The following is a 46,421-nucleotide window of genomic DNA, read 5'->3' as shown; positions in this document are numbered from 1 at the left end:
CCAATGGCACCGGCCTACAGTTCAACAATGCCGACGGCACCTACAATTTCAACGGCACGACGACGCTGAACGGCGGCAATGCCAGCGTCGACATCCTCACCAGCTCGGGCGGCACGTTCAGCTTCGGCGCAAACACCTCGATCACCAGCCCGAGCGGCACCGCGTTCAATGTCAGCACCGGCAGCGCCAACGTCACCTATGCCGGCACGATCACGCAAGGCACGACCGGCCAGCGCATGATCGTCGTCGCCGACACCACCGGCGGCGCGGTGAATTTCACCACCGCCCTGGCGAACGGGCTCAACGACACCGCCGGCACGGGCATCGTGATCGATGGCGCCGCCGGCAACGTCAGCGTCAACAATGTCAGCCTGACCGGAACGGCCGGCATCACCATCCTCGGCGATGCGGCGAACAACGCGACCGGCACCTACGCCTTCAACAATGTCGCGATCCAGACCGCCGCGGGCGCCACCAATACGGCCTTCCTCATCGATGGCGACCAAGGCACGCCTGGCAATGACGATGTGAGCGCCACTGTCAACCTCAACAATGTCGACATCACCAACCCTGGCGGCAATATCGTCAACATCCGCGGCATGGCCGGCGGCTCGGTCAATTTCGACGCCGCCAGCTCCATCACCCGCAACGATGGCGGCCTGGGCATCGTCGCCCTCAGCAATGCCGGCGGCTCGATCAATTTCGGTGGCGCGTCGAAGACGCTCTCGACCGGCGCCAACGCCGCGGTCATTCTGACCGCCAATTCTGGCGCGACCATCAACTTCACCGGCGGCGGGCTGGCGATCACCACGTCGAGTGGCCAGGGCTTCAATGCCACCGGCGGCGGCACGGTCAGCGTCACCGGGTCCAGCAATACGATTTCGGCCGGCAGCGGCGCCGCGGTCAATCTGGACACCGTCGCCATCGGCGCGGGGGGCATGAGCTTCGCCTCCACGAACGCGAGCGGCGGCGGCGGCAGCGCCGTGATACTGGACACCGTCACCGGCCCGGGAGCCATCAATCTCGGCACCGGCGCCCTGGTCGGCGGCAACCTCGCGGCGATCCGCATCGGCGACGGCGCCGGCGGTGCCAACAGCGGCGGCACGGTGGCCTTCAGCTATGCCGGCACCATCACCAGCGGAACCGGCCAGGCGGTCAACATCCAGGATCGCGCCGCCGGCGCCGGCAACATCACGCTGTCGGGCAACATCACACACAATGTGGCCGGCCAGACCGGCATCCTGCTGGACGACAACGCCGCCGGCACCATCACCTTCTCGGGCACCTCCAAGTCGATCACGTCAGGCAGCGCGGCTGGCGTCAGCCTGACCGACAATGCCGGCGCGACGATCGATTTCACCAACGGGGGGCTGGTCATCAGCACCACCAGCGGCACCGGCTTCAACGCCACCGGCGCGGGCCCAGCAGCAACCACCGGCGGCACGGTGACGGTGACGGGTTCTGGCAACACGATTACATCCACGACCGGCACGGCGCTCAACATCGTCAACACGACGATCGGTGCGGGCAATGTCACGTTCCAGAGCATCTCGGCAAATGGCGCTACCAATGGCATCGTGCTCAACAACACAGGCCTCGCTGTTGGGAACGGCGGCCTGACAGTGACGGGTATCGGCACGACGGCAGGATCCGGCGGCACCATCCAGAACACTGCCCAAGGCGCGCTGTTCACGTCGACGAAGAACCTGTCGCTCTCGAACATGAATTTCACCAATGCCAACACCGGCAATGGCACGCTGAACAATATCGACGGCCCGACATTCAACAGTGCGGCGCAGGCGGCGATCAACATGAGCGGGGTGGCGACCGCGACGTTCACCAACCTCAATCTGAATGGTGGCGTCCAGGTCGGCATCAACGGCCAGAACGTATCGAATCTGACGATCGCCAACACCACCGTGACCGGCTTCGGCGACAACGTCTTCGAAGGTGACATGCGGTTCTACAATCTCACCGGCACGTCATCGATCACGAATTCCACCTTCAGCTTCGCGGCAGGCGATGCCACGGCCGGCGACAATCTGGTCGACATCCGCAACGATTCGGGCACCAGCCTGACGTTGAACATCAGTGGCAGCACGTTCAGCAACACCAAGGATTCGTCGAATGGCGCGCAGGGGCTCAACTTCGAAGCTTTTGGCACCGCGAACGCGACGCTCAACATCTCGAACAGCAGCTTCCTGAAACTCAAGACCTCGGGTGTCGAAGCCTTTGCACGCGACACCTCGACCTTGAACGTCAACATCACGGATGGCGGCACGGCCGGCAACGGCAACACTTTCGATCCGCAAGGCGGAACGGGTCGCGCCATCGGCCTCAATGCCGAAGATACCGCGCACTTGAACTTCAAGATCCTCAACAACAAGAAGATCTATGGCAATGGCGGTCCTGTCATCAACGTCTTCGGGATCAACAACGCCGTCATCATGGGCCGCATCAACAACAATGCAGACATTCAGGGCGGCGGCGTCGGCTCGAGTGGCTCGGCGATCTTCATCCATCCCGAAGACGCCTCGACCGGCGTTGTCGAAATCGTCGGCAACGTAATCAGCAAGACCGGCAATGACGCGGCGATCTTTGCCACACCGCATGGCGATGGCGCTGGTCCGAGCGCCGACAACGGCTCCCTGGACCTGACGATCAAGAACAACACGATCACCACTTCCGGTACCGGTACGGCGGGCAATGGCGTTGCCGCCATCGAAGTGCATTCAGGTTCCAGCAATGGCGACCTCACAACCACCTATCTGAACATTAGCGGCAACACCGTGACCCTTGGCCAGCCAGCCGACGACTTTGCCCTCTTTGTGCGCGAAGGCGGGACGGCATCGCACCTCTATTTCCAGAACTTTGTCGGCGGCGCCAATAATACGGCGAGCGCCGTCGCCACCTGGAACGCCGGCGGCAACACGCCAACGAACTCGGCGATCGCGATCGACGCTGGCGGCGCTGCGGTCTATGCCGCCGTTCCGGGCGGACACAATGGCGGGTTGGTGCTTGCGCCGACTAACTAAAGCGGCGAGCGGATATTAGAAAAGCATTAATTATAACCTTGAAGTAAAAAGCCGAAATTCCCTGAGATTTTTGTCGACTTCCTAATATAATCGCCTAGTATCTGTACAAGTTCAGGAGGGGCACATGGCTGAACCTTTTTTATCCGAAATCAGGATCATGTCGTTTGTCTTCGCGCCCAAAGGATGGGCATTGTGTAATGGACAGCTCCTCCCAATCGCCCAGAACCAACCGCTTTTCTCGCTGCTGGGCACGACTTTCGGCGGCGATGGCCGTGTGAACTTCGCGTTGCCGGACTATCGTGGGCGCATGCCGATCCATGTCGGCAGCGGCCACACGCTTGGCGAACGCGGCGGCGAACAGGCGCATACGTTGTCGATTTCGGAATTGCCGACGCATTTTCACACCGCCAACGCCTCGTCCACGACAGGCGGCACCAATCTTCCCGCGAACGATCTCCTCGCCAACAGTTCGCCTAACAATCTCTATGGCCCCACACAAAACCTTGGGGCGATGGTTGGCGGAACCGTCGCGAATGTCGGCGGCAGTCAAGCGCATCTAAACATGCAGCCCTTCCTGACGTTGAGTTTCTGCATCGCCCTGCAGGGCATTTTCCCGTCGCCGACTTGAGGAAACGCGATCATGGCACAGCCTTATGTTGGTGAAGTCAGGATGTTTGCCGGCAATTTCGCCCCAGCCGGCTGGATGTTCTGCGAGGGGCAACTTTTGCCGATTTCCGAGAACGAAACGCTGTTCCAACTGATTGGAACGACCTATGGCGGCGATGGAGAGAGCACTTTCGCGCTGCCTGACCTGCGAGGCCGGCTTCCGCTCCATCAAGGCAATGGCTTCATCCTGGCCGAGACAGGGGGGGCGGAAGAAATCCTGCTCTCCATCCAGCAAATACCCGCGCACAGCCATCCCCTGCTCGCATCCGGAGATATCGCCAATCTGCCCAATCCAAGCGGCAGCGTCATCGGCAGATCGCCTCAGGTCAACGCCTTCATCAACGCAGGTCCATCGGTTCCGATGGCGCAGCAATTCGTCAGCAGTGTGGGCGGGAGCCAGCCGCACAGCAATTTCCAACCTTATCTCTGCGTCAATTTCATCATCTCGCTGTTCGGTATCTTCCCGTCGCCGACTTAAGAGGACCGTCATGGCCGACCCGTTCGTCGCTGAAATCCGCATCTTCCCGTTCAACTTCGCGCCGAAGGGTTGGGCATGGTGCGATGGGCAACTTCTGCCGCTGTCGCAGAATACCGCGCTGTTCTCGCTGCTGGGCACCACCTATGGTGGCAACGGTAAGTCCAACTTCGCGCTGCCCGATCTGCAGGGCAGGTCTCCGGTGCACCCTGGCCAGGGACCGGGTCTCTCGCTGCATGATCTCGGTGAAACAGGGGGTTCGGAGACAGTGCAGTTGCTGCAATCCGAGATGCCCATGCACAACCATACCGTCATGGCGGCGCCATCGCTCGTGGCTGGTGACAGCAACATCGCGGCAGGAAACGCGTTTGCCAAATCGAGCCAGGGAAATGTGTACATCGCTCCAGCCGCACTGGTGCCGCTGTCGGACCAGGCACTCGCCCCCGCCGGCGGCGACCAGCCGCATAACAATATGCAGCCTTATCTCACCTGCTATTTCTGCATTGCGCTGCAAGGTGTTTTCCCGCCGAGAGGCTGAACTGCAAGCCAACAGGGCACGACCACAATGGCCAACGAAAATGCTCACTTACCGCTCCAGGCGGCGCCCGTTGGGCATATGCCTGCTGGCGCATCCTTCTTCGAGTTGTCACGGCTGATGGTCGTCGGCATCGACTCGGCCAAGGGCCAATTGATCCAGAAGGCGCAGACCTCGCCCAACGGGCCATGGCCCTCCGCCTGGTCGCCGGTCGCGCCTGGCGCCTGGGTGATTATGACTGCCGGTATCACCAAGGATGGCCGCGTCGCGGTGGTCGCACAGCCGGCGGGCACGACCAATCTGTCCTTCATCACCGAGGATGCCAACCAGGTCGGCCCGATCGAGAAATGGAATCCGCCGGTCGGCATCGGCGCGCCGCCCGGCGCGACGCTCTATCAGAAGCTCTCGATGGCGCGCGACGTCGACGGCCGCATCGAAATCTTCCTGACCGACAATCAGGGCCGCATCTGGTGGATATACCAGAACCCGGATGTCATCGTTCAGGTGCAGAAAACCATCACGCCGCCCGGCACGACGACGCCGATCGTCGTTACCGTCGACGAGCTCAGGCCCCCCGCCCAACCGTGGAGCGCCTGGGTGCAACTGACCGGGCAGCTTGTGGCGGTCACGGCGCTGCGCCAGGCGGACGGCCGCATCGCGCTGTTCGGCATCAACTCAGCGCTTCATCTCTATCGCTGCCACCAGGCCAAGGCCCAGGCGCTGACGGTGGCCGACTGGACACCATGGGTGCAGATCGACGCCGGCTACCCCATCGCCGAAATGGCACCGATCATCGGCCCGCTGGGCGCCACCAACCTGTTCGCCATGACGCAGGCCGGCCAGGTCCTGCACACCAAGCAATTGCCGGCCGGCTCCGACACATGGACGGCCTGGGCGTCGCCCGGCTACAGCAGGGTTCCCAAATACGCGCTCTGCGCCGGCGTCCAGGGTGACGGCGACATCATGCTGGTGGCCTCCGACCAGCAGCATGTCCACTCGTTCAACGCCCAATACGACGCGGCCATCCAAATCTGGTCGGGATGGCGTGATTTCAGCGCCTCCGGCGCCAACACACGGCTGTCGCTCGACTACAATGCCGACGGCCGCCTTGCCCTGTTCAGCATGATGATCACTAACGATGGCACCAATGGCCTGTGGACGATCAACCAGATGGCCATGGACAGTTCCGAATGGGAATGGAGCTGGGCGGCGCTCGCCACCAGCAACCTCAAGCAGATCGCCGTGGTGCGCGACCTGACGCCACCGGTGTGACGGCAGTCCTGACGGCACAGCCGGGTAGCGTGACAGACAGCACGCCCGCGCATTCTTCTTCGGCCTGGCCCCGCTCCGATGCGGCCGGGCTGAAGTTTCGCGCGGCTGGCGAGGCCGACAAACCCTTCCTGTCGCGGCTTTACGCCTCGACCCGCGTTGAAGAGCTCGCGGTGACCGACTGGAGCGAGGCGCAGAAGGCCGCCTTCCTCGCCATGCAATTCCAGGCCCAACACGCGCATTACCACACGCACTATCCCGAGGCCGACTGGCTGGTGGTGGAGCAGGCGGGCCAAGACATAGGCCGCCTCTATATCGAGCGCTGGCCGAGCCAGCACCGCGTCATCGACATCGCGTTTTTGCCTATCCATCGCCGCAAGGGCTATGGCACGGCGCTGCTGCGCGATCTGATCGACGAGGCACGGTTAACCGGCAAATATGTATCGATCCATGTCGAGAAGAACAATCCGGCGCGGGGGCTCTATGTCAGGCTTGGCTTCGCCGTCGTCGAGGACAAGGGCGTCTATGATCTGATGGCGTGTTCGCCGGCGGATCCATGATGGTTGTTGGCGCTGCCCTACCCGTCTGCCGGCATCCCTTCCCGTGAACGGGGCGAGGAACCTCCCGCCACTGATTTCGCCAATCTCTTGCGCCGCAAGCAAGGCGCTGCGTTGCCGCCAGCCACTCTCGCCCCGTTTACGGGGAGAGATGTCCGGCAGGACAGTGAGGGGCAGCGCCGCCGGTAAAGATTGTCGCATTCGACCCAGTCGGCAATGCGGGAAGCATCAATAAAATGCAGCTCAAGATGGACGTTAGTTGAACACCGCCTCGTAGGTCCGGCCAGTCGCATCGGCGGCTACCGGTACGATGAAGATGTCGTGGACACCGCCGGCGCCGGCAAGGCTGTAGGTCGCCTGCGGCAGCGCGATCTCACGCGGCCCCCTGAACAGCAGTGAAAAACCACCGCCCGGGCGGGGGCTGGCCGCGATGCGGTTGACGGCGCTCAGTTCGAGCGAGATCCGTCCCGCTCCGGTCTCGATGATGAACGCCTGTCCGATCGCCTGTTCGAAATCCGCCGCCGCCGCCATTTTGTCGCCTCAAAGCCGTTTGCGCGGCACTGTCGCCGCTTCGCCGCGGGCTGTCCAGAGCTCTTTGTCCGACCAAAATTCCCAGGAAAACCGTCGACCACTTTTCCTCGGAATTGGCGCATCGGCACGGAGCGCTGGCGCGCAAGACATTTCCTCGCCGCAAACCCCAAAATACAGCAACGCATCCTTTTATGCGCGCCGGTGACACTGTAGTACCTTATTTCGGCATGGGATTGTTTCGATACGGGCCGGCGCCGGACGCGGGTTGGCCGGCCTGATCGGCTTGCCGGAGAAAAAGGACCGACGATGGCTGAAGGTGCGAAAACAGGGACGGCGGCGACAGCAGGGGCCGATGCGATGCCGCTTTTCTACTCCAGGCCGGAGGCGCTCAATCCGGCGCGGCACGGCTCGCTGGGGTTGACCGCGCGCAGCGACTTTTCCTTCGCGCGCTCGGCGCACGCCATCCCGGTGGTGGCGTCGGAGATGCCGGCGGCGATGCGCTCCTATCCGATCGTCTTCATCGGCGCCGCCAAGGCGCCCGTCATCATCACCGGCGTTCGCCAGGACGAGAACCTGTTCGTCGATGCCGACGGCAAGTGGAACGCGCCGCACTACATCCCGGCCTATGTCCGCCGCTACCCTTTCATCCTGGCCGAGGATCCGACCTCGGCCGGCCGGCTGACGCTGTGCGTCGACCGGGCGAGCGACCGTGTCGTCGACCAGCTGATGGCGCCCTTCCGCGACGACAAGGTGCTGCCGTTCTTCGGCGGCAACGAACCGACCGAGGCGACCAGGCAGGCGCTCGCTTTCTGCAACCAGTTCCAGATCGATTTCAGGGCCACCCGCGAGATGGTCGACAAGATCGACGCGCACGGTCTGTTTTCGCCGCGCCAGAGCAAGGTGACGCTGGAAGGCGGCGAAGTGCTCAACCTCACCGACTTCCAGGTGATCGACGAAGCGGCCTTCAACAAACTGAGCGACGAGGCCTTCCTCGACCTCAGAAAATCCGGCGCGCTCGGCCTGCTCTATTGCCACCTCGCCTCGACCAACAGCTGGACCTCGCTGGTGCACCAGGCGTCGCTTCGCAAGGCGGAGACCGCGAAGAGTGCCTGACGGCATTGCCCGACCTGCCGAGGGCGACGACATCCAAATTGGAACATTTCATGCGCTGTCCGGTTGCTTCCTCAGGGAAGGAAGACGGCCATGGTGATCAGCCAGGAAGAACGTGTCGCGCATATCAGCAAGCGGGCCCGCGAACTCTGGGAACGGGAAGGCTTGATGCCCGACCGTGAGAAGGCCTGCTGGGACAAGGCGGTCGAGGAGTTCGAGTCCGGCCGGCTGACCGCCGGACGAAAGCAACCAGGCGCGGATGCCGCTGGCGACAGCGCGGGTACCAAACACTGACGCTGATGGCACAATCGGAGCGAACCCAGAGACGTATCGGACCGACGCCAAAGTGGATGCCGTCATGGCCCGCGTCACATACAAGTTCGGGATGGGTCAGTAGCCCAGTCGAGCGGCGCAGGAATTTCCCGTGCACCCAACGGAGGGCGCCTGTGCGACAGGCCACGCCGGCAGCGCCCGACATCACAGATTCGTGATGCTCGGGATGAACGGCGTCCCGAAAAGCGTTTCAGTCTTTGTTCGCCGGGTGCTCCTGAGACCGCGAGCGCCTTGAAGTCAAACCGATTTTGGGAGAACAACGATGAAACATCACCTTATCTCCATGGTGCTGGGCTTGCTGATGACCTCCGCGGGCCTGGCCTCGGCAGCCAACGTCCACTCGGTAACGGGGACGAAAGGTCAACCCGATCAAACGATCGGCACCGCTCAGACAGGAAGTGTTACTCCTGGCAATGCCAGCACCGCGCCGGGTTCGGCCTTCAACCCGGACGGAAATGCGGGAACACATTACGCAGGCACCCAGCCGCAGAACTCCAAGAACCCGAAGAGCGTGTCTCAGTACGACGTTGCCGGCTTCCAGCAGTCCCATAAGTGATGTCCGGCTCTTGGGCGGTCGAGGTTCAATCCGCCAGAAACGAAAAAGCCGCGGCGAACCGCGGCTTTTCGATGCTTGATTCCCTGGAGGAAACTGGAGCGGGTGAAGCGATTCGAACGCTCGACCCCAACCTTGGCAAGGTTGTGCTCTACCCCTGAGCTACACCCGCTCACACGGCGTCTTGGCCGCAAGCCGGGCCTATATGGCTGAAGAGCGCGGCGATTGCAACAGGGAAATAGCAGGCTTTTTGCAACCTTCCGAGCGATGCCGGCAAACTGCCCGCGACGCCCCGATTTCATCGCCGCTGGCGCGACGGTCTTGTGTCGGCCGCCTCATTGGCCGTAAACGGCAAGGCCGAGAAACCGACGAAGAAGAGACCCATGCCGAAGACCGAAGCTGACCTGATGGCCTTTCTTGCCGAACTCGGCATCGCGGTTTCGACGATACGCCACCCGCCGCTCTATACGGTTGCCGATTCGCAGGCGCTGCGCGGCGAAATCGCCGGCGGGCACACCAAGAACCTGTTCCTGAAGGACAAGAAGGACAATTTCTTCCTGGTCACCGTCGGCGAGGACGCGGTCGTCGATCTCAAGCAGATACACCAGCTGATCGGCGCCGCCAGCCGGGTTTCGTTCGGCAAGCCGGAAATGCTGATGGAGCTTCTGGGGGTCACGCCGGGGGCGGTCACGGTGTTCGGCATCGTCAACGACAGGGAAAACCGGGTCAAACTGGTGCTCGACAAGGATCTGATGGACCATTCCGTCATCAATGCGCATCCCCTGACCAACGAGGCGACGACATCGATCGCGGCCGCCGATCTCATCAGATTCGTCGAGGCAACCGGGCATGATGCTGCTATCTTGAAAGTCTCGGCATGATCGCCACATGGGTGGCAAAGCCGATTTCCAATTGAGACAGGGCGCCGGGCCACGGGCCGGCCGCGCGACCGAAAGGGTGACGAGATGAGCGACAGCAATCCGTTTGGCGGATCATTCGGAAACAAGGGCGGCCAGTATGCCACCACGGTGCAGTATGGCGGAACCGAGCCCAAAGCCGGATTCGGCGAGGCGTCCGCGCCCCCAGCCGCCGGCCCCACCACCACAGGCGACGTCATCAAGGACACGACGACCGCGGCCTTTGCCGCCGACGTCATCCAGGAATCGCGCCGCCAGCCGGTGCTGGTCGACTTCTGGGCGCCGTGGTGCGGACCTTGCAAGCAGCTCACCCCGCAGCTGGAAAAGGCGGTCAAGGCCGCCGGCGGCAGGGTCAAGCTGGTCAAGATGAACATCGACGACCATCCCTCGATCGCCGGCCAGCTCGGCATCCAGTCGATTCCGGCGGTCATCGCCTTCAAGGACGGCCAGCCGGTCGACGGCTTCATGGGCGCCATCCCCGAGAGCCAGATCAACGAATTCATCACCAAGGTCGGCGGCAAGGGCAATGGCGCGCCGCCGGTGGCCGAGGCCCTGGCTGCGGCGGCGGAGGCGCGCGACGCCGGCGACATGCAGACCGCGGCCGACATCTACGATGCCATCCTGGCGCAGGCGCCGGAAACGGTCGAGGCGATTGGCGGGCTGGGCGACCTGCTGTTCGAGGCCGGCGACACCGAGGGTGCTGAGGCGCTCCTGGCAACGGCGCCGGAGGCCAAGAAAGACGCACCGCCGCTGGCTGCCCTGCGCGCCAAGATCGCGCTGGCCGCGCAGGCGGCGGCGCTGGGCAATCCGGCCGAGTTCGAGCGGCGGCTCGCGGAAAATCCCAAGGACCATCAGGCCCGTTTCGACCTGGCGATGATCCAGAACGCCATGGGCGATCGCACGGCGGCCGCCGACAATCTGCTGGCCATCATCAAGGCCGACCGGAGCTGGAACGAGGATGGCGCCAGGACGCAGTTGCTGCAGCTGTTCGAGGCCTGGGGCATGACCGACGAGGCGACGCTTGCCGCGCGCCGCAAATTGTCGGCATTGCTGTTTTCCTGAGCCGGTTACGGTTGTTTTGTCGCAAGGGCTTGTGGCGCCAGGCCTGTGCGCCAGATAGGACAAGGCAGGATTGACGCTTCGCAAGGGAAGCGATCGGAGGAACGAGGTGCAAGCGGGAAACGCGCATTACCGGCTCGCCAAGGATCTGCCATCGACGATCCCGCTCTTTCCGCTCGAAGGCGCGCTGCTGCTGCCGGGCGGCCGCATGCCGCTCAACATCTTCGAGCCGCGCTACCTGCAGATGGTGGACGAGGCCGTCGCCGGCTCGCGGCTCGTCGGCGTCATCCAGCCCGGCCTCAATGGCGCATTGCGCGAGGATGGCGAACCGGAGCTTTGCAACGTCGGCTGCATCGGTCGCATCATCGCCTTTTCCGAGACCGGCGACGGCCGCTACCTGATCTCGCTGCAAGGCGTGTGCCGGTTCCGCGTCGCCCACGAGCTGACGGTCAAGACGCCGTTCCGCCAGGCGAAGCCGGCGCCCTTCCTCGCCGATCTGGACGAGGAGCAGGCGGCTGATGAAATCGACCGGCCGGCGCTGCTCAGAGCCTTTCGCGCCTATCTGCAGGCCAATGATCTGGAAGCCGACTGGGAAAGCGTCAGCCGCGCCGAAAACGCCATGCTGGTCAACGCGCTGTCGATGATGGCGCCCTATGGACCGGCCGAGAAGCAGGCATTGCTCGAGGCCGCGGACCTGAAAACCAGGGCCGAAACGCTGATCGCCATCACCGAGATGACGCTGGCGCGGGAGAATGAGGATTTTGGCTCGAGCCTGCAGTAGGAATGCGTCGATATCCAGCCGGCCCGCAAATGACGGCCCGACCGATCTCGACAGATCCTGCATCCTGGCTGACAGGCTGGGCGTGAAACCGGAAGAGGACCCAATGGCGGATGGGCGCGATGGAAAGAAGACGAATGTTGACCCGAAGCTGCTGGAACTCCTGGCCTGCCCGCTGACCAAGGGGCCGCTGGCCTGGGACCCCGAGCGCGGCGAGCTGGTCTCGCGGGTCGCCAAGCTCGCTTATCCGGTGCGCGACGGCATCCCCATCATGCTGCCCTCGGAAGCGCGGGTGCTCTCGGCCGAGGATGTGCTGTCGCCGCCACGGCCAGGTGGGCCGAATTGAGGTGGCGCGAGAGCCATCCGCTCCGCTTCAACCATATACGTGTACAAACCAAGAGAGATCAGGTCTTCGACGTGGCTTCAGTTCGGCCTGGCCAGCGCCTTGTCGATCTGCGGCAGCAGAAGCTCCCTGGCGGACTCTGGCGTCAGCGGGCCGACATGCTTGTAGGCTATCTTGCCATCCTTGCCGACGACGAAGGTTTCCGGCACGCCATAGACACCCCAGTCGATCGCCGTGCGGCCGGCTTCGTCGACGCCGATTGCCTGGAACGGATTGCCAAGGTCGCCGAGGAAGCGGCGGGCGTTTTCCGGCCGGTCCTTGTAATTCAGCGCCGCCATCGCGAACCTTTTGTCCTGCGCCAGCGCCAGCAGCACCGGGTGCTCTTCCCGGCATGGCGCGCACCAGGACGCAAACACGTTGACCAGCGTGACCTTGCCGGCGAAGGCTTTCGAATCGAGCCCGGGCAGATTGCTGCCCTCCAGGGGCGGCAAGTTGGTCCGCGGCGCCGGCAGGCCGATGAGCGCCGACGGCACTTCCGAGACATCGCGTCCCGACAAGAGCTGCGACAGGAACAGTCCGGCCAGTCCGAGGAAGACCAGCAGCGGCAAAAATACGAACAGGCGGCGACGGGCCGGCGTTTCCGTCTCTGTGCTCATGGCTTGGCTGCCTTGTCGGAACGGCGGCGTACGCCGGCCGCCTCGAGTTCGGCGAGTTCGCGCTTGCGCGCCCGCTGATCGATGAGGATCCAGCCGATCAGCCCGGCCAGCGCCACGGCGGTGATCGCGTAGGCCGCCGCGACGTAGAGCGCATGCGCGCTCATGCGCGCCGCTCCATCGCCGCGTCTCGTTCCAGCCGGGTCTTTCCGCCTCGTTCGATCATGTCTTCCCTTAGCCGCGCGCCGGCGGCTCCGCAATCGGCCGCCACGCCGCAGCCTTCAGATCTCCGGCGCCTCAATCGGTGCCGTGGCGCAGCGCCAGCGCCGCCGCCACCGGCCCCAGCACGCCAAGAAACAGCGTCAGCGCGGCAAGAATGAGGAAGGGCTGCAGGAACGGATCGGGATTGGCCGTCGCGCCATAGCTCGCTGAAACGCCGAAGATCAGCACCGGTATGGTCAGCGGCAGCACCAGCACCGAGATCAAGAGGCCGCCACGCGGCAGCGCCACCGCCACTGCGGCGCCCACGGCGCCGATGAAGGTGATGGCCGGCGTGCCGACCAGCAGCGTCAGCGCCGTGGCGCCTATGGCCAACGGTTCCATGTTCATGAACAGGCCGAGCAGAGGGGCCGCGACCACCAGCGGCAGGACGCTGCCCGCCCAATGCGCGACGCACTTCACCAGCACCGTCAGCGCCAGCATATGCCGGTCGTTGCCGAGCACCAGAAGATCGAGCGAACCGTCCTCGCGATCGGCCTGGAACAGCCGGTCGAGGCCGAGCAGGCAGGCAAGCAGCGCGCCGATCCACAGGATCGCCGGACCGATGCGGGCCAACAGCTTGAGATCCGGCCCAACGCCGAAAGGGATGGTGGCGATGACGGCGAGGAAGAAGATGACGCCCGTCAGCGCGCCGCCGCCGGCGCGGATCGAGAGGCGGATGTCGCGCAGGAAGAGGGACCACATTACGATGTGGTCCCCTGTTGAAGAAGGGGGGCGCCGTAGGGTGCAGTCATCAAAAGGCCTCCCCCATCGCCAACTCTTTCGCCCCTTCCAATCCCAGCGGCAGATGCGTGGCCGCCACGATCATCCCGCCTTCCTCGCAATGCCCGCGCATCAGCCCTGCAAACCGCGCTTCCGAAGCCTTGTCCAGCCCTGCCGTCGGCTCATCGAGCAGCCACAGCGGCCGATGGCTGACCAAGAGTTTCGCGATCGCCGCGCGGCGTCTTTGCCCGGTCGAGAGATAGCCGAACGGCAAATGGCCGATGCCGCCGAGCCCGACCGTTTCCAGCGCCTCCTCCACATCGAGCCGGCCTTCGCCATGGAACTCCCGCCAGAAGCGCAAATTCTCGGTCACGCTCAGCGCCGTCTTCATCGCGTTCTGGTGGCCGAGATAGTGGCAGGCCGAGCCGATCGAGGGGAACTCGTCGCCGCCGCCCTCGAGCAGCAGACGGCCTTCGGTTTTCGGCAGCAGCCCGGCCACGACCCTGAGCAAGGTCGATTTGCCCGAGCCGTTCGGCCCGGTGACGACCAGGGCCTGGCCCTGATCGAGGACAAAGCCGATGCCGGAGAAAACCGGCTCGCCGCCGCGTTCGCCGCCCAGATTTTCGGCGATAAGCCGCATCCCTCGCCTGCCCTGAAATCAATGTTTCGCGAGCGCTGCCGCATCGCACAAATTTGCTCAGCAACTGTCTAGAACTATTCCAGAAAATTCTCTATATGCGGGGCATCCGTGCCAGCGGTCGGCGCGGGAACAGAATTAGCGCCGAACCAGCGCACGCGCCGCCTTGAACGGCTCGGGTTGCTTGGGAACGGACAGCGGAAATGGCCGTACCCGCACCTTTGCGCGTGATTGCATGCCATCGGCGTCCGTTCCCTTTCAGGCTGAACAGACAAGGACGGATCGCACGTGTCAAAATCCCTCGACAGTTTCAATTGCCGCCGCACGCTGAAAGCGGGCGACGCCGAGTATGTCTATTTCGACCTCGTCGAGGCCGAGAAGAACGGCCTCACCGGCATTGCCCAGCTGCCCTATTCGATGAAGGTGCTGCTGGAAAACTTGCTGCGCAACGAGGATGGCCGCTCCGTCACCAAGGAGAGCATCCAGGCGGTGGCCGGCTGGCTGACCGACAAGGGCACCGCCGGCGTCGAAATCGCCTATCGCCCGGCCCGCGTGCTGATGCAGGATTTCACCGGCGTCCCGGCCGTGGTCGACCTCGCCGCCATGCGCGACGCCATGGCTTCGCTCGGCGGCGATCCGCAGAAGATCAACCCGCTGGTGCCGGTCGACCTTGTCATCGACCATTCCGTCATCGTCGACGAGTTCGGCACGCCGATGGCGTTCGCCCGCAATGTCGAGCTCGAATATGAGCGCAACGAAGAGCGCTACAAGTTCCTGAAATGGGGCCAGCAGGCGTTCCGCAACTTCCGCGTCGTGCCGCCCGGCACCGGCATCTGCCACCAGGTCAATCTCGAATATCTCGGCCAGGTGGTGTGGACCAACACCGAGGACGGCGAAACCACCGCCTATCCCGACACCTGCGTCGGCACCGATTCGCACACCACCATGATCAACGGCCTTGGCGTGCTCGGCTGGGGCGTCGGCGGCATCGAGGCCGAGGCGGCCATGCTCGGCCAGCCGGTCTCCATGCTGCTGCCGGAAGTCATCGGCTTCCGCCTCACCGGCAAGCTCAAGGAGGGCGTCACCGCCACCGACCTCGTGCTGACCGTCACCCAGATGCTGCGCAAGAAGGGCGTCGTCGGCAAGTTCGTCGAGTTCTTCGGCCCCGGCCTGTCCAACATGACGCTGGCCGACCGCGCCACCATCGGCAACATGGCGCCCGAATATGGCGCCACCTGCGGTTTCTTCCCGGTCGATTCCGAAACCATCCGCTATCTCACAATGTCGGGCCGCAGCGAGGACCGCATCGCACTGGTCGAGGCCTATTCCAAGGCGCAAGGCATGTGGCGCGAGGCCGGCTCCGCCGACCCGGTCTTCACCGACCTGCTCGAACTGGAGCTGGACAGCGTCGTGCCGTCGATGGCCGGCCCCAAGCGCCCCGAGGGCCGTGTCGCGCTGGAAGGCATTCCCGCCGGCTTCGCCAAGGCGATGGACACCGAATACAAGAAGGCGGCGGAAATCTCCAAACGCTATGCCGTCGAAGGCACCGACCATGACCTTGGCCATGGCGACGTCGTCATCGCCGCCATCACCTCGTGCACCAACACCTCGAACCCATCAGTGCTGATCGGCGCGGGCTTGCTTGCCCGCAACGCCAACCGCCTTGGCCTGAAGCAGAAGCCGTGGGTAAAGACCTCGCTGGCCCCCGGCAGCCAGGTGGTGGCGGAATATCTGGAAAAGTCGGGCCTGCAGAAGGAGCTCGACCAGATCGGCTTCAACTTGGTCGGCTTCGGCTGCACCACCTGCATCGGCAATTCCGGCCCGCTGCCCGCTCCGATCTCAAAAACCATCAACGACAAGGGCCTGATTGCCGCCGCGGTGCTCTCCGGCAACCGCAACTTCGAAGGCCGCGTCTCGCCCGACGTGCAGGCGAACTACCTGGCGTCGCCGCCGCTGGTCGTGGCGCATGCGCTGGCCGGCACCGTGACCAAGGACCTGACCACGGAGCCGCTCGGCGACGACAGGAACGGCAATCCGGTCTATCTCAAGGATATCTGGCCGAGCTCGGCCGAGATCCAGGAGTTCATCGAGAAGAACGTCACCCGCGAGCTGTTCGCCCGCAAATATGCCGACGTCTTCAAGGGCGACGAGTACTGGCAGAACGTCAAGGCGCCGGAAGGCCAGACCTATGCCTGGGACAACAATTCGACCTATGTGCAGAACCCGCCCTACTTCGCCGGCATGACCACGGGTTTCGGCAAGATCGGCGACATCAAGGGCGCCCGCGTGCTCGGCCTGTTCGGCGACAAGATCACCACCGACCACATCTCGCCGGCGGGTTCGATCAAGGCCGCCTCGCCGGCCGGCAAATACCTGACCGACCATGGCGTCGGCGTCGCCGACTTCAACCAGTACGGCACGCGGCGCGGCAACCATGAGGTGATGATGCGCGGCACCTTCGCCAACATCCGCATCCGCAACCACATGCTGGGCGAGAACGGCCGCGAGGGCGGCTACACCATCCATTATCCCAGCAAGGAAGAGGAATCGATCTACGACGCGGCGATGCAGTACAAGAAGGAAGGCGTGCCGCTGGTCATCTTCGCCGGCGTCGAATACGGCAACGGCTCGTCGCGCGACTGGGCGGCAAAGGGCACCAACCTGCTCGGTGTCCGCGCCGTCATCGCCCAGTCCTTCGAGCGCATCCATCGTTCGAACCTGGTCGGCATGGGCGTCATCCCCTTCGTCTTCGAGGAAGGCACCTCATGGGCTTCCCTCAACCTCAAGGGCGACGAGTTGGTCGAGATCGACGGATTGAGCGCGATCAAGCCGCGCCAGACGATGACCGCCAAGATCACCTATGGCGACGGCACGGTGAAGAACGTGCCGATCATCTGCCGCATCGATACGCTGGATGAGCTCGACTACTTCAAGAACGGCGGCATCTTGCAGTACGTGCTGCGCGATCTGGCGGCTTAGAAAACAGTGAGTAGTGAGTGGGATGCAGAGGACGCCCCGACTCACTACTCCCCTGCCGCGGCACAGCAGACCAGCATACCGCACAGTCCTGCCGCGATGAAGGCAAGGTCGTCAAAGCATTGACCGGCCCAGACCAAAGTCCAGGGCCGGTGCGTTCGCAATAGAGATCGATGTCGGTGAGGAGAACCTGCCGCATGGCGATGATGCCGCCGCTCAATCGAACCACGCCTTGAAATGCAGCGGCTGCTCCTATTGCGGCCTTACCTCACGATTGCAGCGGTAAAATTTCACCGCAACGTGACTTCCCGTTGACTTCCCGTTCTGCCACATATTTCGGCAAAGCAGAACAAAGCCGGCATCACCGGCGGGAATTGGAATGGTAATGGCCTCGCGACGATCATTGTGGCTGGCAGCCTTCGCGCTGGCCTTCTCGGCTTTTGCCGGCGCTGGGCATGCCAGCGAGCCCGAAAGGGCCCAGGCCGAAAAATCCGACAGGCCGCTCGGCGTGGTCGAACTGTTCACCAGCCAGGGCTGCAGTTCCTGTCCGCCGGCGGACGCGTTCTTCGCCGAACTCGCCACAAGGCAAGATATTGTCGCGCTCGCCTATCACGTCGATTACTGGGACTATCTCGGCTGGAAGGACACGCTGAGCCACAAGGAAAACACCGAGCGGCAATATGACTATATGCGCTACTTCAGCAGCCGTTCCGTCTATACGCCGCAGGCCGTCCTGAACGGCCGCATGCATGTCAACGGCGCCAATCGCGGTGAGGTCGACGGCGCGCTTGCCCGCATGGCTCGTGCCGGCGAAGGCATGCGTGTGCCCATCAAGGTCAGCCGCACCGGCGACCGTGTGATCATCGACGCGGGTGACGCCGGCACCGGCCCGAACGACGCCCATGTCGTCATCGTCTATTTCGACGCGCCGCAGACGGTCAAGATCGGCCAGGGCGAGAACTCCGGCCGCAAGATGACCTATTGGAACGCGGTCACCGGGATCCAGACCGCCGGCATGTGGCATGGCAAGGCGCAGCGCTACGAATTTCCGCTGAGCGAGATCACCAAGAAAGGCGGCTGCGCCGTGCTTTTGCAGTCGGTCGGCAAGGATGGCCTGCCAGGCCCCATCCTGGGTGCGGCTTTCATCCACAAACCGGGATCCGAGGCCTCCCTCGATCGTAAGCTGTAAGGTCACGGGCTCGGCGCAATTCCAGACGGAAACCGCTACATATCCTGCTCGAATGCTTTCAGTGTCCGGTCAGGCGATCGGCGAAGGCCGCAAGGCGCGAGGTCCGGTCCAGGCCGTTTGCTTCACGCCGGTCGGCGATGCGATAGAGCTGGTACATTGTATGCACGCCGAGCCAGCGCAGTGGTTCCGGTTCCCATTTCTTGACCGTGCGGTTGACCCAGGGCAGCCGGGTCAACTCGGTGTCGTGGCCGAGCACGAGGTCGCGCAAGGTGCGGCCTGACAGGTTGGAACTGGAAACCCCGAGCCCGACATAGCCGCCGGCCCAGCCGATGCCGCTTTCCCGGTCGAAGCCTGAAGTGGTGCACCAGTCGCGCGGCACCCCAAGCGTCCCGCACCAGGCATGGTCGAGACGCACGCCCTTGGTCTGCGGCAACAGCCTGGTCAGCACCTCGTGCAACTGGTCGATGGTCGCCTGCTGGGTCCGGCCGCGCACATCGGTGCGCGAACCGAAGCGGTAGGGCACGCCACGGCCGCCCATGGCGATGCGGCCTTCGCGCGTGCGCTGCGCGTAGCAATAGGTGTGAGCGGCATCGCCCAACACCTCGTAACCGTTCCAGCCGATCTGGTCCCACAGTTCTTGCGGCAGCTTCTCGGTCACCACGATGGCGCTGTTCAGCGGCAGCCAGAGACGCTCGTAGCCGGGAATGCCAGCCGTGAAGCCTTCGGTGGCGCGGATGATCTTCCCTGCCCGCACGATGCCTCTGCTGGTGGTGACCTTGCCCTTCTCGATCGCCAGCACCTGCGTCTGCTCGTAGATCGGCACGCCAAGCCGCTCGACAGCCGCGGCCAGGCCTTGCACCAGCTTCGCCGGCTGGACACGCGCGACGTTGCGCACGACGAAGGCGCCCAGCACCTTGTCGATGGCGATGCGCTGGCGCGCCTCCGGCGCGTCGAGGAAGGCCAGCCGCTCCGGCGGCATCTCCCAGCGCAGCAGCTCCTCGTATTCGGCCCTGGCACGCTGCAATTGTGCCGCGTTGGTGGCGACGGTGATGTTGTCGACGCGCCGGATATCGGCGTCGATGCCTTCGGCTTCCGTCACCGCGATCACCTCATCGACCGTGCCGAACATGGCGCGCTGCATGTCGATCACCGCGCCGCGCGAGGAGGTCTTTGCGTATTTCTCGCGCGACCAGCTGAAGCCGCCCGAGAGCCAGCCGCCATTGCGGCCCGACGCGCCGAAGCCCGCGAACTCTTTTTCGACGATGGCGATGCGCAGCGCAGGCTGCGCCTTCTTCAGATAATAGGCGGTCCACAGGCCGGTGTAGCCGGCGCCGACGATGCAGACATCTGCCTCGATGTCGCCGGGCAAGGACGGCCGGTAGGCCGGCACGCCGCCGATATCGGCATACCAGAACGACACGTCGCCATTGTGCTTGGCTTGCATTTTTGAAATCCGTTCCGAAATCAGGTGAGCGTCAGGTCAGCCTTGTCGTCGTCGGCGAGCAGCTTCACGTCGGCGCCGGCGAACAGCACCTCGACCTCGTCTCCGATGGCGAAACTGTCTGCTTCCAGCGTCGAGCGCACGATGGCTTTCGAGCCGTCGGCCAGGTCGACCTCGTATTTTGAGCCGGAGCCGAGATAGATGGCTTCGCCAATACGGCCCATGAGCCGGTTGCGGCCGTCGCCGCCAGCACCAGGGCGGGCGAGCGCCAGCTTTTCGGGGCGCAGCAGCATGACCGGCCTGCCGCCATTGGCGAGACGCTTGGCGGTTGTCACCGTCTGGCCTGATATCTCGATCGCCGTCTCCTGGCCCGAGGTGGCGGCGGCCCCGCGCAGCACGGTGGAATCGCCGATAAACTTGCCAACGAACAGCGTCGCCGGTTCATCATACAGCTCGCGCCCGGTACCGATCTGTTCGATGCGGCCCCGGTTGAACACGGCGATGCGATCCGACAGCACCAGCGCCTCTTCCTGATCGTGCGTCACATAGACGAAAGTGGTGCCGAGTTCGCGGTGGATGCGCTTGATCTCGAGCTGCAGCCATTCGCGCAGTTTCTTGTCGAGTGCGCCGAGCGGCTCGTCCATCAACAGCAGCGGCGGATCGAAGACGATGGCGCGGGCCAGCGCCACGCGTTGCTGCTGGCCGCCCGAAAGCTCGCTGGGGAAGCGATGGCCGAAATCCGCCATCTTGACCATGTCGAGCGCCTGGCGCACCCGGCGTTCGCGCTCGGCTCCCGCCACGCCGCGCAAGGCGAGCGGATAGGCGACGTTGCGGCTCACCGTCATATGGGGAAACAGCGCGTAATGCTGGAAGACGACGCCGATGTTGCGCTTGTGCGCCGGCACGCCGACGACGCTCTTGCCGCCCACTTCCAGCGCGCCGGAACTGGCCTCGGTGAAACCGGCGACGACGTTGAGCGTCGTCGTCTTGCCGGAGCCGCTTGGTCCAAGCAGCGTCATGAACTCGCCGGCCTCGATGTGCAGCGACACGCCGTCCAGCGCCTTGAAGCTGCCATAGGCCTTGCTGATCGACCTGAGATCGATCGCCGCGCCCCTGCTGTCTTGCCCCGGGGTCATTGGCGTCCTTTCCGCTCGCGGCCAAGAAGAAGCATGCCGCCGCCGATCAGGATCGTGGTGGCAAACAACAGGATCGTGCCGACGGCCGCGACCGTCGGGTCGGCGTCGCGCGTGATGGAAGCGAAGATCTGCACCGGCAATGTCTTGAGGTAGGGATTGGTGATGAACAGCGACACGACGATCTCATCGAAGGAGGTGGCGAAGGCGAACAGCAGGCCCGACAGCACGCCGGGTGCAATCAGCGGCAGCGTCACCGTGCGGAAGGTGGTGAGCGCGCTGGCGCCGAGGCTCGCCGCGGCTGTCTCGAGCCGCCTGTCGAAAACTTCGAGATTGGCCGAGACGGCAATCAGCACAAAGGGCAGCGCAAGGATGGTGTGGGCGAGCACGAAGCCGAGCAGCGTGCCGACAAGCCGCGTATCGAGATAGACCGCGTAGATGCCGATGGCCAGCACCACGCCCGGCACCACCATCGGTGTCAACATCAGCATGCGCAGCAGGTTTGCCGGCCGCGCCTTCATGCGGTCGAGGCCGAAGGCGGCAAGCGTGCCGAGCACCGTTGCCAGCACGGCAACGATCAAGGCGACCTTCAGCGAATTAACGAAGCTGTTCGACCAGTCCGGGTTGGTGGCGAAATTCTGGTACCATTGCCAGGAAAAGCCCTGCGGCGGAAACGCCAGCGACTTGTTCTCGTTGAACGACATCGGCACCACGACCAGCGTCGGGGCCACCAGCCATATGGCCACCAGCAGGCAGACAAGGCCGAGGATGACGCGGGTGAGCGGCTTCATCTCCATCAGCGCCGCTCCGCTTCCCGGTACCGGGACCGCATGACGGGCGCGGCGAGCGCCAGCAGCACGAAGGTCGTGACCAGCAGCACCACGCCCATGGCGCCGCCACGGCCCCATTGCAGCAGGCTGAGCACCTGTGTCTGCACCAGGGTGGACAGCATGGTCGAACGCGGACCGCCGAGCAAAGCCGGCGTGATGTAGAAGCCGAGCGCCAGGATGAAGACGATGATCGCGCCGGCATAGACGCCCGGCAGCGACAGCGGCAGGTAGATGGTGAAGAAGGCGCGGGACGGCCGCGCGCCAAGGCTTTGCGCCGCGCGCATCAGCCTGAGATCGATGCCTTTCATGACCGAATAGAGCGGCAGGATCATGAACGGCAAAAGCACCTGCGCCATGCCGATGACCACGCCCGTCTGGGTGCGGATCAGCCTGACGCCACCGAGCCCGAGCGACCGCAGGACCGAGTTGATGACGCCTGAATCCTGGAGCAGGATCACCCAGGACAAGGTGCGCACCACGCCGCTCACCCAAAACGGGATCAGCACACACAAGAGCAGCACCAGCCGAACGCGCGGCCCGACCGCGGTCATCAGATAGGCGTAGGGATAAGCGCAAACCACGCACACCAGCGTGACCCACGCCGAAATGACGAAGGTCCGCTGGAGCACGACAAGGTTGATCGGCGCACTGAAGAACCAGACATAGTTCTGCGCTCCCCACTCCGGTTCCGACAGGCTGCGCAGCACGATGGTCAGCAGCGGATAGCCGATCACCGCGAAAAGCAGGACCAGGGCCGGCAACGCGAGCGCGAACGGCCGCCATGCCCAGCGCCTTTCGGCGGCCGGAATGGTTGGCTCGGACGCGCTCACGGCCCTTGCTTCCCGTCAGCCGGTCAGTTGCCGGCCATCAGCGCCGACCACTTCTCCTGCGCCACCGCAAAGTTCGGGACCCAGAACTTGAAGTTCTGCTTGTAGCCCTGCTTCTGGCGTTCAGGCGTATTGGTCAGGTAGGCGGCAACAGAAGCGTCGACCTTGGGCTGCGCGTCGTTGTTGATCGGCGTGTAGGAGGTCTTCTCCGCCAATATCTCCTGGGCATGCTTGCCGAGATAGGCATTGAGCAGCGCGTAGGACGCATCCGTATCCTTGACGCCGACCGGAATCGTCATCTGGTCCATCACCACCAGCCAATCCTGCCAGGCGGGTGCGTACTTGGCGCCGTTCTTGACCGCCGTCATGGCGCGGCCCGTCCACATCATCAGCATGTCGGCCTCGCCGGATTCGGCGAGCTGCTGCGATTCGGCACCCGTCTTCCAGAAGATCGTGTCGGGGCCGAGCTTGCGGACCACATCGATGGCCTTGTCGATATCGGCTACCGTCATCGCCTTCGGATCGCCGCCGGCAACCTTGAAAGCCTGTTCCAGCAGGCCACCGGTCGGGCTGCCGGAGCCGTCGATGCCACGCACGCCGGGGAATTTTTGGGTATCGAAGAAGTCGGCCCAGCTCTTGGGCGGATTATCCCCGTACTTTTCCTTGTTGTACATCAGCACAACACCGTAGTTCATCGCCGGCACCGAGCATTCACCGACCTGGCCTTCCGGGATTTTCGAGACGTCGAGCTTCGTCAGATCGAGCTTCTGGAACAGCTTGCCGCAATAGACATAGGGCGGCAGGTCGTCGGTATCGACGACGTCCCAGGTCACATTGCCGGACTCGACCTGCGCCTGCAGTTTGGCGATCTCCGTCGGGCCGTCATTGAGCAGCTTGACGCCGGACTTGTCGACGAACTCCTTGAGTGCCGCCGCCTGGCCGTCCTGGTAGATGCCGCCATAGGAAACGAGGGTCAGCGTCTTGCCCTTCAGCGAGCCTTCGGCGACCTCTCCCGCCACCGGCTTGGATTGCGCGAGCGCGGCGGTGGCCGCCATAAGCACGGCGACGGCCGCCGCATGTCCAAATCTCAGTTTCATGATCATCTCTCCCATTTGCAGAACTCGCATTGTTTTCATTCACCCGGATGCGAGCGGTTTCCGGGCCTGTATCGATCGAGTTCGAGCGCGCCGGCGGTCGGCGGCGCGATGATCCAGAGCACCTCGGCCGGCGTGTCGCCGACATTGACGGTCCGGTGCGGCACCGAGGTTGCGTATTCGACGCTGTCGCCCTCGCGCATCAGATGGCGCTCGTCGGCAAGCGTCAGTTCGACGGTGCCCTTGAGCACCATGAACATTTCGTGTTCGCCGCCATGCACATAGGTCTCGTCGCCGGTCGAGCCGCCAACCTCGAAATGGCCGGCATAGACTTCGAATTGATGGATCGGCCGCCGCGACAGGAGCATCTTGCGGCCTTGGAGGCCAACCGGAACGACCGGCCGCTCCTCGCGCCTCAGCACCTTGTGCAGGGGACGCGCATTGTCCTCGAACAGATCGTTGATGCCGAGGTCGAGAGCGGCGGCGATCTTGAGCAGCGTGCCGGTGTTGGCGCCGCACAGATTGCGCTCGAGCTGGCTGATGAAGCTCGCCGTGGTGCCCGTCATGTCGGCAAGCTGGCGCAGCGAGACGCGCCGCGCCATGCGCAATGCCTTGATACGAGGGCCGACGCCGCCGGCCTCCGGCACGGCCGCGCCGCCATTCAACTGTTTTACTGGGGAGCCCGATGCGTGTGGCATTGTCGTCTCCGTTCTCACTTAACACCCTATTAAGTGGAACGGAAAATGGCAAGCACGGTCGGCAGAATTGAATGGCCACGCGGGATTGGCCGCTTTCGGCCCTACGCCGATGCCGTCGGCGCGCAGTCCCGGGTGCAAGGCCCAAAAACGAAAAAACCGACGTCAGCTTGCTTCTGACGTCGGTCATTTAGGTTTTGGGATCGTCGCACCTGGCTTTTCCGAGGAAAAGGCCGAGGTTGGTTCGATCCGACGCAGACCCGTGGGCGGGGGGCTTGGGGTTTACGAGCCGGTGCCGGACCGAACCGTCTCAGGCAACGCCGGTAAATTCGTCGGACATTGGGGCAGGAGCGCGGATAAAAAAAGGCGGAAATGTGGCGAAGCATCACCAATTCCAACACGCGTTTCACAAACGTGACTGGACGCAACGGAAACGGCGCGCCGCTGCCTTCGCTTCTCAGCTCTTGCAATTGCGATGCGAAGGGGCCAACTTTGGTTGGCAAAGATTCATTTTGAAGGATCGAGGCAGGCATGACCGATGACGGCGGCGGGATGGGGGATGGAGACGCATCCGCAATATTGATCCCGCTGCACGAGGCGCGCAGCGCACGCCTCGACCAGCCGGTCCGCTTCGACCGGCGCGAACTGGACCAGATCCTCAGGCTTTACGGACGCATGGTCGCGGCCAATGAATGGCGCGACTACGCCATCGATCACCTCACCGACCGCGCTGTCTTTTCCGTCTTCCGACGCGCCAGCGAAGTGCCGCTGTTCCAGATCGTCAAGGATCCCAAACTGGCGCGCAAGCAAGGCGCCTTCGCCGTCATCGCGGCGGGCGGGCGCATCCTCAAACGCGGCCAGGAGCTTGGCCGCGTGCTCGGCGTCTTCGACAGCAAGCTGAAGCTGGTATAGGGGTAAATGCGAATTGAAGAATTGAGGAACGAAGGACAAGGGGCGCTTACGTCAGGCGCCGAGTGTCAAATTCCTCAATTCTTCAGTTCCCCCTGCCGGAACTTCCGCTCCGGCAGCGAATCCGGATCAGGTGGCAGCGATGCCCCGCCGTTGAGCGACAGCTGCATGAATACCGTGTCCAACCAGCGCCCGTGCTTGTAGCCGGAGCCTTCGAGGCGGCCGGAATGACGGAAGCCGAGCTTCTCGTGCAACCTGACCGAGGCGCTGTCGGCGCGGCCATCGCCGATCACCGCGACGATCTGGCGAAAGCCCGCCGCCTCGACCGCCGCGACCAGGCTTTGCATCAGCTTCAGGCCGACACCCTGGCCCTTGGCGTCAGGCGCGACATAGACCGAATCCTCGACGATGAAGCGATAGGCCGGGCGCGGCCGGAAGGCGCCGGCATAGGCATAGCCAAGCACGGCGCCTGCCTTTTCCGCCACCAGATAGGGAAAGCCGCCGGCCGCGAGTGCGGCGAATCGCGTCCCCATCTCGGTGCGGCTAGGCGGCTCCAGTTCGTAGCTCGCCGTGCCGTTGGCAACCGCGTCGGCGTAGATTTCGGTTATGGCGTCGAGGTCGGCCGGGGTCGCCGGCCTGATCGCGATATTGCTCATTCTTTATGCAAGCCTCTTTGGTGCTTTCGATAACAGCAGAGGCCCGCTTAAAAGAAAAGGGCGGCCGTTGGGCCGCCCTTCCAGGAGTCGATGGTCCAATACCGCTTAGCGGCGGTCGCCCATGAACTGGAGCAGGAACATGAAGAGGTTGATGAAATCGAGGTAGAGCGACAGCGCGCCCATGATGGCCTTGCGGCCCGCGACATCGGAAGCGTCGCCCTCGAAATACATCTCCTTGATCTTCTGCGTGTCGTAGGCGGTGAGGCCGGCGAAGACCAGCACGCCAATCGCCGAGACGGCGAAGGTCAGTGCCGACGACTGCAGGAAGATGTTGATCACCGACGCGATGATGATGCCGAACACGCCCATGATCAGGAACGAGCCCATCGCCGACAGGTCGCGCTTGGTGGTGTAGCCGAACAGCGACAGCGCGCCGAAGGCCGCGGCGGTGGCGAAGAAGGTCTGCGAGATGCTGGCCGTGGTGTAGACCAGGAAGATCGACGACAGCGACAGGCCGACCAGACCAGCATAGACCCAGAAGGTGGTCTGCGCGGCGGCGACGCTCATCGACTGGATCCTGAACGACAGGAAGAACACGGCGGCCAGCGGCGCCAGCATGACAACCCAGCGCAGCGGCGAACCGAAGATCGCGTAGCCGAAGGAGGTCAGCATCTCGCCGCTCGGCAGCGTCGCGACGGCCGAAGCCGGATCGGTGGTGGTGGCCAGCATGATCGTGCCGATGGCGGCAAGGCCGGTGATGAGCAGGCCAAGCCCCATCAGATTGTAGACCTTGATCATGTAGGCGCGCAGACCCTGGTCGATGTCGGCGCGGACGCCGGGCACCGCCGACGTCTGATAGTTGCGAATGGGATCAGCCATTGGAAATCCTCGTTGCTTCTGCCCCGTCCGGTGTCGGGCCTCTTGCGGGCCCAGGCGCCGCTGGGGGGCTCCAGCATGCCTGCGCGGAATATGATGGTTATTCGCGTCAAGAACAAGACCGTAACCGGGTGTAACGGTTCGTGACAGGCCAAAATGCCGCTTCGCCGGCCGTTTCGGACGGCATTCTTACCAAGATTTAACCCGGGCAGGCGGCGCCCGCCGGCGAATCAGAGGTTTCGCAGCACGGGTGCCGCCTTGTGGCCGAGCACCCGCCAGGTGCCGGCAAGGCCGATGCCGACCGTGATCACCAGCGAAAAGGCAATCGTCGCCACCGCCACCTCGGGCATGAAATGCGATGGCAGCGTCATGATGCGTGCGACCACGAACCAGGCGGCGGCGCTGCCGGCGGCGAGCGCGAAGATGGCGGTGGCCAGTCCGATCAGCATGTATTCCAGAGAGAATGCCGTGATCAGCGTTCGCCGGGTGGCGCCCAACGTCTTCAGCACCACAGCGTCGTGGATGCGCGCCCGGTTGCCGGCGGCAAGCGCGCCGGCAAGCACCAGAACCGAGGCGATCAGCGCCACGCCGGCCGCCGCCCGGATCGCCGTGCCGAGCTGGCCGACCAGCCGGTTGACGATGTCGAGTGCGTCCTTGACCCGCACCGTCGTCACGGCGGGGAAGGCGCGGGTGACGGCGTTGAGGACGCGCGCGTCGTCGGCCGCCGAGGCGTTCTTTTCGGTGAGCGTGGCTATCCAGCCATGCGGGGCGCCGGCGAATGTGTTGGGCGAGAACACCATGACGAAATTGATGCCCATCGTCTCCCACTCGACCTGGCGGAAATTGGCGATGCGGGCGGTGACATTGCGGCCGAGCACATTGACGGTGATGGTGTCGCCGAGCTTCAGCCCGATTTCCTTGCCTTCCTTGTCGGAAAACGAAACCAGCGGCTCGCCGGCATAGTTGTCGGGCCACCATTTGCCCTCTGTCAGCGTCGCGTTTTTCGGTTGCCTGGTGTCGTAGGTCAGGCCGCGATCTCCCTTCAGCACCCAGGCGCCCTCGGCCGGCACCTTGACCTTGTCGACATCGACGCCGTTGAGAGCCATGACCCGGCCGCGCAGCATCGGCACCTTGGCCAGCGTTCCCCGCGGCACCTCCTTCGCCACCAGCGAGGAGAACGCATCGACTTCGCTGCCCTGGATGTCGACGAAGAAGAAGTTCGGCGCCCGCCCCGGCAGGCTGCCGGAGATCTGGCGCCTGAGATTCCCGTCAATCAGCGCCAGTGTCACCAAGAGCGTCAGCCCAAGCCCCAGCGACAGCACCACGGACGGCGTCAGCGCCCCGGGCCGGTGGATGTTGCCGATGGCGAGCCTGAGCGCGACAAAGCGCACGCGCGGGCTTTTCCTGGCTGCCCATTGCACCAGTCCGCCGACGAGACGCAGCACCAGGAAAGCAAAAACGGTGGCGCCGACGAAGATCGAGGCGATGCGCTGGTCGCCCGAAAACAGGATCGCCAGCGCTGCCAGGAAAAGCGCGATGCCGAGCGCGCAAACGACATAGACGGGGCGCGGCAGGCCCCGGCCTTCCAGTCCCATCTCCCGGAACAGCGCGGTTGCCGGCACGTCACGGGCGCGACCGAGCGGCAGCAGCGCGAAGGCCAGCGTCACCAGCAGGCCGAACAGGGCCGCCATGGCGAGCGCGCCGGGATAGAAGCCGCCCTGCGCCGGCACCGGAATGACCGACTGAAGCGCGGCACTCGCCGCGAACGGCATCAGCGCCCCGAGCACCAGGCCGAGCACGATGCCAAGTGCCGCGATGATCAGGATCTGCCCGAGGTAGACGGCAAAGACGAAGCCGCCGGACGCCCCCAGGCTCTTGAAGGTGGCGATGACGCCGCGCTTGCCGTCGAGATAGGCGCGCACCGCATTGGCGACGCCGACGCCGCCGACCACCAGCGCGGTGAGCCCGACCAGCGTCAGGAACTGCGAGAAGCGTTCGATATTGGAGGATAACGCCGGTGCGGCGTTGCTGCGCGTGCGGATCGACCAGCCGGCCTGCGGAAAATCCTTGGCCGCCTGGTCCTGGATGGCCTTGAGCCGCGCCTCGTCGGCACCGGCGGGCAGCCGGACCTTGTAGGCGTTCTCGACCAGGCTGCCAGGCTGGATCAGCCCAGTGGCGGCCAGGCCCTCGGTCGAGATCATCAGCCTTGGCGCGAAGCCGAACCCGTCGGAGACCGCGTCGGGCTCGGCCACCAGCCTGGCGCGCAGTTCGAACGTGGCGGTGCCGAGCTTCAGCCGGTCGCCGATCTTGACATGCAGCCGTTCGAACAAGAGATCGGGTGCCGCGGCGCCGAAAACGCCGAACTGCCTGCCGAACAGTTCCTGCTTCGTCAGCACCGGTTCGGTTTCCAGCGCGCCATAGAGCGGATAGGCCTCGTCGACAGCCTTGGCCTCGACCAGCGCCTGGTCGGATCCGTCAGCCAGGCGCGCCATCGAGCGCATGCCGGCGGTATGCGAAACCACGCCCAGCCCGTCGAGAAAGCCAAGTTCTGCCTGGCTGGCGTCGCGCTGGTTGATCTGGAAGCGAAGATCGCCGCCGAGCAGCGTCTGGCCCTGATCGGCGACACCGGCGGTGATGGAGCGGGCCACCGAATTGACGCCGCCGATAGCCGCCACGCCGAGCGCGATGCAGGCGAGGAAGATGAGGAAGCCGGACAGGCCGCCGCGCATCTCGCGCAGCGAAAAGCGGATGGCAAGCTTCAAGGTCCGCGCCGGCGGCATCAGGCGGTGACCCTGACCGGCGGCGGGGCCTCGATCCGGCCGGAGCGCATCGAAACCTGGCGCGAGCAGCGCGCCGCGAGCGCCGGATCATGGGTCACCAGCACCAGCGTCATGCCGCGTTCGGCGGCCTTGGCGAACAGCAGATCGGCGACCTGCCGCCCCGTCGCCTGATCGAGGTTGCCGGTCGGCTCGTCGGCGATCAGGATGCGCGGCGATGGTGCCAGCGCCCGGGCGATCGCCACGCGCTGCTGCTCGCCGCCGGAGAGCTCGCCGGGATAATGGGTGACGCGGTCGCTGAGGCCGACGGCCGCCAGTTCCCGCTCCGCCACCGAGAAGGGATCGGCGTGGCCGGCCAGTTCCAGCGGCACGGCGACATTTTCGAGCGCCGTCATATTGGGGATGAGGTGGAAGGACTGGAACACGATGCCAATGTTTCGGCCGCGAAACGAAGCGATCTGGTCCTCGCTTTTACCGTTGAGCAGCTCGCCGGCAATGCGCACCGTACCGGAATCGACCCGCTCCAGCCCTGCCAGCACCATCAGCAATGTCGACTTGCCGGACCCCGACGGACCGACGATACCCGTCGCCTCGCCGCGCGCGACGTCGAGGCTGACGCCCTTCAATACATGAACCGACGAAGCGCCTTCGCCGAGTGTCAGGGATATGTCTTTCAGCGCGATGACGGCTTCTGTCAAAATGAAAGCGTCCTATATGGAAAGGGAGGCTCTGCCTGTCGGAAGCCATCGCCGGAAGAATTCTCTGTCATATGGGGCCTGCCGCATGTCTTTCAAACGCCGCTTTGCCGCAGGCCTGGTCGTTTTCCTCGCCATCTGCGGCGGCATCTCGTCGGCGCGCGCCGCGCCTTTCAAGATCGTCGGCTTCGGTGACAGCCTGATGGCGGGGTACGGCCTTGGCCCGGGCGAGGGCTTTACCGACAAATTGCAGGCAGCACTTCGCGCCAAGGGCCATGACGTCGTCGTCGCCAATGCCGGCGTCTCCGGCGACACCTCCAGCGGCGGCCTGGCGCGGCTCGACTGGTCGGTGCCTGACGGCACGCAGCTGGTGATCCTCGAACTCGGCGCCAACGACATGCTGCGCGGCGTCGCGCCCGACATCACCAAACGGAACCTGGACGAGATGCTAGGCAAGCTCAAAGAGCGCAAGATTGCCGTGCTGCTGGCCGGCATGCGGGCGGCGCCCAATCTCGGCGCCGACTACCAGAGCGCCTTCGACGCCATCTTTGCTGACCTGGCCGGCAAATACGATGTTCCGCTCTATCCGTTCTTCCTCGACGGCGTCGCTGGCCAGCCCGGCCTGCAGCTCGAGGACGGCCTGCATCCGAGTGCTCGCGGCGTCGACCTGATGGTGGAACGCATCCTGCCCACCGTCGAGAAGGCCATGGCGGCCGCGCCAGGCGGATCGTGACGTCGGATGGAACCGGTTCCGCTGCGGAAGCTTTAGATTGCATCTAGATTGCATCCGGGACCAACAAACCACTTGCTCCATTTGATTATCGATGATTCGCTAGGGATGACAGTTTCGATTCGAGGAAGGGAGGCTCTTCATGCCGCGTCTTTTCACCGCCCTCGAAATTCCGCGTGATGCCGCCCTTTCGCTGTCCCTGCTCCGGGGCGGCCTGCCCGGGGCCCGCTGGATCGACGTCGAAAACTACCATCTGACGTTACGCTTCATCGGCGACGTCCAGGGCCATGTCGCCGACGAGATCGCCAACGCGCTCGACCGGGTGCACCGTCCTTCCTTCTCGCTGACGCTGTCGGGTGTCGGCGCTTTCGGCCAGAAGAAGCCGCATGCGGTGTGGGCCGGCGCTTCGCCCTCGCCCGATATGGCGGCTCTTCAGGCCGAAATCGAGCGCATCTGCCAGCGGCTCGGCATTCCCGCCGATCCGCGCAGGTTCATGCCGCATGTGACGCTGGCGCGGCTGCGCAATTCGAGCCCGCTCGACGTCGCCCAATATCTGTCGGCGCGCGGCAATTTCTCGACGCTGCCGTTCCGCATCGGCCGTTTCGTGCTGATGTCGTCGCGCGATTCGGTGGGTGGCGGCCCCTATATTGTCGAGGAGGCATGGCCGCTGTCCGGCGTCGATACGCGTGCCGCCAGCCGTGTCGCCAGCACCTCCGACGCCTCGCGGATCATGCGATAGACCTCGGCAAACGCTTGCTGGTCCTCATAGTAGGGGTCCGGTACATCGCGCGGCCTTCCCTCGGCGAATTCCAGGAACAGGTGGATACGGTCGCGCACCGCCGCCGGCGCCAGCGCCTTCAGGTCGGCGACGTTGGACCGGTCCATGCCGAAGATCAGGTCGAAGCGGTGAAAATCCTCCGGCATGATCTTGCGCGCCCGCTGCCGCGAGATGTCGATGCCGTGGTGAGACGCGATGGCGATCGAGCGCGGGTCGGGAGCGGAGCCGACCTCCCAGCCGCTGGTCGCGGCCGAATCGAGCACGATATCGCCGCCATATCCGCGCTCCGCCAGCACGGCGCCAAGAATGCCTTCGGCCAGCGGCGACCGACAGATGTTGCCGAGGCAGACGAAAAGAATGGAATTTATGGGCTTCGCGATCATGGATCCGGCGCTATGGTGACGACTTCAGCCCAATAGCACGGGAAGCGGACATGACGAGAGAGAAACTGGGCAGGGAGGCCGCCGAAGCAGCGCTCACAGGGCTTGATGGCTGGGCACTGGCGGACGACGGCGCCTCGATCGGCCGCACCTTCACCTTCGCCAATTTCTCCGAAGCCTTCGCCTTCATGACCAGGGTGGCGCTGACCGCCGAGAAGATGGACCACCATCCCGATTGGTCGAATGTCTACAAGACCGTCAGCGTGACCCTGAACACGCATGACGCCGGCGGCGTGACGGCGCTCGACATCGAATTGGCGAAGAAGATGAACCGCTATTTCGGCGGCTGAACACGGGCTGTCCAACGTCCAGGCCCGGCGCGGACCCGGCAAATCGGCGCCCGCATCTTGCAGCCGGGTTAAGCTTTCACCACATTTTGATCGGCGGACGTGCGCTGAGACGCGCATGAGGCCCGCGAGGAGAGATTGATGGCGCAAGAATCCGGTTTTGATTTCTTCGGCTTTGGCGACAAGCTGGCCGGCGAAGGCGAAGTGCGCGAAAAGTTCTGGCGCACGGCCAGGAAGGCCGCTCGGCAGATTCCGTTCATGGAAGATGTCGTCGCCGCCTATTACTGCGCCATGGACAAGAAGACGCCGCTGCGCGCCAAGGGCATATTGGTGGCCGCGCTCGGCTATTTCGTCCTGCCGGTCGACCTCATCCCCGACTTCATCTTCGGTCTCGGCTTCACCGACGACATCGCCGTGCTGACCGCCGCGATCACCGCCGTCAGCTCACGCCCGCGCACCGGCAAGCCGCCAAGGACGCCATCGCCGATAAGAGCTGAAGTCCCGCCGGCCGAATCCCGCCGCGACGGCTCGACCGCTGGACAGGGGCGTTCAGCGGCGGGTTAGAAGTCAAACTCTTGCCGTTTTCGTGGCCTCCAAGTCGCCAAAGGGACACCGAGCCGGCCGCTGACAAGGCGGCGGCGCGGAAATGGCGGCGGTTTCCTGGGGTGAAGGTCCTTTTCTCTTGGGAAATTCACCGTTTGGTAACCCAGATTAAATCAAAATGAAGCGACGGCAGGACGCCACGCGGCCCGCCTCCGCACCATTTGGAATACGGGAAAAACGATGCGCGGATTGATTGCACTAGTTTCGAGCCTGGTCCTGGCGGCCTCGGCGGCGCCGGCGCTGGCGCAGCAGGCGACCAAGATCGGCCAGCACAATGCCTGGGGGACCTACAGCTACCAGGCTTCGGGCGGCAAGGTCTGCTACGTGCTGACCGTGCCGACCGACAAGCAGCCGCCGACGCTCGACCATGGCGACATGTTCTTCTTCGTCAGCCAGCGGCCCGGCCAGCAAGTGTCCTATGAGCCTCAGTTCATCGCCGGCTACAATTTCCAGGAAGGTTCCAAGGCCACCGTCACCATCGACAAGAAGAGCTTCTCGATGTTCACGCGCGGCAAATCGGCCTGGGTCGAGAACGCGGCGGAAGAGCCAGTGCTGATCGCCGCGATGAAGACCGGAACCGACATGAAGGTGTCGGCGAAGTCGGGCCGCGGCAATCCCACGAACTATGTCTTCTCGCTTAAGGGCATTTCGGCGGCGCTGTCCTCGATCGCCAAGTGCAAATAGGCCATCTTCGTTTTTGAACCGAAGGCCGGGCCGTAACGCCCGGCCTTTGCTTTTTCAGCCCAGCCCTGATTCCGGTGCGGCCTCCGCCCGCCGCCGCCGGATCGCCTCGGCGATGAACACCCGCGACAGGGCGTGATAAAGCGGCTCGTGCGAGATCAGCCGCGCCGTGCCGTAGCCCAGCATCGAAGCCAGCATCAGGCCGATGACATTGTCGTGATTGCCGGTCATTTCGAGGATGATGACGAAAGCCGTCATCGGCGCTTGCACGACGCCGGCGAAATAGCCCGCCATGCCGAGCAGGGCCGCGACGCCCGCGCTGCTCCCGAACATCAGGCCGAGCGAGCTGCCGATGCCGGCGCCGACCGCCAGCGAGGGCGCGAAGATGCCGCCGGGAATGCCTGAGATCATCGACAGCAGGCCGGCCGCGAATTTCTCGGCAAAGAAGAACCAGGGCAGCGGCATGCCTTCGACCGCGCTGCGCGCCTGCGCGTAGCCGGTGCCGAAGGTCAGCCCGCCCGAGGCGATACCGATCACCGCGACCGCCAGTCCGCAGATCGCGGCCACCAGCAGCGCGCGCCACAGCGGCTGCAGCGCGTTCCAGCGTCGGATACGCCGCGTCGCCTTCAACGCCAGCAACGAGAACAAGGCGCCAAAGCCGCCGCCGATGACGCCGCAGGCGATCACCAGCGGCCAGTCGACGGCAAACGAGATCGTCTCCTTGGACACGCCGAAATACGTGTAATTGCCGAGCACGCCGAGCGAGGCGAGGCCGGCCAGGATGACCGCCGTCAGCACCAGCCCGTTGGTGCGCGCCTCATAGGTGCGGCCCATTTCCTCGATGGCGAAGACGATGCCGGCGAGCGGGGTGTTGAACGCCGCCGCGATGCCCGCCGCCGAGCCGGCCAGGATCAGGCCGCGCGCCTGCGCCATGCCGCCCCAGCGCGCCGCCTGCAGCATCAGCGACGCGCCGACCTGCACGGTCGGTCCCTCGCGGCCGATCGAAGCGCCGCAGAACAGGCCGACGATGGTGAGCGCGATCTTGCCCACCACCAGCCTGAGCGACAGGATATGGCTGCGGTCGTCATCGTCGCGCAGGTGGCGGGCGGCGATCGCCTGCGGAATGCCGCTGCCTTGCGAGCCCGGGAAGAAGGCGTGCGCCAGCCAGGCGCACAGGACAAAGCCGAACGGCGTGATCGCCAGCGGCAGATAGAAAGGCCAGCCGCCGTCATTGCCGATCACGACATGAAACAGCGCCTGCGCCTTGTCGGCCAGCACGGCAAAGAGCACGCTGATCAGGCCGATCGAGATCGCACCGGCCCAGAACACCAGACGTGGCTGCCAGACGCGGCGCGAGGCCCACATGGCGCGCGAACGCCGCAGCATGGGGTGTTTTCGCGATTGGCCGGCCATGTCTATCCTCGGGGGGAAAACCCAGCCCTAACACAGGCATGACGCCGATCAAGTGTGAGTCTGCCGATCGGACGGGATCAAAAAGCCCACCGTCGCGGTTGTGTCCCTTTGAACAAGGAGCCCGCAGTCATGAGCTATGTCAGATTCGCCGCGATGATCCTGGTTTCCATGGTCCTCATGTACGGGCTCATGTACCTGAACACCTATGCGCTGGATCATGTTTTCTTCAGCCAGACCCGGGTGTGGATGGCCATCGTAATGGGCGCCGCCATGGCCGTCGTCATGATCGGCTTCATGTGGGGGATGTACGGGAGCGTGGCCGCGAATGTAGGCATCGTCATCGGCGGCATGCTGGTATTCGCTGGCGCCTTGTGGCTGGTCAGAAGCCAGGAAACCGTGAGCGACGTCTCTTACATGAAGGCCATGATCCCGCACCACTCGATCGCGATCATGACCAGCGAACGCGCCCATATCCGCGACCCGGAGGTGCGAAAGCTGGCGGACGGCATCATCGACGCCCAGGTGCGCGAGATCACGCAAATGAAGCGTCTGATCGCGCGGCTCGACGCCAATCCCGTGGCGGCCGGCGCTCCCGACCTGCCGTCCTACCGAGCCCGCGGGGCCGCGCCGCCACCGCCGGAAACCGACCAGAGCACCGGGATCGATACGCTCTCCATCGACAGGTAGGCGCGGGGATGGACGCGCGGAATATGGAAGCCGCTCGTCCCGCCGGCCTCCAAGCCGGCGGGAACATCCTTGCGGGATCGTCACATAGCCATTTTTTCACATTCGGCCTGGGCCTTCTTGGTCGAGGTGTCGATCATGTAGGCTTTGCCCTTGGCGTCGGTCATCATCATCATGCAGTGCTTGATCGGCTTGGCCATCTTCATCATGTCGGCGCCCATCTTCGCGTCCGGCGTCATGGTGCCCATATGCCCGTCGGGCATGATCGCCGTCACTTGTCCGCCTTTCATCATGCTCATGGTGCCCATCGCGTCCTCGGCAAACGCCTGCGAGGCGCAAAGCGCGGCGAAGCCGGCAACGACGGCGAGCTTGATCGATTTCATCCTGCATACTCCCATTCTGTAGGGGCACAGTTGCCCCATTCAGGGTTCGAAGGCGCGATGGGGATCGTTACGCCAACACGACTAAGTGATCGCCGCCAACGACATCGTCCTTCACGGGGACGGTGGCGATCGGGACACCGACGACGGACCCCAGTTTGGCGTGCACGGCATGACTTCGCGCTCAACCTGTGCTATGCGCCGCGCTTCATATCGGGCCGATGGATGAAATCGGCCGCAAACCGCTTATATCTGTGCAACCATGACCCTTTCACTCGACCTTACCGCCGAAGGCGCCCGTGACGCCTTGCGCGGCCGTGCCGCGCGGACCGAAAAGCCATCGCTGATCGGTCTCACGCGGACGGAACTCGCCGCCGCTCTTGTCGAATCCGGCACCGTGCCGGAGCGCCAGGCAAAGATGCGCGCCCAGCAGCTCTGGCACTGGATGTATGTGCGCGGCGTTTCCGACTTCGCCGGCATGTTCAACATCTCCAAGGATCTGCGCGCCGAACTCGACAAGCATTTCACCGTCGCCCGGCCCGAGATCGTCGAGGAGCAGATTTCCGCCGACGGCACGCGAAAGTGGCTGTTCCGCTTTCCGCCCCGCGGCGCCGGCCGGCCGGTCGAGATCGAGACCGTCTATATCCCCGAGGAAGGCCGTGGCACGCTCTGCATCTCCTCGCAGGTCGGCTGCACGCTGACCTGTTCGTTCTGCCACACCGGCACGCAGAAGCTGGTGCGCAACCTGACCGCGGAAGAAATCCTGGCGCAGTTGCTCACCGCGCGCGACCGGCTCGGCGACTTCCCCGACCGCGACACGCCGGATGGCGCCATCGTGCCGGCCGAGGGCCGGAAAGTGTCCAACATCGTCATGATGGGCATGGGCGAGCCGCTCTATAATTTCGAGGCGGTGAAGAAGGCGCTGCTGATCGCCTCCGACGGCGACGGCCTGTCCCTGTCGAAGCGTCGCATCACGCTGTCGACCTCCGGCGTCGTGCCCGAGATTTTCCGCACCGGCGAGGAGATCGGCGTCATGCTGGCGATCTCGCTGCATGCGACCAACGACGATCTGCGCGACCTTCTGGTACCGATCAACAAGAAGTATCCGCTGAAGGAGCTGATCGCCGCCTGCCGCGCCTATCCCGGCCTCTCCAACGCCAAGCGCATCACCTTCGAATATGTGATGCTGAAGGACGTCAACGATTCCATCGAGGACGCCAAGGGGCTGATCAAGCTGCTCAAGGGGATTCCGGCCAAGATAAACCTGATCCCGTTCAACCCGTGGCCGGGCACCAACTACCAGTGCTCGGACTGGGAGACGATCGAGAAGTTCGCCGACTACATCAACAATGCCGGCTATGCCTCGCCGATCCGCACGCCGCGCGGCCGCGACATCCTGGCCGCCTGCGGCCAGCTGAAGTCGGAATCGGAACGCATGCGCAAGGTCGACCGGCTGGCGCTGGAAGCCATGATGATCGCGGGGCACGGCGAGGTGTGAGCCGTCTCGCCGCCGGCCTCACACGCTTCGCCATGATTGCGGTCGGCTACCTCGCCGCCGTGCTCACCTCGATCCTGGTGCCGGTGTTGCTGATCGTTCTTCTGGCAGGGATCGAGGACGGCAACTGGTCGATCATTTTCACATTCGACTGGCTGGCCTCCTTCCCGCTCGCCGTGTTGACCGTGGCGATCTGCGCGCTGCTGATCGTCGGCCCGGCGATCTTCGTCGCCGAACGGCTGGCTCTGCGAGGATGGTTCTACTTCGCCGTCACGGGCGCGGTCACGTCGATCGCCTTTGGTGTTTTTGTGCCGGGCTCCGCCGGAGGCTTCGTTTTCAATCCGGGCTTCCTAGGTTTTCTGGCCGCCGCCGGCATTGCCGCCGGCTGGGTCTACTGGCTTCTGGCTGGACGCAGCTCCGGTCGTCTCACGGGCCGTGATCCCCGATGAACCGTCTCGTCGCCTGCATCGTGCGCTTCGCCATCATCCTATTCGGTTATGCCATCGCCTCGCTGGCGGCGAGCGCCTTCCTCAACATCCTGTTCCTGGCCTCGCTCGGCTACGCGCCGGCGCAAGCGCATCCGGCGGCAACGGCATCGCTCTATTTTTCAATTCCCTTCGTCGCCCTGTTCGTCGCCTATTTCGGCTTCATGCCGGCGGCGATCGTCATCCTGATTGCCGAAATCCTCGGCCGGCGCGACTGGTTATTCTACGCGCTCGCCGGCGCGGTGGTGGCGGGGGTTTTCCTAGGCCTCGTCGACAATGTCCGCGATTCCCCTTTCGCGGTCACCGAAGCCAGCGCCATCATGGCGGTGCTCGGTGGCGGCATGGTCGGCGGGATCTTCTATTGGCTTGCCGCCGGGCGCTGGGCGGGAAGCTGGTGGAAGGTCTCTACTTCGCCTGGGCCGTCAGGATCTTGAGCGCGAACGCCGAGAACACGCCGGCGAAGAGATAGTCGACCACCCGCGTCACACGGGGGCTGGCTTTCATCGCCGCCGAGAATTTTTCCGCCGCCAGCACCATCGGTACCGTCACCGGGATCGACAGCACGATGAACATGGAGCCGAGGAAGAACAGCTTCCCCGGCGCGTTCGGATCGTGCGCGGAGACGAATTGCGGCAGGAAGGTCATGAAGAACAGGATGATCTTCGGGTTGAGCAAATTGACGCCGAGTCCCGCCGCCCAGCTGCGCAACAAGGAAATCCGCGGGCCGGTCTTCTTTTCCGGCGAGAAAGCCGAGCCCTTGGCGATCGCCTGCCAGGCGAGGAAGACGAGATAGCCGGCGCCAAAGATCTTCAGCACGAAGAAAGCCATCGGCGAGGCGACGATCAGCGCCGAGACGCCAACCACCACCAGCGTGGTGTGGATCAGCGTGCCGCACAGCGCGCCGGCCATTGAGGCAAAGCCGGTGGCGCGGCCCTGGCTCAGCGTGCGCGACACGAACAGCGTCATGTCGGGGCCTGGCGTGATCGCCAGGATCACGGTGGCGATGGCGAACTGGATCAGCGTGGTGGTGTCGGGAATGAAGGACATGGCAGGCCCCGGGGGAACGCGTCGGCTATACAGGACCCGTCTCGCCGGCGCCAGATGGGGCCAGCGCGTCCTCCGGTGGAGTTGGAGCGGTTCGGCCAGTTTCGCCAGCTTACATTTCGCAGCTTACAGGCGGCGTTCTTGAGCGCCTGGTGACCGGCGGCATGGCCCGGGGATCGGTCCTCCCGATCAAGCCCGGCGTCGCACTGCCGCGCTGGATCAGCAACCTTGCGCCGCGTGCGCTTGCTCGCTTTGCCGTTCCTGCTAAAAGGCGCTCCGACAATCCGTGACGCCTTGCCTCAGGCGTCCGCTTTTCCACGGAGCAGAAATGTCCAAATTCAAAGACGTCAAGAAGGTCGTGCTCTCCTATTCCGGCGGCCTCGACACATCCATCATCCTTAAATGGCTGCAGACCGAACTCGGCGCCGAAGTCGTCACCTTCACCGCCGACCTCGGCCAGGGCGGCGAGCTGGAGCCGGCGCGCCGCAAGGCCGAGATGATGGGCATCAAGGACATCCGCGTCGTCGACGTACGCGAGGAATTCGTCGCCGACTTCGTCTTCCCTATGTTCCGCGCCAACACCGTCTATGAAGGCACCTATCTCCTGGGCACCTCGATCGCGCGGCCGCTGATCTCCAAGCACCTGGTCGAGATCGCCAGGGAAACCGGCGCCGACGCCATCGCGCATGGCGCCACCGGCAAGGGCAACGACCAGGTCCGTTTCGAGCTTTCGGCCTATGCGCTCAACCCCGACATCAAGGTCATCGCGCCGTGGCGCGACTGGTCGTTCAAATCGCGCACCGACCTGATGAACTTCGCCGAACAGCACCAGATCCCGGTGCCGAAGGACAAGAGGGGCGACGCACCGTTCTCGGTCGACGCAAATCTGCTGCACTCGTCCTCCGAGGGCAAGGTGCTGGAAGACCCATGGAGCGAGCCGCCGGAATTCGTGCATCAGCGCACCGTGTCGCCGATGGACGCGCCGGATGCCGTCACCGAGATCGAGATCGAATTCCTGAAGGGCGACCCGGTCGCGCTCAACGGCAAGAAGCTGTCGCCGGCCACCATGCTGGCGGCGCTCAACGATCTCGGCCGCGACAATGGCATAGGCCGGCTCGACCTGGTCGAGAACCGTTTCGTCGGCATGAAATCGCGAGGCGTGTATGAAACGCCGGGCGGCACCATCCTGATCGTGGCCCATCGCGCCATTGAATCGATCACGCTCGACCGGGGTGCCGCGCACCTCAAGGACGAGTTCATGCCGCGCTACGCGGAGCTCATCTACAACGGCTTCTGGTTCTCGCCCGAGCGCCTGATGCTGCAGGCGATGATCGACAAGAGCCAGGAAGACGTCGAAGGCACGGTGCGGCTGAAGCTCTACAAGGGCAATGTCATGGTCACCGGCCGCAAATCTGGGAAGACGCTCTATTCCGACGCGCTGGTCACCTTCGAGGACGACCGTGGCGCCTATGACCAGAAGGACGCCGCCGGCTTCATCCGCCTCAATGCGCTGAGGCTGCGGACATTGGCCGCGCGCAACCGCAACAGCTAGACGGAATGCGCTGTCTCGGTCGATGCCCGGTGCCGCTGCTCTTTCTGGCGGCGCCGGTCATGGCTGGGGACTTCGCGCCCACCTCCCTGGACCTCGCCGCCCTCATCGAATGCAGGGCCGATCTGCCGGCGTATAATGGTCTTGCCCTCTGGCTGGGCGGTGAGCCAGACGCGGCGCAGACCCTTGGCTGGAAGGAGGTCGCTTCCGGCAATCCCTTCCTGCGGCAGTATCGATTGCCGGTCCCGGTCCATGTCTTCGGGCGCGAGACCGCGACGATCGTCTTTACCGCGACAGGGCCGATGGCCGTGCTTGATGGCATCGCAGCGCCGGACCTCGCCCGCCAGCTCGACGTCCCGGCGACGGTCTCGACGCCGGACAAGTTCCTCGGCGAGAAGGTCATGGCCGAAAGCAGCGAGGACGCCGGCGGCGTGAGCCTTGCCACGCGCATCACGCTCAACGTCTCGACCGTCGAGTCCCACCCCGGCAGGACGCTGGCCGGCTGCTCCTATGCGCTCGACGTGAAATGAAAAACCCGGCGCGGAGCCGGGTTTTTCGTTCAATGGCCGTGCGGATCGATCAATCGGCGTCGATCGCGGTGGCGATGCGGGCGATGGCCTGCTGATAGACGCTTGCCGAATTCCAGCCGGCGATCGCGCCCATATTCGACTGCGCGCTGGCGCCAGCCCGCCAGCCGTGACCCTTGAGGAAGTTGGCGGTGGACGCCAAAGCGATCGCCTTGTCGCGCAGGTTTCCGCTGCCGACCGCATACTTCAAGACATTTCCGGGCAGGAACTGCGTGTGGCCGATCTCGCCATGCATGGCGCCGACCGACGAGGCGGTCAACGCTCCGCGATCAACCAGCTTCAGGGCCGCGATGGCATGCGGGTGAAAATAGTCGGGCCGGCGGCAATCATAGGCAAGCGTCACAATGGCGGAGACTGTGTTCTGGTTGCCCATGGAAGCACCGAAGCCGGTTTCCATGCCCCAGATGGCGAGCAGCACGCCCGGCGACACGCCGTAGTTGGCTTCAATCTGGTTGAACAGCGCCGCGTTCGACTTCTTCAGCGAACGGCCCTTGGAGATGATCGCCGACCCGCCGCGGCGTTTCATGAAATCGTCCACCGAGCCGCTGAAAGCCTTGTGGATGGCGCGGTCGGCGGAGATCGTCCTTGTTGCGTAGGTCGCGCCGGCCAGAGCAGCCAGACCCCTCGACCCGACACCTTCGGACTTGGCCTCGGCGGCGAAGTCCTGTTTCCAGGCGTCGAAGCCGGCGCCGGTCTTGCCGCAGCTGGCCGCCGCTTGCGCGCCGGTTGCCAGCCCCAGCACCGCCACCACCGCCGCCGCTAAAATCCTACCCTTGGCACGAAATGCCATGTTGTTCTCCTGGTTGCCTGATTCACGTCCCGTTTGCGAATTTGCCAGCGAAACGCGCATTTGTCACCGTCTGTGGCGCGATGCTGGCGAATGCCGGGGAATTTGCCTACGATCAAGTGATTATTATGGCGAGTGGCAGGCATGGAAGATGTTGATGCCGCCCATGGACCGGGGCAGGCGCGCCTGGACCGGCGAAGCAAAATAGTCGCGATGGACCGCGGAACACCGGCCGGGGGTTAGCGTTTGGGCACGGGCCGCCATGCATCCCTTTCAGATGAATCATACATCCCTTCTGACGAATTGAGACCGAGATGAAACTTTTCGACTGCCCGCATTGCGGCCACCGTCTCTATTTCGAGAATGCCCAGTGCCTGAACTGCAGCAGTCTCGTGCTTTATGATCCCGAGGGCGCGCGCTTTGTCTTGTCCGGCGTCGACGGCGCGATCCAGTGCACCAATGCCGACGAATGCGCCTGCAACTGGATGGCCGAGCCGGGACAGGTCTTCTGCCGTGCCTGCGTGCTGAACCAGCTGATCCCCGATCTCTCGGTCGACGGCAATCGCCGCCGCTGGATTCGCGTCGAGGCGGCGAAGAAGCGCGCCATCTATTCGCTGCTCGCCTTCGGCCTGCCGGTGGCGCCCAAGCAGAGCCCGACGGACGAGATCGGGCTGGCCTTCGACTTCCTCGCCGATCCGATCGGCGGCGGCCCGGGCGGCGAACGGATTCTCACTGGTCACGACAACGGCCTGATCACGCTGAACGTCGCCGAAGCCGATTCAGCCGAGCGCGAAAAACGTCGCGTCCAGATGGGTGAGAATTACCGCACGCTGCTCGGCCATTTCCGCCACGAGCTCGGCCACTATTACTGGGACCGCCTGATCCGCGACGATCCGCAAAGGCTGGAAGCGTTCCGCGCCTTGTTCGGCGACGAGCGTGCCGACTACGAACAGGCGCTGAAGGCCTATTACGCCAATGGCGCGGCGCCCGATTGGCAGCAAGACCACATCTCGGCCTACGCCACCTCGCATCCGTGGGAGGACTGGGCCGAGACCTGGGCCCACCACCTGCACATTACCGACACGCTGGAGATGGTCCATGCGCTGAACTTCCCGCTCGGCCGGCTGGAGACGGTGGAGACGAACGAACTGCCGCGGGGCGATACCGGGGGCGAGCCGCAGGCAGCACCCTCGGAGCCCGCCAACACACCCGAGCCCTTCGACAAGATCCTTGCCCGCTGGCTGGTGCTGTCGGAAGCCTCCAATTCGATCAACCGCTGCATGGGCCTACCCGACCTCTACCCCTTCGTCATTTCGAACGCGACCGCGCGGAAACTGGCGTTCGTACACGATCTTCTGACCGGCTTGCCGATGGAGGCCGGAACAAATCGTGAGTTGGCTCGCGCATTTTAGCCGGAACGCATGCGCTGCTGTCCCGTTGTCACCGCCGAGGGACTGTGAAACGGAGAGAACCCATGAAATCCTTATTGTTTCCCGCAATAGCCGGGATGCTGACCGCAATGTCGGGCGCGGCATTGGCCGATACCGCTGTCTCGGCAGTCACCGATCTCAACGTGCGCGCCGGTCCCGGCCCGCAATATCCTGTCATTGGCGTGCTCGCCGCAGGCCAGTCGGCGACGCTCAACGGCTGCATCGAAAACAGCAAATGGTGCACCATCGCCGAAGCCGGCGGCCAGGGCTGGGTCTATTCCGACTACGTCACCGCCGATTTCGGCGGCAGCCGCGTGGTGCTGACGCAGCGCCGCTCCGCCGTTGCCGTGGTCTCGCCGCCGGACGACATCGGCAACTATTCGACCGACTATACCGGTGCGATCATTTCCAGCGATCCGGTGGTTGGCGACTTTCCAGCGCCGCCGGCCGCGGTACGGACCTATGTCGACACCCATCGCCTCGACCCCGTCTATCTCGACGGCGAGGTGGTCACCGGCGCGACCCTGCCCGATACGGTCGAGCTGCGCGAAATTCCTGACTACAACTACCGCTATGTCTATGTGAACGGCCAGCGGGCGCTGATCGATCCGCAGACACGGCGCATCATGTACGTCGTGCGTTGACGCGATGCCGGCGGTCGCCGAAGCGGCCGCCGGCGAAACCTGGATTGGCCCCCGCGGCAGGCTGGCCCGCGCCTGCGTTCCGTGGCAATCGGAGTGCGCGTATTCCTGCTGATATCGATCCGGTTCCCGAAGCCATCAGCTGGATTAAGCAGCGATGGATTGGGATCGAGGACAAGCGTGACGATCGACGACACTGCCTTCGAGCGCTATCGCAACACGCCGAACGCCAGGACGACCTTGCCGCGCCTGTTGCTGGGAACGCTGATCGTCGTCCTGTTCTGGGGCGCCACCACCGCGGCCGTGCTGTTCGGTGGCACCCATGTTTACCTCGCCTGGCAGGGGGCGGCGGCTTCGCCATACGGCATTGAAGGCTTTCTCGCCTCGCCCATTGGCATCCTCTGCGCGCTCGCCTCTTTCGCGGGGATCTGGATCGGCCTGTGGATCGTGATGCGCTGGGTGCATGGCGAGCCGCTGTCGGCGCTGCTTGGCGCCGGCCGCCGCGTAGCGCGACCGGACTTCCTCAAGGGGCTGATCGCGGTGCTGATCACCTCGGCCTTGTCCGAAATCCTGTTCTATCTGCTGCAGCCCGGCATTGCGCGCGGCACGATCAGCCTGTCGTCATGGCTGCTGTTCGCGATCCCAATCGCCACGCTCACCTTGCTGCAGACTTCGTCGGAGGAGGTGCTGTTTCGCGGCTATCTGCTGCGTGGCCTGGCCAATCGGTTCAGAAGCCCGTGCGTCTGGGCGCTGCTGCCCGGCCTGCTGTTCACCTCGCTGCACTGGAGCGGCGGTTCGTCGGCCGCCATCAACGCCAGCGTGCTGGTGTCGATCGCTGCCTTCGCACTGTTTCTGACGCTCGTGGTCTACGCCACCGGCAATCTCGGCGCGGCCCTTGGCGCCCATCTTGGCAACAACCTCACCGGCTTCCTGCTGATCTCGCATCAGGAGAGCTACAATTCCTTCGCCTTGTTCACCGCAAAGCCGCTCGAAGGGCCGGGCTGGATGATATCGGATGCGATCCTCATTGCGCTCATCGGTATTGCCTGCAACCTGCTGACGATTGTCTTGCTGCTGCATCCGCGCTCGCCGCTGAAGGTCACGGCCGAGGTTCCAAACGCCGTGGGTGCTGCTTGATCGCTGCCCGGAAAACATCGCAACACCGGCCTTGCCTTGACTCTCGCGCCAAATTCCTGTCTACAGCCCACCAATTCCGCGACGAGTATCCCTCCGAGCAAGCCGACCAGGATGCCGAAACCTCTTTGAGGCCGAGTGCTGTAAACAGATCCTGGAGGCCAACACCCGGCAGCGCTGTGCGCCCCCGGGTGCTTTTTGGTTTTGGGCTTTTGCTTGGACTGGCTTTTGCTTGGAGACTGGGCGCGAACGCATTACCTCTCGGGCACCATCCGGTGCCAGGGAAAAGGAAAACGAATGTTTGAATCGCTGCAGGAGCGTCTTGGCTCCATCCTGAACGGCCTGACCGGCCGCGGCGCGCTGTCGGAGGCGGATGTCTCGGCAGCGTTGCGCGAGGTGCGCCGTGCGCTGCTCGAGGCCGACGTGGCGTTGGAAGTGGTGCGGTCCTTCACCGACAAGGTGCGCGAGAAGGCCGTCGGCGCCGCGGTGCTGAAGTCGATCAAGCCGGGACAGATGGTCGTCAAGATCGTCCATGACGAGCTGGTCGACATGCTCGGCGCCGAGGGCGTCGCCATCGACCTCAACGCGCCGGCCCCGGTCGTCATCATGATGGTCGGCCTGCAGGGCTCCGGCAAGACCACCACGTCGGCCAAGATCGCCAAGCGGCTGACCGAGCGGCAGAACAAGAAGGTCCTGATGGCCTCGCTCGACACGCGGCGTCCGGCCGCGCAGGAGCAGCTGCG

The 46,421-nt window shown here is 64.2% G+C and carries 50 protein-coding genes, 1 tRNA gene and 1 pseudogene (1 of these 52 cut by a window edge); 31 read left to right on the top strand and 21 right to left on the bottom strand.

The annotated features are described in order from the left end of the window. The 6 genes from LB524_RS21045 to LB524_RS21020 form a co-directional block, all read left to right on the top strand. On the top strand, window positions 1-3,035 hold a 3,035-nt coding region (locus LB524_RS21045), incomplete at its 5' end, for a beta strand repeat-containing protein (RefSeq protein ID WP_224529795.1). 124 nt (window positions 3,036-3,159) lie between these two features. Then, the gene (locus tag LB524_RS21040; protein ID WP_224529794.1) at window positions 3,160-3,663 is read left to right on the top strand and encodes a phage tail protein; all 504 of its coding nucleotides are present in this window, start codon (window positions 3,160-3,162) and stop codon (window positions 3,661-3,663) included. Between the two features lie 12 nt (window positions 3,664-3,675). After that, on the top strand, window positions 3,676-4,179 hold the full coding sequence (locus LB524_RS21035) for a phage tail protein (protein WP_224529793.1): 504 nt from the start codon (window positions 3,676-3,678) through the stop codon (window positions 4,177-4,179). A 10-nt stretch (window positions 4,180-4,189) separates the two neighbouring features. Next, complete coding sequence (locus LB524_RS21030) at window positions 4,190-4,714, top strand: phage tail protein (protein ID WP_224529791.1); 525 nt, start codon at window positions 4,190-4,192, stop codon at window positions 4,712-4,714. 78 nt (window positions 4,715-4,792) lie between these two features. Continuing rightward, entirely contained in the window at window positions 4,793-5,983 is a 1,191-nt protein-coding gene (locus LB524_RS21025; RefSeq protein ID WP_224529789.1) for a hypothetical protein, read from the top strand. Between the two features lie 29 nt (window positions 5,984-6,012). Then, the gene (locus LB524_RS21020; RefSeq protein WP_224529787.1) at window positions 6,013-6,540 is read left to right on the top strand and encodes a GNAT family N-acetyltransferase; all 528 of its coding nucleotides are present in this window, start codon (window positions 6,013-6,015) and stop codon (window positions 6,538-6,540) included. 252 nt (window positions 6,541-6,792) lie between these two features. Here LB524_RS21020 and LB524_RS21015 read toward each other — a convergent pair whose 3' ends face one another. After that, on the bottom strand, window positions 6,793-7,068 hold the full coding sequence (locus LB524_RS21015; protein WP_140793234.1) for a DUF6916 family protein: 276 nt from the start codon (window positions 7,066-7,068) through the stop codon (window positions 6,793-6,795). Between the two features lie 306 nt (window positions 7,069-7,374). Here LB524_RS21015 and LB524_RS21010 point away from each other — a divergent pair, with 306 nt between their 5' ends. The 3 genes from LB524_RS21010 (at window position 7,375) to LB524_RS21000 (ending at window position 9,067) form a co-directional block, all read left to right on the top strand. Beyond that, window positions 7,375-8,181 carry a SapC family protein gene (locus LB524_RS21010; RefSeq protein WP_224529785.1) on the top strand — a complete coding sequence of 269 codons (807 nt, stop codon included), beginning with the start codon at window positions 7,375-7,377 and terminating at the stop codon, window positions 8,179-8,181. A 90-nt stretch (window positions 8,182-8,271) separates the two neighbouring features. Then, window positions 8,272-8,472, top strand: coding sequence for a DUF2934 domain-containing protein (locus LB524_RS21005; protein ID WP_140618224.1), 201 nt, complete (start codon window positions 8,272-8,274; stop codon window positions 8,470-8,472). 301 nt (window positions 8,473-8,773) lie between these two features. Continuing rightward, on the top strand, window positions 8,774-9,067 hold the full coding sequence (locus LB524_RS21000) for an adenylate cyclase (protein WP_224529782.1): 294 nt from the start codon (window positions 8,774-8,776) through the stop codon (window positions 9,065-9,067). A gap of 94 nt (window positions 9,068-9,161) precedes the next feature. Here LB524_RS21000 and LB524_RS20995 read toward each other — a convergent pair. After that, window positions 9,162-9,236 (bottom strand) — tRNA-Gly (locus LB524_RS20995). Window positions 9,237-9,447: 211 nt separating this feature from the next. On the opposite strand from LB524_RS20995, the gene LB524_RS20990 reads away from it, so the two are divergent. The 4 genes from LB524_RS20990 (at window position 9,448) to LB524_RS20975 (ending at window position 12,164) form a co-directional block, all read left to right on the top strand. Beyond that, window positions 9,448-9,945, top strand: coding sequence for a prolyl-tRNA synthetase associated domain-containing protein (locus tag LB524_RS20990; RefSeq protein ID WP_015314918.1), 498 nt, complete (start codon window positions 9,448-9,450; stop codon window positions 9,943-9,945). 84 nt (window positions 9,946-10,029) lie between these two features. Then, window positions 10,030-11,043 (top strand): thioredoxin, encoded by a 1,014-nt coding sequence (gene trxA / locus LB524_RS20985; RefSeq protein WP_224529775.1) that lies wholly within the window; start codon window positions 10,030-10,032, stop codon window positions 11,041-11,043. A gap of 106 nt (window positions 11,044-11,149) precedes the next feature. Continuing rightward, on the top strand, window positions 11,150-11,821 hold the full coding sequence (locus LB524_RS20980) for an LON peptidase substrate-binding domain-containing protein (protein WP_015314920.1): 672 nt from the start codon (window positions 11,150-11,152) through the stop codon (window positions 11,819-11,821). Window positions 11,822-11,924: 103 nt separating this feature from the next. Beyond that, window positions 11,925-12,164 carry a Trm112 family protein gene (locus tag LB524_RS20975; protein WP_140618229.1) on the top strand — a complete coding sequence of 80 codons (240 nt, stop codon included), beginning with the start codon at window positions 11,925-11,927 and terminating at the stop codon, window positions 12,162-12,164. Window positions 12,165-12,241: 77 nt separating this feature from the next. Here the strand turns inward: LB524_RS20975 and LB524_RS20970 are convergent, their stop codons facing one another. The 4 genes from LB524_RS20970 to ccmA all read right to left on the bottom strand — a co-directional run bounded on the left by LB524_RS20970 (window position 12,242) and on the right by ccmA (window position 14,435). Continuing rightward, entirely contained in the window at window positions 12,242-12,817 is a 576-nt protein-coding gene (locus LB524_RS20970) for a DsbE family thiol:disulfide interchange protein (protein WP_224529774.1), read from the bottom strand. Beyond that, entirely contained in the window at window positions 12,814-12,981 is a 168-nt protein-coding gene (gene ccmD, locus LB524_RS20965; protein WP_023774434.1) for a heme exporter protein CcmD, read from the bottom strand. Before ccmD ends, LB524_RS20970 begins: the two co-directional genes overlap by 4 nt. Window positions 12,982-13,111: 130 nt before the next feature. Further along, window positions 13,112-13,777 (bottom strand): heme exporter protein CcmB, encoded by a 666-nt coding sequence (gene ccmB / locus LB524_RS20960; protein ID WP_224529770.1) that lies wholly within the window; start codon window positions 13,775-13,777, stop codon window positions 13,112-13,114. Window positions 13,778-13,826: 49 nt separating this feature from the next. Next, a complete protein-coding gene (gene ccmA / locus LB524_RS20955) occupies window positions 13,827-14,435 on the bottom strand; it encodes a heme ABC exporter ATP-binding protein CcmA (protein WP_224529768.1) in 609 nt (202 codons plus the stop codon). A gap of 285 nt (window positions 14,436-14,720) precedes the next feature. Here ccmA and acnA point away from each other — a divergent pair, with 285 nt between their 5' ends. Both acnA and LB524_RS20945 read left to right on the top strand, forming a co-directional pair. After that, window positions 14,721-17,411 carry an aconitate hydratase AcnA gene (gene acnA, locus LB524_RS20950; RefSeq protein ID WP_015314926.1) on the top strand — a complete coding sequence of 897 codons (2,691 nt, stop codon included), beginning with the start codon at window positions 14,721-14,723 and terminating at the stop codon, window positions 17,409-17,411. A 376-nt stretch (window positions 17,412-17,787) separates the two neighbouring features. Then, on the top strand, window positions 17,788-18,597 hold the full coding sequence (locus LB524_RS20945; protein WP_224529765.1) for a DUF1223 domain-containing protein: 810 nt from the start codon (window positions 17,788-17,790) through the stop codon (window positions 18,595-18,597). Between the two features lie 58 nt (window positions 18,598-18,655). Here LB524_RS20945 and LB524_RS20940 read toward each other — a convergent pair whose 3' ends face one another. From LB524_RS20940 to LB524_RS20915, 6 genes are read right to left on the bottom strand one after another with little or no spacing between them, the layout of a single operon-like run. Further along, window positions 18,656-20,041 (bottom strand): NAD(P)/FAD-dependent oxidoreductase, encoded by a 1,386-nt coding sequence (locus LB524_RS20940; RefSeq protein ID WP_224529762.1) that lies wholly within the window; start codon window positions 20,039-20,041, stop codon window positions 18,656-18,658. 20 nt (window positions 20,042-20,061) lie between these two features. Continuing rightward, a complete protein-coding gene (locus LB524_RS20935) occupies window positions 20,062-21,174 on the bottom strand; it encodes an ABC transporter ATP-binding protein (protein ID WP_224529759.1) in 1,113 nt (370 codons plus the stop codon). Then, the gene (locus LB524_RS20930; protein WP_224529756.1) at window positions 21,171-21,968 is read right to left on the bottom strand and encodes an ABC transporter permease; all 798 of its coding nucleotides are present in this window, start codon (window positions 21,966-21,968) and stop codon (window positions 21,171-21,173) included. Before LB524_RS20930 ends, LB524_RS20935 begins: the two co-directional genes overlap by 4 nt. Then, a complete protein-coding gene (locus LB524_RS20925; RefSeq protein ID WP_140793871.1) occupies window positions 21,968-22,831 on the bottom strand; it encodes an ABC transporter permease in 864 nt (287 codons plus the stop codon). Before LB524_RS20925 ends, LB524_RS20930 begins: the two co-directional genes overlap by 1 nt. Before the next feature lie 23 nt (window positions 22,832-22,854). Then, on the bottom strand, window positions 22,855-23,925 hold the full coding sequence (locus LB524_RS20920) for an extracellular solute-binding protein (RefSeq protein WP_181171355.1): 1,071 nt from the start codon (window positions 23,923-23,925) through the stop codon (window positions 22,855-22,857). A 35-nt stretch (window positions 23,926-23,960) separates the two neighbouring features. Continuing rightward, window positions 23,961-24,620, bottom strand: coding sequence for a helix-turn-helix domain-containing protein (locus LB524_RS20915; RefSeq protein ID WP_015314933.1), 660 nt, complete (start codon window positions 24,618-24,620; stop codon window positions 23,961-23,963). Between the two features lie 528 nt (window positions 24,621-25,148). Here LB524_RS20915 and LB524_RS20910 point away from each other — a divergent pair. Beyond that, window positions 25,149-25,529, top strand: a complete 381-nt coding sequence (locus LB524_RS20910; RefSeq protein ID WP_023782086.1) for a DUF2794 domain-containing protein — start codon at window positions 25,149-25,151, stop codon at window positions 25,527-25,529. A 74-nt stretch (window positions 25,530-25,603) separates the two neighbouring features. Here LB524_RS20910 and LB524_RS20905 read toward each other — a convergent pair whose 3' ends face one another. From LB524_RS20905 to LB524_RS20890, 4 genes are all read right to left on the bottom strand, one after another. After that, complete coding sequence (locus LB524_RS20905) at window positions 25,604-26,182, bottom strand: GNAT family N-acetyltransferase (RefSeq protein ID WP_015314935.1); 579 nt, start codon at window positions 26,180-26,182, stop codon at window positions 25,604-25,606. A 105-nt stretch (window positions 26,183-26,287) separates the two neighbouring features. Then, on the bottom strand, window positions 26,288-27,061 hold the full coding sequence (locus LB524_RS20900; protein WP_140703759.1) for a Bax inhibitor-1/YccA family protein: 774 nt from the start codon (window positions 27,059-27,061) through the stop codon (window positions 26,288-26,290). Window positions 27,062-27,288: 227 nt separating this feature from the next. Further along, window positions 27,289-29,838 (bottom strand): ABC transporter permease, encoded by a 2,550-nt coding sequence (locus LB524_RS20895; protein WP_224529753.1) that lies wholly within the window; start codon window positions 29,836-29,838, stop codon window positions 27,289-27,291. Beyond that, a complete protein-coding gene (locus LB524_RS20890; RefSeq protein ID WP_140719657.1) occupies window positions 29,838-30,533 on the bottom strand; it encodes an ABC transporter ATP-binding protein in 696 nt (231 codons plus the stop codon). Before LB524_RS20890 ends, LB524_RS20895 begins: the two co-directional genes overlap by 1 nt. 85 nt (window positions 30,534-30,618) lie before the next feature. Between LB524_RS20890 and LB524_RS20885 the strand changes: the two genes are divergently transcribed. Next, window positions 30,619-31,263 (top strand): arylesterase, encoded by a 645-nt coding sequence (locus LB524_RS20885; protein ID WP_140719659.1) that lies wholly within the window; start codon window positions 30,619-30,621, stop codon window positions 31,261-31,263. 139 nt (window positions 31,264-31,402) lie between these two features. Then, window positions 31,403-31,999 carry an RNA 2',3'-cyclic phosphodiesterase gene (gene thpR / locus LB524_RS20880; protein WP_140618242.1) on the top strand — a complete coding sequence of 199 codons (597 nt, stop codon included), beginning with the start codon at window positions 31,403-31,405 and terminating at the stop codon, window positions 31,997-31,999. Here the strand turns inward: thpR and LB524_RS20875 are convergent. After that, window positions 31,903-32,421, bottom strand: coding sequence for a low molecular weight protein-tyrosine-phosphatase (locus LB524_RS20875; RefSeq protein ID WP_015314941.1), 519 nt, complete (start codon window positions 32,419-32,421; stop codon window positions 31,903-31,905). The two genes, thpR and LB524_RS20875, sit on opposite strands and share 97 nt — an antisense overlap. Window positions 32,422-32,471: 50 nt before the next feature. On the opposite strand from LB524_RS20875, the gene LB524_RS20870 reads away from it, so the two are divergent. The 3 genes and pseudogenes from LB524_RS20870 (at window position 32,472) to LB524_RS20860 (ending at window position 34,052) form a co-directional block, all read left to right on the top strand. Then, a complete protein-coding gene (locus LB524_RS20870) occupies window positions 32,472-32,768 on the top strand; it encodes a 4a-hydroxytetrahydrobiopterin dehydratase (RefSeq protein ID WP_015314942.1) in 297 nt (98 codons plus the stop codon). A gap of 138 nt (window positions 32,769-32,906) precedes the next feature. Beyond that, window positions 32,907-33,262 (top strand): annotated as a pseudogene (locus tag LB524_RS20865) (YkvA family protein). Between the two features lie 286 nt (window positions 33,263-33,548). Next, window positions 33,549-34,052 (top strand): invasion associated locus B family protein, encoded by a 504-nt coding sequence (locus LB524_RS20860; RefSeq protein WP_015314944.1) that lies wholly within the window; start codon window positions 33,549-33,551, stop codon window positions 34,050-34,052. Between the two features lie 54 nt (window positions 34,053-34,106). Here the strand turns inward: LB524_RS20860 and LB524_RS20855 are convergent, their stop codons facing one another. Continuing rightward, entirely contained in the window at window positions 34,107-35,462 is a 1,356-nt protein-coding gene (locus tag LB524_RS20855; protein WP_224529750.1) for a chloride channel protein, read from the bottom strand. 129 nt (window positions 35,463-35,591) lie between these two features. Between LB524_RS20855 and LB524_RS20850 the strand changes: the two genes are divergently transcribed. After that, the gene (locus LB524_RS20850) at window positions 35,592-36,149 is read left to right on the top strand and encodes a DUF305 domain-containing protein (protein WP_140791619.1); all 558 of its coding nucleotides are present in this window, start codon (window positions 35,592-35,594) and stop codon (window positions 36,147-36,149) included. 80 nt (window positions 36,150-36,229) lie between these two features. On the opposite strand, the gene LB524_RS20845 is transcribed toward LB524_RS20850, so the two are convergent. Next, entirely contained in the window at window positions 36,230-36,529 is a 300-nt protein-coding gene (locus tag LB524_RS20845; protein ID WP_015314947.1) for a hypothetical protein, read from the bottom strand. Window positions 36,530-36,788: 259 nt separating this feature from the next. Between LB524_RS20845 and rlmN the strand changes: the two genes are divergently transcribed. Genes rlmN through LB524_RS20830 form a run of 3 tightly spaced genes read left to right on the top strand, consistent with a single transcriptional unit; the run spans window position 36,789 to window position 38,940 of the window. Then, window positions 36,789-38,024 (top strand): 23S rRNA (adenine(2503)-C(2))-methyltransferase RlmN, encoded by a 1,236-nt coding sequence (rlmN, locus tag LB524_RS20840; protein WP_140618248.1) that lies wholly within the window; start codon window positions 36,789-36,791, stop codon window positions 38,022-38,024. A gap of 32 nt (window positions 38,025-38,056) precedes the next feature. After that, window positions 38,057-38,470, top strand: a complete 414-nt coding sequence (locus LB524_RS20835; RefSeq protein WP_224529748.1) for a hypothetical protein — start codon at window positions 38,057-38,059, stop codon at window positions 38,468-38,470. Then, window positions 38,467-38,940: a hypothetical protein gene (locus LB524_RS20830; RefSeq protein WP_224529747.1), complete on the top strand. Its 474-nt coding sequence runs from the start codon at window positions 38,467-38,469 to the stop codon at window positions 38,938-38,940. The genes LB524_RS20835 and LB524_RS20830 overlap by 4 nt, the downstream gene beginning before the upstream one ends. On the opposite strand, the gene LB524_RS20825 is transcribed toward LB524_RS20830, so the two are convergent. Beyond that, entirely contained in the window at window positions 38,912-39,553 is a 642-nt protein-coding gene (locus tag LB524_RS20825; RefSeq protein ID WP_015314951.1) for a LysE family translocator, read from the bottom strand. The genes LB524_RS20830 and LB524_RS20825 overlap by 29 nt on opposite strands. Before the next feature lie 325 nt (window positions 39,554-39,878). Between LB524_RS20825 and LB524_RS20820 the strand changes: the two genes are divergently transcribed. Together LB524_RS20820 and LB524_RS20815 are read left to right on the top strand one after the other, a co-directional pair. After that, window positions 39,879-41,102 carry an argininosuccinate synthase gene (locus LB524_RS20820; protein ID WP_224529745.1) on the top strand — a complete coding sequence of 408 codons (1,224 nt, stop codon included), beginning with the start codon at window positions 39,879-39,881 and terminating at the stop codon, window positions 41,100-41,102. A gap of 59 nt (window positions 41,103-41,161) precedes the next feature. Beyond that, on the top strand, window positions 41,162-41,629 hold the full coding sequence (locus LB524_RS20815) for a hypothetical protein (protein ID WP_411909928.1): 468 nt from the start codon (window positions 41,162-41,164) through the stop codon (window positions 41,627-41,629). A 49-nt stretch (window positions 41,630-41,678) separates the two neighbouring features. On the opposite strand, the gene LB524_RS20810 is transcribed toward LB524_RS20815, so the two are convergent. Further along, complete coding sequence (locus LB524_RS20810; protein WP_015314954.1) at window positions 41,679-42,476, bottom strand: lytic transglycosylase domain-containing protein; 798 nt, start codon at window positions 42,474-42,476, stop codon at window positions 41,679-41,681. A gap of 311 nt (window positions 42,477-42,787) precedes the next feature. Between LB524_RS20810 and LB524_RS20805 the strand changes: the two genes are divergently transcribed. The 4 genes from LB524_RS20805 to ffh form a co-directional block, all read left to right on the top strand. Next, window positions 42,788-43,885 carry a putative zinc-binding metallopeptidase gene (locus LB524_RS20805; protein WP_224529742.1) on the top strand — a complete coding sequence of 366 codons (1,098 nt, stop codon included), beginning with the start codon at window positions 42,788-42,790 and terminating at the stop codon, window positions 43,883-43,885. Between the two features lie 62 nt (window positions 43,886-43,947). Next, window positions 43,948-44,547, top strand: coding sequence for a DUF1236 domain-containing protein (locus tag LB524_RS20800; RefSeq protein ID WP_015314956.1), 600 nt, complete (start codon window positions 43,948-43,950; stop codon window positions 44,545-44,547). Window positions 44,548-44,724: 177 nt separating this feature from the next. Further along, complete coding sequence (locus tag LB524_RS20795; RefSeq protein ID WP_224529733.1) at window positions 44,725-45,681, top strand: CPBP family intramembrane glutamic endopeptidase; 957 nt, start codon at window positions 44,725-44,727, stop codon at window positions 45,679-45,681. 294 nt (window positions 45,682-45,975) lie between these two features. Next, window positions 45,976-46,421, top strand: the 5' end (the start) of a protein-coding gene (ffh, locus tag LB524_RS20790; protein WP_015314958.1) for a signal recognition particle protein. 1,150 nt of this gene lie beyond the right edge of the window; only the first 446 of its 1,596 coding nucleotides appear in the window; it begins with the start codon at window positions 45,976-45,978; its stop codon lies off the right edge, out of view.

Source organism: Mesorhizobium sp. ESP6-5, from assembly GCF_020164695.1.
Classification (GTDB): domain Bacteria; phylum Pseudomonadota; class Alphaproteobacteria; order Rhizobiales; family Rhizobiaceae; genus Mesorhizobium; species Mesorhizobium australicum.
Note: the sequence above shows the minus strand (reverse complement) of the source record. Positions and strands in the feature narration are given on the sequence as shown.

Excerpts from the sequence above, each read along its gene's own strand:
- LB524_RS21040 (WP_224529794.1), top strand. The coding sequence starts at position 3,160 with ATGGCTGAACCTTTTTTATCCGAAATCAGGATCATGTCGTTTGTCTTC.
- LB524_RS21035 (WP_224529793.1), top strand. The coding sequence starts at position 3,676 with ATGGCACAGCCTTATGTTGGTGAAGTCAGGATGTTTGCCGGCAATTTC.
- LB524_RS21030 (WP_224529791.1), top strand. The coding sequence starts at position 4,190 with ATGGCCGACCCGTTCGTCGCTGAAATCCGCATCTTCCCGTTCAACTTC.
- LB524_RS21025 (WP_224529789.1), top strand. The coding sequence starts at position 4,793 with ATGCCTGCTGGCGCATCCTTCTTCGAGTTGTCACGGCTGATGGTCGTC.
- LB524_RS21015 (WP_140793234.1), bottom strand. The coding sequence starts at position 7,068 with ATGGCGGCGGCGGCGGATTTCGAACAGGCGATCGGACAGGCGTTCATC.
- LB524_RS21010 (WP_224529785.1), top strand. The coding sequence starts at position 7,375 with ATGGCTGAAGGTGCGAAAACAGGGACGGCGGCGACAGCAGGGGCCGAT.
- LB524_RS21005 (WP_140618224.1), top strand. The coding sequence starts at position 8,272 with ATGGTGATCAGCCAGGAAGAACGTGTCGCGCATATCAGCAAGCGGGCC.
- LB524_RS21000 (WP_224529782.1), top strand. The coding sequence starts at position 8,774 with ATGAAACATCACCTTATCTCCATGGTGCTGGGCTTGCTGATGACCTCC.
- LB524_RS20990 (WP_015314918.1), top strand. The coding sequence starts at position 9,448 with ATGCCGAAGACCGAAGCTGACCTGATGGCCTTTCTTGCCGAACTCGGC.
- trxA (WP_224529775.1), top strand. The coding sequence starts at position 10,030 with ATGAGCGACAGCAATCCGTTTGGCGGATCATTCGGAAACAAGGGCGGC.
- LB524_RS20975 (WP_140618229.1), top strand. The coding sequence starts at position 11,925 with ATGGCGGATGGGCGCGATGGAAAGAAGACGAATGTTGACCCGAAGCTG.
- LB524_RS20970 (WP_224529774.1), bottom strand. The coding sequence starts at position 12,817 with ATGAGCACAGAGACGGAAACGCCGGCCCGTCGCCGCCTGTTCGTATTT.
- ccmD (WP_023774434.1), bottom strand. The coding sequence starts at position 12,981 with ATGAGCGCGCATGCGCTCTACGTCGCGGCGGCCTACGCGATCACCGCC.
- ccmB (WP_224529770.1), bottom strand. The coding sequence starts at position 13,777 with ATGTGGTCCCTCTTCCTGCGCGACATCCGCCTCTCGATCCGCGCCGGC.
- ccmA (WP_224529768.1), bottom strand. The coding sequence starts at position 14,435 with ATGCGGCTTATCGCCGAAAATCTGGGCGGCGAACGCGGCGGCGAGCCG.
- LB524_RS20945 (WP_224529765.1), top strand. The coding sequence starts at position 17,788 with ATGGTAATGGCCTCGCGACGATCATTGTGGCTGGCAGCCTTCGCGCTG.
- LB524_RS20940 (WP_224529762.1), bottom strand. The coding sequence starts at position 20,041 with ATGCAAGCCAAGCACAATGGCGACGTGTCGTTCTGGTATGCCGATATC.
- LB524_RS20935 (WP_224529759.1), bottom strand. The coding sequence starts at position 21,174 with ATGACCCCGGGGCAAGACAGCAGGGGCGCGGCGATCGATCTCAGGTCG.
- LB524_RS20930 (WP_224529756.1), bottom strand. The coding sequence starts at position 21,968 with ATGGAGATGAAGCCGCTCACCCGCGTCATCCTCGGCCTTGTCTGCCTG.
- LB524_RS20920 (WP_181171355.1), bottom strand. The coding sequence starts at position 23,925 with ATGAAACTGAGATTTGGACATGCGGCGGCCGTCGCCGTGCTTATGGCG.
- LB524_RS20915 (WP_015314933.1), bottom strand. The coding sequence starts at position 24,620 with ATGCCACACGCATCGGGCTCCCCAGTAAAACAGTTGAATGGCGGCGCG.
- LB524_RS20910 (WP_023782086.1), top strand. The coding sequence starts at position 25,149 with ATGACCGATGACGGCGGCGGGATGGGGGATGGAGACGCATCCGCAATA.
- LB524_RS20905 (WP_015314935.1), bottom strand. The coding sequence starts at position 26,182 with ATGAGCAATATCGCGATCAGGCCGGCGACCCCGGCCGACCTCGACGCC.
- LB524_RS20900 (WP_140703759.1), bottom strand. The coding sequence starts at position 27,061 with ATGGCTGATCCCATTCGCAACTATCAGACGTCGGCGGTGCCCGGCGTC.
- LB524_RS20895 (WP_224529753.1), bottom strand. The coding sequence starts at position 29,838 with ATGCCGCCGGCGCGGACCTTGAAGCTTGCCATCCGCTTTTCGCTGCGC.
- LB524_RS20885 (WP_140719659.1), top strand. The coding sequence starts at position 30,619 with ATGTCTTTCAAACGCCGCTTTGCCGCAGGCCTGGTCGTTTTCCTCGCC.
- thpR (WP_140618242.1), top strand. The coding sequence starts at position 31,403 with ATGCCGCGTCTTTTCACCGCCCTCGAAATTCCGCGTGATGCCGCCCTT.
- LB524_RS20875 (WP_015314941.1), bottom strand. The coding sequence starts at position 32,421 with ATGATCGCGAAGCCCATAAATTCCATTCTTTTCGTCTGCCTCGGCAAC.
- LB524_RS20870 (WP_015314942.1), top strand. The coding sequence starts at position 32,472 with ATGACGAGAGAGAAACTGGGCAGGGAGGCCGCCGAAGCAGCGCTCACA.
- LB524_RS20860 (WP_015314944.1), top strand. The coding sequence starts at position 33,549 with ATGCGCGGATTGATTGCACTAGTTTCGAGCCTGGTCCTGGCGGCCTCG.
- LB524_RS20855 (WP_224529750.1), bottom strand. The coding sequence starts at position 35,462 with ATGGCCGGCCAATCGCGAAAACACCCCATGCTGCGGCGTTCGCGCGCC.
- LB524_RS20850 (WP_140791619.1), top strand. The coding sequence starts at position 35,592 with ATGAGCTATGTCAGATTCGCCGCGATGATCCTGGTTTCCATGGTCCTC.
- LB524_RS20845 (WP_015314947.1), bottom strand. The coding sequence starts at position 36,529 with ATGAAATCGATCAAGCTCGCCGTCGTTGCCGGCTTCGCCGCGCTTTGC.
- rlmN (WP_140618248.1), top strand. The coding sequence starts at position 36,789 with ATGACCCTTTCACTCGACCTTACCGCCGAAGGCGCCCGTGACGCCTTG.
- LB524_RS20835 (WP_224529748.1), top strand. The coding sequence starts at position 38,057 with ATGATTGCGGTCGGCTACCTCGCCGCCGTGCTCACCTCGATCCTGGTG.
- LB524_RS20830 (WP_224529747.1), top strand. The coding sequence starts at position 38,467 with ATGAACCGTCTCGTCGCCTGCATCGTGCGCTTCGCCATCATCCTATTC.
- LB524_RS20825 (WP_015314951.1), bottom strand. The coding sequence starts at position 39,553 with ATGTCCTTCATTCCCGACACCACCACGCTGATCCAGTTCGCCATCGCC.
- LB524_RS20820 (WP_224529745.1), top strand. The coding sequence starts at position 39,879 with ATGTCCAAATTCAAAGACGTCAAGAAGGTCGTGCTCTCCTATTCCGGC.
- LB524_RS20815 (WP_411909928.1), top strand. The coding sequence starts at position 41,162 with ATGGCTGGGGACTTCGCGCCCACCTCCCTGGACCTCGCCGCCCTCATC.
- LB524_RS20810 (WP_015314954.1), bottom strand. The coding sequence starts at position 42,476 with ATGGCATTTCGTGCCAAGGGTAGGATTTTAGCGGCGGCGGTGGTGGCG.
- LB524_RS20805 (WP_224529742.1), top strand. The coding sequence starts at position 42,788 with ATGAAACTTTTCGACTGCCCGCATTGCGGCCACCGTCTCTATTTCGAG.
- LB524_RS20800 (WP_015314956.1), top strand. The coding sequence starts at position 43,948 with ATGAAATCCTTATTGTTTCCCGCAATAGCCGGGATGCTGACCGCAATG.